This window comes from Methylobacillus arboreus, from assembly GCF_020532725.1.
GTDB classification, from domain to species: Bacteria; Pseudomonadota; Gammaproteobacteria; order Burkholderiales; family Methylophilaceae; genus Methylobacillus; species Methylobacillus arboreus.
In genome coordinates this window covers 747,240-803,694 of the sequence record NZ_JAJAVC010000006.1, presented here as the reverse complement: position 1 = coordinate 803,694, position 56,455 = coordinate 747,240, and the positions used below count along the sequence as shown (strand labels likewise).

58 protein-coding genes, 1 tRNA gene and 1 pseudogene (2 of these 60 only partly in view) are annotated in these 56,455 nt (G+C 53.2%); 41 read left to right on the top strand and 19 right to left on the bottom strand.

Annotated features, from left to right (window positions below; genetic code table 11):
- The 8 genes from dsbD to pqqA form a co-directional block, all read left to right on the top strand.
- On the top strand, window positions 1–218 hold the 3' portion of the coding sequence (gene dsbD, locus LG198_RS09740) for a protein-disulfide reductase DsbD (RefSeq protein ID WP_230342975.1). 1,648 nt of this gene lie to the left of the window's left edge; 218 of the gene's 1,866 nt are visible here — the last part of the coding sequence; its start codon lies off the left edge, out of view; the stop codon is at window positions 216–218.
- Window positions 193–765: a TlpA family protein disulfide reductase gene (locus LG198_RS09735; protein WP_230342974.1), complete on the top strand. Its 573-nt coding sequence runs from the start codon at window positions 193–195 to the stop codon at window positions 763–765. The genes dsbD and LG198_RS09735 overlap by 26 nt, the downstream gene beginning before the upstream one ends.
- A gap of 124 nt (window positions 766–889) precedes the next feature.
- The gene (gene aroQ / locus LG198_RS09730; RefSeq protein WP_230342973.1) at window positions 890–1,348 is read left to right on the top strand and encodes a type II 3-dehydroquinate dehydratase; all 459 of its coding nucleotides are present in this window, start codon (window positions 890–892) and stop codon (window positions 1,346–1,348) included.
- Between the two features lie 29 nt (window positions 1,349–1,377).
- Window positions 1,378–1,830, top strand: coding sequence for an acetyl-CoA carboxylase biotin carboxyl carrier protein (gene accB / locus LG198_RS09725; RefSeq protein ID WP_230342972.1), 453 nt, complete (start codon window positions 1,378–1,380; stop codon window positions 1,828–1,830).
- 10 nt (window positions 1,831–1,840) lie between these two features.
- Window positions 1,841–3,190 carry an acetyl-CoA carboxylase biotin carboxylase subunit gene (gene accC, locus LG198_RS09720; protein WP_230342971.1) on the top strand — a complete coding sequence of 450 codons (1,350 nt, stop codon included), beginning with the start codon at window positions 1,841–1,843 and terminating at the stop codon, window positions 3,188–3,190.
- The gene (gene prmA, locus LG198_RS09715) at window positions 3,190–4,077 is read left to right on the top strand and encodes a 50S ribosomal protein L11 methyltransferase (RefSeq protein ID WP_230342970.1); all 888 of its coding nucleotides are present in this window, start codon (window positions 3,190–3,192) and stop codon (window positions 4,075–4,077) included. The genes accC and prmA overlap by 1 nt, the downstream gene beginning before the upstream one ends.
- Before the next feature lie 9 nt (window positions 4,078–4,086).
- Entirely contained in the window at window positions 4,087–5,103 is a 1,017-nt protein-coding gene (locus tag LG198_RS09710; protein ID WP_230342969.1) for a DUF3426 domain-containing protein, read from the top strand.
- A gap of 191 nt (window positions 5,104–5,294) precedes the next feature.
- Window positions 5,295–5,366, top strand: a complete 72-nt coding sequence (gene pqqA / locus LG198_RS14340) for a pyrroloquinoline quinone precursor peptide PqqA (RefSeq protein ID WP_081774944.1) — start codon at window positions 5,295–5,297, stop codon at window positions 5,364–5,366.
- Window positions 5,367–5,431: 65 nt separating this feature from the next.
- Here pqqA and LG198_RS09705 read toward each other — a convergent pair whose 3' ends face one another.
- Window positions 5,432–6,334 (bottom strand): hydrogen peroxide-inducible genes activator, encoded by a 903-nt coding sequence (locus LG198_RS09705; RefSeq protein ID WP_230342968.1) that lies wholly within the window; start codon window positions 6,332–6,334, stop codon window positions 5,432–5,434.
- Between the two features lie 142 nt (window positions 6,335–6,476).
- On the opposite strand from LG198_RS09705, the gene LG198_RS09700 reads away from it, so the two are divergent.
- Complete coding sequence (locus LG198_RS09700; protein ID WP_328485305.1) at window positions 6,477–7,640, top strand: HPP family protein; 1,164 nt, start codon at window positions 6,477–6,479, stop codon at window positions 7,638–7,640.
- Between the two features lie 20 nt (window positions 7,641–7,660).
- Here the strand turns inward: LG198_RS09700 and LG198_RS09695 are convergent, their stop codons facing one another.
- From LG198_RS09695 to LG198_RS09675, 5 genes are all read right to left on the bottom strand, one after another.
- A complete protein-coding gene (locus tag LG198_RS09695; protein WP_230342966.1) occupies window positions 7,661–8,899 on the bottom strand; it encodes a mechanosensitive ion channel family protein in 1,239 nt (412 codons plus the stop codon).
- 319 nt (window positions 8,900–9,218) lie between these two features.
- The gene (locus LG198_RS09690; RefSeq protein WP_230342965.1) at window positions 9,219–10,175 is read right to left on the bottom strand and encodes an MBL fold metallo-hydrolase; all 957 of its coding nucleotides are present in this window, start codon (window positions 10,173–10,175) and stop codon (window positions 9,219–9,221) included.
- Window positions 10,176–10,519: 344 nt separating this feature from the next.
- Complete coding sequence (locus LG198_RS09685) at window positions 10,520–12,997, bottom strand: TonB-dependent siderophore receptor (RefSeq protein WP_230342964.1); 2,478 nt, start codon at window positions 12,995–12,997, stop codon at window positions 10,520–10,522.
- Window positions 12,998–13,109: 112 nt separating this feature from the next.
- On the bottom strand, window positions 13,110–14,063 hold the full coding sequence (locus LG198_RS09680; protein WP_230342963.1) for a FecR domain-containing protein: 954 nt from the start codon (window positions 14,061–14,063) through the stop codon (window positions 13,110–13,112).
- A gap of 2 nt (window positions 14,064–14,065) precedes the next feature.
- The gene (locus LG198_RS09675) at window positions 14,066–14,572 is read right to left on the bottom strand and encodes a sigma-70 family RNA polymerase sigma factor (RefSeq protein WP_230342962.1); all 507 of its coding nucleotides are present in this window, start codon (window positions 14,570–14,572) and stop codon (window positions 14,066–14,068) included.
- Here LG198_RS09675 and LG198_RS09670 point away from each other — a divergent pair.
- The 3 genes from LG198_RS09670 to LG198_RS09660 all read left to right on the top strand — a co-directional run bounded on the left by LG198_RS09670 (window position 14,565) and on the right by LG198_RS09660 (window position 15,592).
- Window positions 14,565–14,786: a hypothetical protein gene (locus LG198_RS09670; protein ID WP_230342961.1), complete on the top strand. Its 222-nt coding sequence runs from the start codon at window positions 14,565–14,567 to the stop codon at window positions 14,784–14,786. The genes LG198_RS09675 and LG198_RS09670 overlap by 8 nt on opposite strands.
- 178 nt (window positions 14,787–14,964) lie before the next feature.
- A complete protein-coding gene (locus LG198_RS09665) occupies window positions 14,965–15,111 on the top strand; it encodes a DUF3096 domain-containing protein (protein ID WP_230342960.1) in 147 nt (48 codons plus the stop codon).
- Window positions 15,112–15,319: 208 nt separating this feature from the next.
- Window positions 15,320–15,592, top strand: a complete 273-nt coding sequence (locus LG198_RS09660; RefSeq protein ID WP_230342959.1) for an HU family DNA-binding protein — start codon at window positions 15,320–15,322, stop codon at window positions 15,590–15,592.
- Between the two features lie 53 nt (window positions 15,593–15,645).
- On the opposite strand, the gene LG198_RS09655 is transcribed toward LG198_RS09660, so the two are convergent.
- The gene (locus tag LG198_RS09655) at window positions 15,646–16,116 is read right to left on the bottom strand and encodes a GNAT family N-acetyltransferase (RefSeq protein ID WP_230342958.1); all 471 of its coding nucleotides are present in this window, start codon (window positions 16,114–16,116) and stop codon (window positions 15,646–15,648) included.
- Entirely contained in the window at window positions 16,106–16,471 is a 366-nt protein-coding gene (locus LG198_RS09650) for a hypothetical protein (protein ID WP_230342957.1), read from the bottom strand. Before LG198_RS09650 ends, LG198_RS09655 begins: the two co-directional genes overlap by 11 nt.
- A gap of 83 nt (window positions 16,472–16,554) precedes the next feature.
- Here LG198_RS09650 and msrB point away from each other — a divergent pair, with 83 nt between their 5' ends.
- From msrB to LG198_RS09630, 4 genes are all read left to right on the top strand, one after another.
- A complete protein-coding gene (msrB, locus tag LG198_RS09645) occupies window positions 16,555–16,947 on the top strand; it encodes a peptide-methionine (R)-S-oxide reductase MsrB (protein ID WP_230342956.1) in 393 nt (130 codons plus the stop codon).
- A gap of 25 nt (window positions 16,948–16,972) precedes the next feature.
- Window positions 16,973–17,323, top strand: coding sequence for a DUF4186 domain-containing protein (locus LG198_RS09640; protein WP_230342955.1), 351 nt, complete (start codon window positions 16,973–16,975; stop codon window positions 17,321–17,323).
- A gap of 85 nt (window positions 17,324–17,408) precedes the next feature.
- Window positions 17,409–18,890, top strand: coding sequence for a malate dehydrogenase (quinone) (gene mqo, locus LG198_RS09635; protein WP_230342954.1), 1,482 nt, complete (start codon window positions 17,409–17,411; stop codon window positions 18,888–18,890).
- An 819-nt stretch (window positions 18,891–19,709) separates the two neighbouring features.
- Entirely contained in the window at window positions 19,710–20,018 is a 309-nt protein-coding gene (locus tag LG198_RS09630) for a BON domain-containing protein (RefSeq protein ID WP_230342953.1), read from the top strand.
- Window positions 20,019–20,098: 80 nt separating this feature from the next.
- Here the strand turns inward: LG198_RS09630 and LG198_RS09625 are convergent, their stop codons facing one another.
- Window positions 20,099–20,881 carry an NAD(P)H-dependent oxidoreductase gene (locus tag LG198_RS09625; protein ID WP_230342952.1) on the bottom strand — a complete coding sequence of 261 codons (783 nt, stop codon included), beginning with the start codon at window positions 20,879–20,881 and terminating at the stop codon, window positions 20,099–20,101.
- 86 nt (window positions 20,882–20,967) lie between these two features.
- Between LG198_RS09625 and LG198_RS09620 the strand changes: the two are divergent.
- A pseudogene (locus LG198_RS09620) lies at window positions 20,968–21,833 on the top strand (LysR family transcriptional regulator).
- A gap of 56 nt (window positions 21,834–21,889) precedes the next feature.
- Here LG198_RS09620 and LG198_RS09615 read toward each other — a convergent pair.
- Window positions 21,890–22,786 carry an alpha/beta hydrolase family protein gene (locus LG198_RS09615; RefSeq protein WP_230342951.1) on the bottom strand — a complete coding sequence of 299 codons (897 nt, stop codon included), beginning with the start codon at window positions 22,784–22,786 and terminating at the stop codon, window positions 21,890–21,892.
- Window positions 22,787–22,858: 72 nt separating this feature from the next.
- A tRNA-Glu gene (locus tag LG198_RS09610) sits at window positions 22,859–22,934 on the bottom strand.
- A gap of 416 nt (window positions 22,935–23,350) precedes the next feature.
- Between LG198_RS09610 and dinB the strand changes: the two genes are divergently transcribed.
- Window positions 23,351–24,508 (top strand): DNA polymerase IV, encoded by a 1,158-nt coding sequence (gene dinB, locus LG198_RS09605; RefSeq protein WP_230342950.1) that lies wholly within the window; start codon window positions 23,351–23,353, stop codon window positions 24,506–24,508.
- A gap of 3 nt (window positions 24,509–24,511) precedes the next feature.
- Here dinB and LG198_RS09600 read toward each other — a convergent pair whose 3' ends face one another.
- Window positions 24,512–25,441, bottom strand: a complete 930-nt coding sequence (locus LG198_RS09600; RefSeq protein ID WP_268866827.1) for a LysR family transcriptional regulator — start codon at window positions 25,439–25,441, stop codon at window positions 24,512–24,514.
- Between the two features lie 125 nt (window positions 25,442–25,566).
- Between LG198_RS09600 and LG198_RS09595 the strand changes: the two genes are divergently transcribed.
- Window positions 25,567–25,818: a DUF2798 domain-containing protein gene (locus LG198_RS09595; protein WP_230342949.1), complete on the top strand. Its 252-nt coding sequence runs from the start codon at window positions 25,567–25,569 to the stop codon at window positions 25,816–25,818.
- A gap of 94 nt (window positions 25,819–25,912) precedes the next feature.
- On the opposite strand, the gene LG198_RS09590 is transcribed toward LG198_RS09595, so the two are convergent.
- The 3 genes from LG198_RS09590 to LG198_RS09580 all read right to left on the bottom strand — a co-directional run bounded on the left by LG198_RS09590 (window position 25,913) and on the right by LG198_RS09580 (window position 29,884).
- Complete coding sequence (locus LG198_RS09590) at window positions 25,913–28,354, bottom strand: TonB-dependent siderophore receptor (protein WP_230342948.1); 2,442 nt, start codon at window positions 28,352–28,354, stop codon at window positions 25,913–25,915.
- Between the two features lie 179 nt (window positions 28,355–28,533).
- Window positions 28,534–29,382 (bottom strand): FecR family protein, encoded by an 849-nt coding sequence (locus tag LG198_RS09585; RefSeq protein WP_230342947.1) that lies wholly within the window; start codon window positions 29,380–29,382, stop codon window positions 28,534–28,536.
- Window positions 29,375–29,884 carry an RNA polymerase sigma factor gene (locus LG198_RS09580; RefSeq protein WP_230342946.1) on the bottom strand — a complete coding sequence of 170 codons (510 nt, stop codon included), beginning with the start codon at window positions 29,882–29,884 and terminating at the stop codon, window positions 29,375–29,377. The genes LG198_RS09585 and LG198_RS09580 overlap by 8 nt, the downstream gene beginning before the upstream one ends.
- Before the next feature lie 321 nt (window positions 29,885–30,205).
- Here LG198_RS09580 and LG198_RS09575 point away from each other — a divergent pair, with 321 nt between their 5' ends.
- The 3 genes from LG198_RS09575 to LG198_RS09565 all read left to right on the top strand — a co-directional run bounded on the left by LG198_RS09575 (window position 30,206) and on the right by LG198_RS09565 (window position 33,526).
- The gene (locus LG198_RS09575) at window positions 30,206–30,688 is read left to right on the top strand and encodes an SRPBCC family protein (RefSeq protein ID WP_230342945.1); all 483 of its coding nucleotides are present in this window, start codon (window positions 30,206–30,208) and stop codon (window positions 30,686–30,688) included.
- A 169-nt stretch (window positions 30,689–30,857) separates the two neighbouring features.
- A complete protein-coding gene (locus LG198_RS09570; protein WP_230342944.1) occupies window positions 30,858–33,065 on the top strand; it encodes a glycoside hydrolase family 2 protein in 2,208 nt (735 codons plus the stop codon).
- A 116-nt stretch (window positions 33,066–33,181) separates the two neighbouring features.
- Window positions 33,182–33,526: a hypothetical protein gene (locus LG198_RS09565; protein ID WP_230342943.1), complete on the top strand. Its 345-nt coding sequence runs from the start codon at window positions 33,182–33,184 to the stop codon at window positions 33,524–33,526.
- Window positions 33,527–33,616: 90 nt separating this feature from the next.
- Here LG198_RS09565 and gyrB read toward each other — a convergent pair whose 3' ends face one another.
- The 3 genes from gyrB to dnaA form a co-directional block, all read right to left on the bottom strand.
- Window positions 33,617–36,013 (bottom strand): DNA topoisomerase (ATP-hydrolyzing) subunit B, encoded by a 2,397-nt coding sequence (gyrB, locus tag LG198_RS09560; RefSeq protein WP_230342942.1) that lies wholly within the window; start codon window positions 36,011–36,013, stop codon window positions 33,617–33,619.
- Between the two features lie 50 nt (window positions 36,014–36,063).
- Complete coding sequence (gene dnaN / locus LG198_RS09555; protein ID WP_230342941.1) at window positions 36,064–37,167, bottom strand: DNA polymerase III subunit beta; 1,104 nt, start codon at window positions 37,165–37,167, stop codon at window positions 36,064–36,066.
- 241 nt (window positions 37,168–37,408) lie between these two features.
- On the bottom strand, window positions 37,409–38,830 hold the full coding sequence (gene dnaA / locus LG198_RS09550) for a chromosomal replication initiator protein DnaA (RefSeq protein WP_230342940.1): 1,422 nt from the start codon (window positions 38,828–38,830) through the stop codon (window positions 37,409–37,411).
- 281 nt (window positions 38,831–39,111) lie between these two features.
- Here dnaA and rpmH point away from each other — a divergent pair, with 281 nt between their 5' ends.
- Genes rpmH through mnmE form a run of 5 tightly spaced genes read left to right on the top strand, consistent with a single transcriptional unit; the run spans window position 39,112 to window position 42,887 of the window.
- A complete protein-coding gene (rpmH, locus tag LG198_RS09545; RefSeq protein WP_045751845.1) occupies window positions 39,112–39,246 on the top strand; it encodes a 50S ribosomal protein L34 in 135 nt (44 codons plus the stop codon).
- Window positions 39,247–39,281: 35 nt separating this feature from the next.
- Complete coding sequence (gene rnpA, locus LG198_RS09540) at window positions 39,282–39,659, top strand: ribonuclease P protein component (RefSeq protein ID WP_230342939.1); 378 nt, start codon at window positions 39,282–39,284, stop codon at window positions 39,657–39,659.
- Window positions 39,656–39,874: a membrane protein insertion efficiency factor YidD gene (gene yidD / locus LG198_RS09535; protein WP_230342938.1), complete on the top strand. Its 219-nt coding sequence runs from the start codon at window positions 39,656–39,658 to the stop codon at window positions 39,872–39,874. The genes rnpA and yidD overlap by 4 nt, the downstream gene beginning before the upstream one ends.
- Before the next feature lie 33 nt (window positions 39,875–39,907).
- Window positions 39,908–41,560 carry a membrane protein insertase YidC gene (gene yidC, locus LG198_RS09530; RefSeq protein WP_230342937.1) on the top strand — a complete coding sequence of 551 codons (1,653 nt, stop codon included), beginning with the start codon at window positions 39,908–39,910 and terminating at the stop codon, window positions 41,558–41,560.
- Window positions 41,547–42,887 (top strand): tRNA uridine-5-carboxymethylaminomethyl(34) synthesis GTPase MnmE, encoded by a 1,341-nt coding sequence (gene mnmE, locus LG198_RS09525; RefSeq protein WP_230342936.1) that lies wholly within the window; start codon window positions 41,547–41,549, stop codon window positions 42,885–42,887. Before yidC ends, mnmE begins: the two co-directional genes overlap by 14 nt.
- A gap of 69 nt (window positions 42,888–42,956) precedes the next feature.
- Here the strand turns inward: mnmE and LG198_RS09520 are convergent, their stop codons facing one another.
- A complete protein-coding gene (locus LG198_RS09520) occupies window positions 42,957–43,967 on the bottom strand; it encodes a choice-of-anchor A family protein (protein ID WP_230342935.1) in 1,011 nt (336 codons plus the stop codon).
- 310 nt (window positions 43,968–44,277) lie between these two features.
- On the opposite strand from LG198_RS09520, the gene mnmG reads away from it, so the two are divergent.
- From mnmG to glmU, 14 genes are all read left to right on the top strand, one after another.
- A complete protein-coding gene (gene mnmG / locus LG198_RS09515) occupies window positions 44,278–46,182 on the top strand; it encodes a tRNA uridine-5-carboxymethylaminomethyl(34) synthesis enzyme MnmG (protein WP_230342934.1) in 1,905 nt (634 codons plus the stop codon).
- A complete protein-coding gene (gene rsmG / locus LG198_RS09510) occupies window positions 46,179–46,802 on the top strand; it encodes a 16S rRNA (guanine(527)-N(7))-methyltransferase RsmG (protein WP_230342933.1) in 624 nt (207 codons plus the stop codon). Before mnmG ends, rsmG begins: the two co-directional genes overlap by 4 nt.
- A 31-nt stretch (window positions 46,803–46,833) precedes the next feature.
- Window positions 46,834–47,622, top strand: coding sequence for a ParA family protein (locus LG198_RS09505; protein ID WP_268866826.1), 789 nt, complete (start codon window positions 46,834–46,836; stop codon window positions 47,620–47,622).
- An 8-nt stretch (window positions 47,623–47,630) separates the two neighbouring features.
- On the top strand, window positions 47,631–48,479 hold the full coding sequence (locus tag LG198_RS09500) for a ParB/RepB/Spo0J family partition protein (protein WP_230342932.1): 849 nt from the start codon (window positions 47,631–47,633) through the stop codon (window positions 48,477–48,479).
- Between the two features lie 121 nt (window positions 48,480–48,600).
- The gene (locus tag LG198_RS09495) at window positions 48,601–48,987 is read left to right on the top strand and encodes an ATP synthase subunit I (RefSeq protein ID WP_230342931.1); all 387 of its coding nucleotides are present in this window, start codon (window positions 48,601–48,603) and stop codon (window positions 48,985–48,987) included.
- Between the two features lie 11 nt (window positions 48,988–48,998).
- Window positions 48,999–49,802 (top strand): F0F1 ATP synthase subunit A, encoded by an 804-nt coding sequence (gene atpB / locus LG198_RS09490; RefSeq protein WP_230342930.1) that lies wholly within the window; start codon window positions 48,999–49,001, stop codon window positions 49,800–49,802.
- 42 nt (window positions 49,803–49,844) lie between these two features.
- Window positions 49,845–50,117 (top strand): F0F1 ATP synthase subunit C, encoded by a 273-nt coding sequence (gene atpE, locus LG198_RS09485; RefSeq protein ID WP_011480965.1) that lies wholly within the window; start codon window positions 49,845–49,847, stop codon window positions 50,115–50,117.
- Between the two features lie 70 nt (window positions 50,118–50,187).
- Complete coding sequence (locus LG198_RS09480) at window positions 50,188–50,658, top strand: F0F1 ATP synthase subunit B (RefSeq protein ID WP_230342929.1); 471 nt, start codon at window positions 50,188–50,190, stop codon at window positions 50,656–50,658.
- Between the two features lie 20 nt (window positions 50,659–50,678).
- A complete protein-coding gene (locus LG198_RS09475; RefSeq protein WP_230342928.1) occupies window positions 50,679–51,215 on the top strand; it encodes a F0F1 ATP synthase subunit delta in 537 nt (178 codons plus the stop codon).
- A 9-nt stretch (window positions 51,216–51,224) separates the two neighbouring features.
- Entirely contained in the window at window positions 51,225–52,766 is a 1,542-nt protein-coding gene (atpA, locus tag LG198_RS09470) for a F0F1 ATP synthase subunit alpha (protein WP_230342927.1), read from the top strand.
- Window positions 52,767–52,795: 29 nt separating this feature from the next.
- A complete protein-coding gene (atpG, locus tag LG198_RS09465; RefSeq protein WP_230342926.1) occupies window positions 52,796–53,671 on the top strand; it encodes a F0F1 ATP synthase subunit gamma in 876 nt (291 codons plus the stop codon).
- A 62-nt stretch (window positions 53,672–53,733) separates the two neighbouring features.
- The gene (gene atpD / locus LG198_RS09460; RefSeq protein WP_230342925.1) at window positions 53,734–55,131 is read left to right on the top strand and encodes a F0F1 ATP synthase subunit beta; all 1,398 of its coding nucleotides are present in this window, start codon (window positions 53,734–53,736) and stop codon (window positions 55,129–55,131) included.
- A gap of 28 nt (window positions 55,132–55,159) precedes the next feature.
- Window positions 55,160–55,585 (top strand): F0F1 ATP synthase subunit epsilon, encoded by a 426-nt coding sequence (locus LG198_RS09455; protein ID WP_230342924.1) that lies wholly within the window; start codon window positions 55,160–55,162, stop codon window positions 55,583–55,585.
- Between the two features lie 90 nt (window positions 55,586–55,675).
- Window positions 55,676–56,455: the 5' portion of a bifunctional UDP-N-acetylglucosamine diphosphorylase/glucosamine-1-phosphate N-acetyltransferase GlmU gene (gene glmU / locus LG198_RS09450; RefSeq protein ID WP_268866825.1), read on the top strand. Its footprint extends 600 nt past the window's final position; the window shows 780 of its 1,380 coding nt (coding positions 1–780); its start codon is at window positions 55,676–55,678; its stop codon lies off the right edge, out of view.

Here is a 56,455-nt window from a genome sequence, read left to right as displayed (position 1 = left end):
TCACGCTATTGCAGGCCGATGTGACGCGCAATGATGCAGAAGACCAGGCGCTGCTCAAGCGTTTCGGCCTATTCGGCCCGCCCGGCATTATTTTCTTTGATGGTACAGGTAAGGAAATTCCCCATAGCCGGGTAATCGGCTACCAGAACAGCAATAAATTCCTCGTGACCCTGAATGCGGTAAAATCAACCTATGACACAGCCATCCAACCCGAATAAGCCCAACCTGAGCAAACGCGGCTTTGTGGTTCTCGCCCTGGGAATCGCCGTTGCTATCCTGTTGATCCAGCAATATTTCAGCAAACCCAACCTGGCACCGCCGGTTGAAGTGTATGCGTCCACCGTCCCCTTCTTTAACGCCAGCGTCATCGATCTCACGAATACCGAACAGCCGTTGAAGCAATGGCAAGGACAATTGCTGGTAGTGAACTTCTGGGCAACCTGGTGCGCGCCTTGCCGTGAGGAGATGCCGGAACTTGCAGAACTGGCAGAGGAATATGCAGGAAAACTGGCCGTACTCGGCATTTCCCTTGATAATGCCGCCAAAATGCAGGCATTCGCCCAGCAGAGCTCTATGCCTTATCCATTGCTGGCCGCCGACATGGAAGGCATGGCGCTCAGCAACTCGCTTGGCAATGTGCAGGGGGTAGTACCCCATACCGTGATTATCGGTTCCGATGGTAAAATTATCAGCGCTTACTTTGGCCGGGTCAGCAAGGCATTGTTGCTTGAGACCTTGCAGCCAATTTTGGCCACTTCATCGTAATTTTTTCTTACCGGGCATTGGCAGGCAATTTCGTTAAATTTCGCCAATTCTCTAGACAAAATACCCCAAACTACGGCAAACTTGCAGCCATCAAAGTTGCACTGGCGCTCAAACGCCCCCTTTCATGGCCCAACTATCCTCCAAATCCGTACTGGTATTGCACGGCCCCAACCTGAACCTGCTGGGATTGCGCGAACCTGACCATTACGGCTCGGATACCCTGGAAAGCATCAACAACCAGCTTAAACAGCATGCCGATGATGCGGGCATTGGCATTGACACTTTTCAGAGCAACCATGAAGGCGAGTTGGTGGAGAGAATCCATTCCCTGGCCCGCGCGCCCGTGGATTTCATCATCATCAATCCAGCAGCTTTTACCCATACCTCCGTGGCCTTGCGTGATGCCTTGTCCGCGGTGAAGATCCCGTTTATTGAAGTCCATCTTTCGAATATCTATGCCCGCGAATCCTTCCGCCATCATTCGTATTTCTCCGATCTCGCAGTCGGCGTCATCAGTGGCCTGGGTGCGCGCGGATATTCACTGGCGTTGAACTACGCCATCAACACCATTACCCGTGCCTAACCGGCACCCAATACATCTAGAGGTTAACCATGGATTTACGCAAACTGAAGAAACTGATCGACCTGGTCGAAGAGTCCGGCATCTCCGAGCTGGAACTCACCGAGGGTGAAGAAAAGGTACGCATTTCGCGCCACCTGCCCAACAGCCAGGCGCCAGTTCAATTTGCCCAGCCATATTTCGCAGCGCCAGCAGCGCCGCAAGCCGCAGTCGCTGCAGTAGCTATTCCGGAAGCAGCCCCTGCTATCGAAGGCCATGTCGTGAAATCCCCCATGGTCGGTACTTTCTACCGTGCCCCATCTCCTGATTCCAAGCCTTTTGTCGATGTGGGCAGCAACGTGAATGTTGGCGACACCATCTGTATTATCGAAGCCATGAAGCTCCTGAACGAGATCGAGGCTGACAAGGCTGGCGTAATCAAGGCCATCCTGGTCGAAAACGGCCAACCCGTGGAATACGGCGAACCGCTGTTCATCATTGGCTAGGAATCAACCCATGTTCGATAAAGTCCTTATTGCCAACCGCGGCGAGATTGCCCTGCGCATCCAGCGCGCATGCCGCGAGCTGGGCATCAAGACGGTTGCCGTGCATTCCGAGGCTGACCGCGAAACCAAATACGTCAAGCTCGCTGATGAATCCGTGTGCATAGGCCCGGCGCCCTCGGCACAAAGCTATCTCAATATCCCTGCCGTGATCAGCGCAGCAGAAGTCACCGATGCTGAGGCCATACACCCTGGCTATGGCTTTCTCTCTGAAAATGCCGATTTTGCCGAACGTGTCGAGCAAAGCGGTTTCACCTTTATTGGCCCGCGTGCTGAAACAATCCGCCTGATGGGTGACAAGGTCAGCGCCAAGGACACCATGAAGGCGGCCGGCGTGCCATGCGTGCCTGGTTCCGACGGCGCACTGTCCGATGATGCCGATGAGAACCTGCGTATCGCCAAGGAAGTTGGTTATCCGGTCATCATCAAGGCCGCTGGCGGCGGTGGCGGCCGTGGCATGCGCGTGGTCCATACCGAGGCAGCACTGCTCAACGCCATCAGCATGACCAAGACCGAAGCCCACGGGGCATTCGGCAATGCCATGGTGTACATGGAGAAATTCCTGGAGCAACCGCGCCATATCGAAATCCAGGTACTCGCCGACCAGCATGGCAACGCCATTTACCTGGGGGAACGTGACTGCTCCATGCAGCGCCGCCACCAAAAAGTGCTGGAAGAAGCGCCGGCATTCGGCATTAGCGACAAACTGCGCGAAAAAATCGGCACTGCATGTGCCGAAGCCTGCAAGCGCATCAACTATCGCGGTGCAGGCACCTTTGAGTTCCTCTACGAGAATGGCGAGTTCTACTTCATTGAAATGAACACCCGCGTGCAGGTGGAACATCCGGTCACCGAAATGATTACCGGCATCGACATCGTCAAGCAGCAAATCCTCATCGCTGCAGGCGAAAAGCTCCACATCAGCCAGAAGAACGTCAAGCTATCGGGCCACTCCATCGAGTGCCGCATCAATGCGGAAGACCCGTTCAACTTCGTGCCCTCCCCTGGCCGCCTCACTACCTTCCACATGCCCGGCGGCCCTGGCATCCGCGTCGATACCCATGCTTACCAAGGCTATCTGGTGCCGCCCAACTACGATTCCATGATCGGCAAGCTGATCGCCTACGGCGACACGCGCGAGCAGGCCATTGCCCGCATGCAGATCGCGCTGTCGGAAATGGTGATCGAGGGCATCAAGACCAATGTTGCGCTGCACAAGGAACTGATGGCCGATACTGCATTCCGCCAGGGCGGCACCAGCATTCACTATCTGGAACACAAGCTGGGCATCGCTACCAAGTAATGGGCTGGATTTCGTTAAAAATTGAGGCAAAGGACAACAATGCCGAGCTCCTGAGCGACACCCTGATGGAACTGGGTGCCCTCTCCGCGAGCATCGAGGATGCCAATGCGGAAACGCCGGACGAACAGCCGATCTTTGGCGAGCCCGGCGACCCGCCGCCAGGCATTTGGCAGCAAAATGTCGTCAGTGCGTTGTTCGATGAAGAATCAGCGCTGGAAACCGTATTGCAGGAACTCAGTGAAGCCACGGGCATTGCAGAGTTCCAGTACACCACCGAGACCATCGCCGAGCAGGACTGGGTACGCGCGACACAATCGCAGTTCGAGCCCATCCGTATCCGCGATGACCTCTGGATTGTGCCTTCCTGGCACGATGCACCCAATGCCGATGCACTCAATATCGTGCTGGATCCCGGCCTGGCCTTCGGCACCGGCAGCCACCCGACCACGCACTTGTGCCTGAGCTGGCTGGCCGATACTGTCAGCCCCGGCGCCAGCGTCCTGGATTACGGCTGCGGCTCCGGCATTCTGGCCATCGCCGCACGCAAGCTGGGCGCAGACAAGGTCATCGGCGTGGACATTGACGCCCAGGCCATCCAGTCAAGCGTCTATAACGCCGAGCAGAATCAGGCCGATGCCAGCTTCTTCATGGCCAACGACCTGCCTGGCGGACAGTTTGACATCGTCGTCGCCAATATCCTTTCCAGCGCGCTCTCGGTGCTTGCGCCTGCCCTCGCACGCGCTGCAAAAACTGGTGGCAAAATTGCGCTATCCGGCATCCTGCGCGAACAGGCAGAACAAGTCAGCGCCATTTATCAGGAATGGTTTGACATGAACCCGCCTGTTTTCATGGATAGCTGGGTAATGCTCACAGGAAGCAGAAGGTGACCGGCTGATATGCGGCTAGTGACCTCCTGCCCAGCGTGCGACACCCAATTCCACGTCAAGCCGGAACAACTGGCAGCACATGCAGGAGAGGTGCGCTGCGGCCACTGCCAGCATGCATTCAATGCCAGCTCCAGGCTCTATGAAATTCTCGAGCCACAAACCCTGGCGCCATTGCCTGCAAGCCCGACAGAGGAAATAAATCCTGATCAGTTTGTAATAGAAACCGAGACACAGGCGGGTGCAGTCCCAGATGAAGCTGTCGCAGCGGCAACCCAAACTGAAGCCGATGCCGAACCGGCGCTCTCCCCCGAGCTACAAATAATAGCCGCCGAGGAGGTGGAATCACCCGATGACCTCCTTACTACGGTTGAAATTGACCAGGGAGAATCGGTAGACACCGAAACGGAAACTCCCTCGCCGGCAGAGACAAAAGAAACGCCAGAAGCCGATGCCCACATCGCGCACCATGAAATCGAGCCACCGCAACCCAGCATAGAGCCTGCTGCCGCAACCAGCTTTCTTGCGCCAGAAAAACCAGTCCGTAACCGCCGCATTTCTGCATGGCTGGCTGTGCCTTTGTGCCTGTTGCTGTTACTGGTTTCGCTCGCCCAGTCAGTCTATTTTTTCCGTACAGAGCTGGCAGGGCACTGGCCAGCCAGCAGGCCTGTATTGGTTTCTGCCTGCGAATGGCTGGGATGCACAGTACCGCTGGCGCGCAATGCCGAATTGCTAGCCCTGGATGATTCTGACCTGCAAGAAGACTTCGAGCATCCCGAAGTGATCCAGCTCTCGACCAAACTGATCAACAATGCAAGCTACACCCAGGCCTACCCCCTGCTGGAACTCACCCTCACCGATGATGATGAGCAGCCTAAGTTGCGCCGTATTTTCACCCCCGAGGAATACCTGCCCTCAGATACGGATATCGAAGCAGGCTTACCAGCCAATGAAGAAATCCAGATCAACCTGGCTTTTTCCACTAGTGGCGAAGTGGTTTCCGGCTACCGCGTATTCGTCACTTACTGATACAGTTTTGTATCCAAACGTATAACCGCGTTGGGTCGTCTTGCCGTGCGTCAACACTAATGAAAATCATGAGGCCCAGATCATGATGCTGCGCATGGCATATGCAGACATAATGTATATGATGAGAGTCATGGATTACGCAGTTGATGGCAACTACGCAGTCCCTATCCCAAACTTAAAGGAGATATATCATGTGGACCAAGCCAGAAGTAACTGAAATGCGTTTTGGTTTTGAAGTAACCATGTACGTTTGCAACCGCTAAGCTGTTGTCTCATCTCCGTACAAAAGGGGCCGCCAGGCCCCTTTGCTTTTTTGTGGTTACCAACTTCACACAATAGATTGCAAACACGGTGACTTGAGTGCACGTATTGATTGCAACAAAGTCTCTATTGCCTGTTCACGCGTATAGCCCTTACGCCAGGCCAGCGCCATGCGGCGGGTCGGCACCGGCGCTGCAAATGGAATCGTCCTGATCAATGGGTTGCGGTAACGCTCTACTGCTGCACTGCACGGCAGTACTGTAATGCCCAGATTAGAGGCTACCATGTTGCGAATGGTCTCCAGGGAATTGCCCTGCAGCACTTCGCCATGACGCGATAGCTCGGGGCAGGCCAGCACTACTTGGTTGCTGAAGCAATGGCCGCTATTAAGCAGCAACACCTTCTCGTCCGCCAGCTCCTCGGCATGGATTTCCTTGCGGTCAGCCCAGGGATGGATATCAGGCACCGCGACGACGAAACTCTCATCGTACAAAGACTCATAACGCACGCCGGGTACATCAAAAGGCAGGGCAATAATCGCGGCATCCAGCACCCGGTTTCGCAATTGCGTTTCCAGGTTGGCCGTCAGGTTCTCCTCCACCTCCAATGGCATTTCCGGGGCAAGCTTGCGCAACGCGGGAATGATTTCAGGCAACAGGTAAGGGCCGGTAGAATAAATCACGCCAAGTTTGAACGGACCAGCCAACTGGTTGTTGCCCATGCGCGCAATTTCCTTGATGCGATTGGACTCTTCCAGAGTCCGGTTGGCCTGCGCAATAATCTGTTCACCAATCGGCGTCATGGCCACATCCTTGTGGCTGCGCTCGAAAATGATGACGCCCAGTTCCTCCTCCAGCTTTTTCACCGCCAGGCTCAACGCAGGCTGGCTCACAAAGCATTTTTCCGCCGCCCGGCGAAAATTGCGCTCGCGCGCCACTGCGACGATGAACTTGAGTTCACTTAAAGTCATGTTGATCCTGATAATTAATACATATCAAATTGTATCAATTAATAAGCCAGTAATATGTGCTATCAATAAAATCCATATTCCCAGGCATCGCTAACATCATGCATTGATGTTAGATTACATCGTTTTCTTACGGGATTCTGAAGTGTCTGCTGGATTAAACTGGCTTAAGGGCTTGAAGCCGCAACAAAGCCCGGTGAATCACCGCGAAAAACTCCGGGCCTGCCTGGGCGCCCTGCTCGGCATATTGGTAAGCGGCACCTTGAGCGCATGGCTATTGGGACCGGAAAGCCTGCCTTTCCTGATTGCGCCATTGGGTGCATCAGCCGTGTTGCTCTATGCCGTGCCTGCCAGCCCACTGGCCCAGCCGTGGTCCATCATGGGGGGCAATGTTATTTCGGCGCTGGTTGGTATTGCCAGCCTGCACTGGTTTGCCAGCATCCCTGTAGCCGCCGCCATAGCAGTAGCTGGTGCCATCGGCCTGATGTTTGCATTGCGCTGCCTGCATCCGCCTGGCGGTGCCGTGGCTTTGACTGCCGTACTTTCGGGGCCACTGGCAGTGGAACACAGCGCTTACTTCCTGTTGCTTGTTACCCTCAATTCAGGTTTCCTGCTGCTAGTTGCACTGATATACAACAACGCGACAAAACGCCACTACCCTCACCAGGCCAAGCCAGAACCCAACCTTCATAAAACACAGGATATCAGCCCATCTCACAGGATAGGGTTCACCACCGCTGATCTGGATGCCGTACTCAAGGAATACAACCAGGTGCTGGACATTGCACGGGACGACCTTGAAAACCTATTCCTGCAAACCGAGATGCAGGCCTATAAACGCCGCTTTGGTGAAATCAGCTGCGGTAACATCATGTCGCGCGACGTGATCAGCGTGGAATACGGTACGCTGTTGGAGGAAGCTTGGCCATTACTGCTCAACCACCATATCAAGGCATTGCCCGTCGTCGATCGTGCCCGCCGCGTCATTGGCATCGTGACGCGCTTTGATTTCATGAAGCATGCCAATCTCGATGCCTATCCCGGCTTTGAGGAAAAACTCCGGCATTTTGTCCGCCGAACCTTCCTGGTGGAAACCGACAAGCCTGAAGTCATCGGCCAGATCATGACCAGCAAGGCATTGACCGTCAATGTGGACACCCATATCGTGCAGCTTGTACCGCTGCTATCGAAACACGGTATCCATCATGTGCCAGTGCTGGATCACGAACGCCGGCTAGTCGGCATCGTGACCCAGACCGATTTGATTGCCGCCCTCTACCGCGGACGGCTGGAACAAAAAATCGCCTGAAGTTTCAGACGCTCTCTCGCTTATTGTGACAAAGGCTGACGCATGGCCTGTAAATCCGCACCACTTGGATTCTGGAATACACGCAAGCCGAACTCCGGCAGGATCGCCAGCAAGTGGTCGAAAATGTCGGACTGGATAGCCTCGTACTCCACCCATGCCGTAGTATTGGTAAAGCACCAGATTTCGAGCGGAATTCCCTCGGCAGAAAGATTCTGCTGGCGCACCACCATCATCATATCCTTGTGCAGACGCGGATGGTTTTTCAGGTATTGCTCGACATAGGCGCGAAACGTGCCGATATTGGTCACCCGGCGAGCATTGATCGGCTTGTGTCCATTCGCAATCAGGTTCTGGTTCCACGCCTCGATCTCTTCCTTCTTCTTCTTCAGGTAGCCATCCAGCAGGCTGAATTGCTGCAAATGCTCGCATTCGTCTATGGATAAGAAATGGATGCTGTTCTGGTCGATAAAGATACTGCGCCTGATACGGCGGCCGCCTGACTCGAACATCCCGCGCCAGTTCTTGAATGAGTCGGTGATGAAGCGTTTGGTCGGGACGTTCGTGATCGTCTTGTCCCAGTTCTGCACCTTCACCGTATGCAGTGCGATATCAATGACAAATCCATCCGCATTGAGCTGGGGCATCTCCACCCAGTCGCCCACGCGAATAATGTCGTTCGAGGTAATCTGCACGCTGGCCACCAGCGACAGCAAGGTGTCCTGGAAAATCAACATCAGCACTGCCGCCATTGCGCCGATACCGGACAGCAGAATCACGGGGGAACGGTCCATCAATGTCGCCACCACCAGGATGGTCGCAATGATGTAGACCACGATCTTCATGACCTGCACATAGCCCTTGATCGGCTTGCGGTGTGCGTCCGGCCGCTGTTGCCACATATCGTTGATGATGTCCAATATCGCGGCAATTGCCAGGCCTATGGTCAGCACGATAAAACCATGCGCCACGTTGCGTACCACGGTGACCAAGGCTTCCGGCAACTCGGGAATCCAGGCGATCCCTAGCGAAATGATCAATGCCGGCACAATATTCGCAAGCCGCGCAACCACCCGGCTCCGGGCAATCGCCTGGCCTACGGAAGCCGAGCGCAGCACCTTGTGCAAACCACGCACCAGGATGTGCTTGAACACCCAGTTGACAAGCCATGCTCCTAGAAACAGCAGCACAACGCACAACAAGCTGAATACTTCCTGATGGCCTTGCAGCCACCCCACTAAGCTATTCCAATCCTCAGTCATTCTTCTCTTCCTGTTACAACACGTGTAGCCAGTGCATTGCCGGCCACTTCGGACATTCCCGCCCCGCCAAAGCAAAAGCGCCGAAAACCTCGCAAAGCCAGGTATCGGCAACCATTGATGAGTTTGGGAACAGCCTGTTAGTACGCAGAAGATTGGATAGGTTCAGAAAAACACATTGATCGGCCAGAATAGGAAAAAACCACCAAGCCAATCCCCTGTGGATGCCTGGTGCTGGCCATAACAGTGCTTTCGCGGGCTCGGTGATAGATATTCATCCGCCAATTCGCGGGCCGTCGTTCCGACGGACCCGCGTGCCTACTTACTGGGCTTTCTTGAGTTCAGCGTATAGCCACTTGATGAAACGTTCGGAAGTCTCGGCACTTTGCTGCACACTTGCGTCAAAATCAGCCGTTGGCTTCGCTGCGATCACCTCTTCCAGCGATTTGTTCTGGGCAACCAGCACAGCTACCTTGTCGCGCACTGCCAGAATCAAATCACGTTGGGCCACAATGTTATTGCGGTCAGTCACCGGGCCATGACCGGGAATAATCCGGGTATTGGGGCCAGCACGGCCAATGGTCGCGCCAAGTCCGTCGATAATACCGTTCAAGGTACCACCGCTGTTGAGATCAACCACGGGATAGCCAACAGAACGGTGATAGTCGCCCGTCGCAAGAATGTCGTGCTTGACGAAATACACCAGGGTGTCACCGTCCGTATGCGCATTACGCACAGGGATCAGCCGGATATCCTCTCCATTTAGGTGGACTGTCACCGGGCCATCGTATGTCACCACCGGCAACGCCTGGGCTGGTGCTGGTTTCCCCGGCGTGCCGTCGGCAGCAGGGTTAGGATGGATAAGACGGTTGCGGAGTTGGTCGCGACTGAAAATGGTCGCGCCCAGCTTGGCAAAATTCTCGTTGCCGCCAGTATGGTCGCCATGCACATGCGTATTCACCAAAAAGCGTATTGGCTTGTCAGAAATCTTCTTGATCGCAGCCACCAGCTTTTCGGTCAAGGGCGCAAATTGCGTATCCACCAGAAAAACGCCTTCCGGCCCAGTGAGCACGCTGATTGTGCCACCCTGGCCTTCCAGAATATAAAAATCGTCAGCGAGCTTGGTGGTCTTGATCTCAACCTTGCTAAAATCACGGGCAGGCGCCTGTACAGGAGCAGGAGGCTTAACATCTTCCTTTTTATCCTCGGCTTGCGCATAACCTGTCAGCGCTAGTGAGACAGCAATGCTTAAAAGCACATGAGCGGATGTGTGTTTCATTTCATTTCCATGGATGATTGAAAATGTCAGAAACTCGCAAGTCTCATACCAATGCTAATCAACACACACTTCACCTGCATAGGCTCAGTCTAGCTCTGCAATAGCGGGGCTTGCCAAATTGCAGTAGTCAATCCAAACGGGAAATACCTGTAGAAATCACAGCAGAAACTCCGCACCGGTGTTGAAATAAGCACAGATAAATTTCAACGTTGCTAAGACACCTTAGATCGCTTGTTCAACAAAGAGAGTGTTTCGGAGATTAATTAGCCTTGCGTTGGATAAACCAACGCAAGGCTAACAAACAGATAAAAGAGCAGGTTTTCTCTGCTTCTTGAAGAATTAACTCAGAAAGTATACTTCAGTGAGGCCATGAAGTTACGTGGGGGGCCATAAGTACCATTAGCCCCAGCAACTGCCACGTAATATTCTTTATTCAGCACATTGTTGAGGTGTGCTGTAATAGAGAGTTGCTTATTCACTTCATAACGCGCCATCAAGTTGACCAAGGCATAATGTTCTTGCGTATAGACAGGCAAGGGATCACCCGTCTTGCTTTCCCAATTCACGCCTCCACCCAGCGTAAACCGGTTCCAATCACCAGGTAAACGATAAATAGTGAATACCTTGACAATATTGCGTGGGATGCGTGTCATGATGCGCTCGCCTTCACGATTGGTAGTCTCACTGTAGGTATAACCACTACTAAACTGCCAGCCAGGAGCCAACTCACCGTTGAGTTCAAGCTCAACTCCCTTGGTAGTGGCATTGTTGGCAGTTTCATAAGCCACCACAGCAGCGTTGTAAAGTGCCAGACGATCCTGCTCGGTACGGAATACTGAAAGGCTGGAAGTCAACGCCCCGCCCTTAAAACTAGCCTTGATACCAGCTTCGTAACTAGTACCCTCTTCTGGATCAAGCGGCCTATTATTCACATCGCGTACCCTGTCGCCTTGAGGATTAAATATCTTGGTATAACTGGCATAGAGGGCATAGGTATCGTTTAATGCATGAACGATACCAGCATAGGGAATCACCACGTTACGCTCTCTATCATGGGTTTCGCTCACGTCATTGCTGGCATAAGTCAAGCTCTTGCGATCACGCTTCCAATCAGTAATACGACCACCAAGTAGCAAACTGGTAGCTTCACTTAGCTGCAGCCGTGTACTCAGATATGCACTATATTGATATTCTTTCGATGTGGTATGTCCGGTTTTGCTGAAGGATGGCTCCGCTGTTTCATTCGCCCAATTGAAAATATCCGTAATATTCTGACGTGCAACAGGGTGATTAGGTCCTTCTCCATCTATTTGCGACAGCGTTACCCCGCCAATTAGCTCATGCTGTTGCCCAAATAGCGAGAACGGTCCTGTCACATAGGCATCCAGACTAGTCTGCTTGGTTTCGCTGGCCCACAGCGGCATTTGTGCACGAGCACCAGCGCCGGTGGCCTGGTTCACGTCACCGACCAGAGAGGCAATCACCGCTTCATATTTATAACGCGCATGTGTCACCTCGGCCTTAGCACTCCAGCCAGAACCAATCTTGTGTTCCAGCGAAGCAAAAATACTATTATGTCGATGGTCATAATAAGTCCATTTGGGAGAGCCTTGATCCGAAGGCTTCGCTCCTGTCGGCTGACCATTGGTATACAAGATTGGGAAAGACCGTATTGGCGCATCAGTATTACGGGTAATGTGGCTAAAACCCAATGTCAGTAGCGTACTGTCTGTGAGATCTATTTCCCCAATGCCGTATAGCACACCGTAGTCCTGGCGGTAATCGTCAGTCCATGCGCCTTGGCGCTTGTAATCAGCTACCAGACGTGCACGGACAGAGCCGTCTTCGTTTAAGGGCCGGGAAATATCAATGCCCGCACCATAACGCGACCAATTGCCTGCTTCGGCAGTAAGGCTCGTCTTCGGCTCCAAAGTCGGCCGCTTACGGATCATATTAATTGTCGCTGAAGGTGTACCAAGACCACTCATCATCCCGGTAGCACCTTTAACAATTTCGACGCGATCATAAATCACATTGCTTTGCAGGTAATTACTCATTGATGATGACATTGGAACACCATCAACCTGGAAGTTGGTAATACTGGACCCTCTTGCCCAGAGCTGAGGGCCATCTGCGCCAAAGCCAAATGGCTTGACTGTAATCCCCGCAGTTGCATCCAATATATCGTTAAGACTGATCAAACCTTGGTCATCCATACGTTGACGAGTCATTACAGTAATAGCTTGTGGCGTCTCTTGCAGTGATAGATTCAACCGTGTCGAACTACTGGTAGACCAAGTAGTGTAAGAGCCAGTACCCTCCGTGATTGAGCCGGGCGCCTTGCCAGAGACACTCACAGCAAGCTCAGGCAGCACGGAAACAGCAGCATCCCGAGGCGCAAGGCTTTGTACAGGAATCTTGCGCAACAGATAACTGGTATCGCTTTGCGCTACGATCTCAAAGCCAGTACCTTCTGTAATCCGGTCAAAACCTTGCTTTACGCTGACATTGCCTCGTAAGCCTGGCGATTGCAGCCCTGCTACCTGGGATGGATCGAATGAAAGCGTAACACCTGCAGCGGCGGCAAATTCGCTCAGTGCAGTACCCAATGGGCCTGCGGCAATCTGGTAATCGCGGGAGACTGCTGCTTCTGCCGCGATGGCTTGGGATGGCAATATAGCGCTGGCAACACTTGCGATAACGGCCATGCCTAATACGGCACTGGCAATGGCTTGTGCCAATGCTTTAATCCTGAATACCTGCTCTTTTTGCTGATTGTGAGAAAAGCGATAACTACGCAGAGGTGTGATGCGCTGCGACATGGTGACTCCCTTTCGTTCTTGATAGTTGGATTAGCGCTGAAAACAGCACTTCATCTGTTAAGCCGAATGAGAATCAGAAACAGCAACCCCTTTTTGAAATTTATTACTACGTTCAGGATAAAGGTGTCAGCGTTGCCCAGTAACGGGTACGGTAAACCAGTTGTATTGGCAATGTCGCCACGAGGTTTTTAAGGGCTTCATCGGTATCCGCCAAACGGAAAGCCCCGGAAACGCGCAAATGGGCAATGGCAGGGTCACAGCGCAGGATGCCAGGACGGTATCTTGCCAGTTCGGTGATGAATTCTCCCAATGGCTGGTCAACGGCCATGAGCATGCCGCGCATCCAGGCATCGTGATATGGCGAGAGCGTTTGGATGCTGCCCGTTTGCTCTGCATTGAAACTTGCCTGCTCGCCTGCTTGCAACCGGACGGTGGACTGGCCTTTGGTCGGGGTAATCTCGACTGCATGTTGCAGCACTGATACCTGGGTTTCATCACTTGCGACCCGCACACTGAACTTGGTCCCCAGTGCTTGTACTAGGCCATGTCGGGTTTGCACCAGGAAAGGCCGCTGGACGGCGTCAGGTGCGGTTTCAATGAGGACCTCGCCATCATGCAGGCGCAACAGGCGTTGCCGCTCGTTGTAATCGACATCCAGCGCAGTGGAGGTGTTGAGGAACAGGCTGCCGCCATCCGCCAATGTTACCTGCCTGCGTTCGCCGGTGGCGGTGGTGTATTCCGCCGCCATGGCTCGCCAGGGCAATTGCTCATAGGCCAGCCAACCAGCAGGGCTTGTGAGCGCAAGCAAGGCCATGACCTTGAGCACGGCACGGCGCTTGGCACGGGCATCACGCAGCGCAGGCAATGCGACATCGACAGGCAACAGGCCAAACTGCTGTTCCAGCTTCTGCACCCTGGCCCAGGCCCGGCGATGGCTGGCATCAGCATGCAGCCAATCCTCAAAGCCTTGTAATTGCTGCACTGTGGGGTTTTCTGCCTGCAATTGCACATACCATTCGGCAGCGGCTTGCAAAACGGCATGACCGGGCTTGGCAAACACTCTCATACTCAATCTTCCAGCACGACCAAACAATGGGTCATGGCGCGAATCATGTGTTTCTTGATGGTGGTGACGGAAACTTGCAAGCGTTCGGCAATGGCAACATAGCTCAAGCCTTCAAGCTGGGCCATGAGGAATATGTCGCGTGTGCGCGGACCGAGATCATCCAGCATGCGGTCGATGGCCACCAGGGTTTCCAGCACCAGCATGCGCTGCTCAGGAGAAATGGCTTGCGGTTCGGGGAGTGCTTGCAAGGCATCGAGATAAGCCTGCTCCAGAGAGCGGCGACGGAACATGTCTGCCACCAGCCCACGGGCAATGGTGCTCAGATAAGCACGCGGTTCGCGGATTTCAAGCTGCTGGCCGGTATTCAGCAGGCGGATGAAGGTATCCTGCGCCAGGTCAGCCGCCTGTTCTGCATCGCCCAGCTTGCGCCGCAGCAGTTGGTAGAGCCAGCTGTGATGATGGCTATACAGCTGGTGAAAACCTGCCTGGGATGGATCTGAGATGGTCATAAAAGCAAATATTGAGAATTATTCTCATAATATCAGGCTTTGTCTGGCCTTGTCCTACACAAAAGTCAGCAGCAGCCTGATGCGACATTCTGCTACCCGAGGCTATGATGACAGCTCAACCTTGAAGGAGAAACACATGAAATTCCTGATCAAAGCCGCAGTACTGACCTATGTTGTCAAACGCATTGCCAAGTCTTATTTGAGCAAGGCCTAATCCATGAGGGAGTGTTAGCTCCCTTTTTTCATGTCCTGTTCCTGTGTCTGGTCAACTCATACGATTTTACATTCAAGCGTAGAACAAGGCGGGCCGTCGCAGACAGTGCTGACGCACGGCAAGGCGGCTCAACGCGGTTATATGTTTGAAGGCAAAATCGTATTAATAAAGGATCATCATGAACCTGCATCTTAGCCTCGCCCCTCTCGTTTCCCTGATTGCCGGCATCCTGATTTTGGTAATACCGCGCCTGCTTAACTACATTGTCGCGCTCTACCTGATCATTATTGGCATACTCGGCCTGGTGGGCTCCAATACCCTGTAGACTTGGAAAATCACTCAAAAATGTCTCCAAACGGCGTCACAACGGGCTTTTAACAGAAAAAATTTCCGGTTTGATACGTGAAAGGGGTTTATTTGGGCGCAGGTTGTGATATTTTCTCCCCTGTTACTACTAAACCTGGTAACGAGGCGAAGTATCAGCCTTACCAAAATTAGCTTGATAACCCAATATACACAAGGACTGAACACATATGAACAAGACAGAACTGATCGAAGAAATCGCCAAGGAAGCAGGTATTTCCAAGGCTGCTGCAGGTAAAGCTGTTGATGCATTCACTGCATCCGTTACAGCAGCCTTGAAAGGCGGCGATACAGTAACACTGATCGGCTTCGGTACTTTTGGCGTTTCCGAGCGTGCTGCCCGCACCGGCCGCAACCCTCAAACCGGTAAGGAAATCAAGATTGCCGCACGCAAGGCTCCTAGCTTCAAGGCTGGCAAGGCTCTGAAGGATGCATTGAACTAAGCTTGTTCAATGAGCCAACAATAAAAACGCCAGCATCAAGCTGGCGTTTTTATTTATGCTGCGGCAAGCCACTTCTCGAAACAGCGGCTAACCGGATTGCCAATATATGGCCCGTAAGGCGCAATCGGCTGATAACCCATGCGTTGATACAGTGAGATTGCAGCAGGTTGCAAATCCCCTGTTTCCACCAGCATGCGCCTGATTCCCTGCTGCGCCGCCTGTTGCTCAAGCTCGGTCAATAACCGCCTGGCCAAGCCATGACCACGCACGGAAGACACAATAAACAAGCGCTTGATTTCTGCCACACCTTCAGAGAATGGCAGCAAGGCAACACAGCCCAATGGCTTGGCATCCAGGCGGGCGATCAATGCCAGCTGGGGTTGCAGGGTCGCTGGCTTGGGCATATCGGGATAAATCTGTAGAAGCTCCCACTCCAGCTGGGAAAGCAGTAATTGCATGGATTCATCTGCAAAATGGCATGCCTCAACCACGACCTCGTGGGAATTGAAGAGCTTATTCTTCATCCTGGTCTGGGGAATGGAACTCGACATCCTCGTAGACGGACTCTGCAATGGGTAGCAGTGCTTCATGCAGCGCCTGTTCGGTAATGACACTATATTGCTGCTGGGCGGTCAAACCAGGATCGGTTTCCAGCGCTTGCAGCAATGGTTCATAATCATGCCCTGATACGCTGAAATGATCGTCGCTGCCCACTGGCTTGCTATAAGTCAGCGAGTATTGCTGTTGATGCAGCTCAAGATCGAATCTGATATTAAAATAGGGGGTTGCAGCGTCATTTTCCTGCGATTCACCGTAGTCGATATCGAGAAGAATGGCGTTAACGCCTTGGATGCTGATGGCTTTGCCGTGCTGCGTCACTGCCGTTTCCTTAATGACAACACTAAACCTGGCATTGTACTGGGTTTATCCAGCATCCCACTATAACTTGCGAGGAGGAATTGATGTCCAAGATTTTCAAGTCCGACGCAGAGTGGCAACAGCAACTTAGCCCCCTGCAATACGAAGTGACACGCCATGCCGCCACCGAGCGCGCGGGCACGGGCGAGTATGCCTATCATTTCGAGCACGGTATTTATCATTGCGTCTGCTGCGACACGCCCCTGTTTGCCTCTGACACCAAGTTTGACGCAGGCTGCGGTTGGCCAAGCTATTTTGAGGCACTCGACCCGGACAATATACGTGAGGAAGAAGACATCTCTTACGGCATGATACGCACCGAAGTGATCTGCAATGTCTGCGATGCCCACCTCGGCCATGTTTTCCCCGATGGGCCGCCACCCACCGGCCTGCGCTACTGTATCAACTCCGCCTCGCTGCGTTTCGAGCCGCGCTAGGGTCTGGTTGAGACCTTAACCCGATATGCGTGACCTGGACGAACTGTTTGATGCGCTGGGGCGGTCACGCTTCCGCAGTTCGTTCAAGCTCAACGCGCATGACCAGGCCTACCTGCATGCCAAGGGCTTGCCAGTCATCGGCGACCATGCGCGCGACTTCATTGCCAAACGGCTGGCTCCTGCCGTGATTGCCAATGATGGCAAGCAGACCCCCTACCGCGGCCATCCGGTATTCGTTGCCCAACATGCCACGGCCTGCTGCTGCCGCGGCTGCCTGCAGAAATGGCATTTGATCGCTGCCGGGCGTGCCTTAAGCGCTGATGAGCAGGACTATGTCGTGCAGGTGCTGATGCATTGGCTGGAAAACGTTTATTGAAATGGGAACAGGGTTTTACAGAAACGCGGCTTATACCTATCATGGCGACCCAAGATGACAGCAACCCACACACCCTTGGCCTGATATGACCACTCACCTAGACACCGATATCCTGCTGGTCGGCGGCGGCATCATGAGCGCTACGCTGGGTACCCTGCTCAACAAGCTCAACCCAGATCTGCGCATCACCCTGGTGGAGCAACAGGCCGAGGTTGCGAGCGAAAGCAGCGATGGCTGGAACAATGCCGGCACAGGCCATGCTGGTTATTGCGAGCTCAACTACACGCCGCAGAATGCCGATGGCAGCGTTTCCATCATTCGTGCGCTCAAAATCAACGCTGCGTTTGAGGAATCGCTGCAGTTCTGGGCTTGGCTGGTCGAGCAAGGCATGCTGGCCGACCCCGCCAGCTTCATCAACCCCACCCCGCATGCCAGCTTCGTTTGGGGCGAAAAAGACGTCGCCTTCCTGAAAAAGCGCCACCAAGCACTGCGCGAACATCACCTGTTTGCCGACATGGAATTCAGCGAAGATCCGGCAGTGCTGCAACAATGGATGCCGCTGGTCATGGCATCGCGCAATGCAGGCACTCCTCTGGCTGCAACGCGTGTGGCCTATGGCAGTGATGTCGATTTCGGCTCTCTCACGCGCCAGCTGGTTCGCCACCTTGCAACTCAGCCAGGCTTCAGTCTGCTGACCAGGCACGCTGTCACCGGCCTGAAGCAGCGGAATGGCCGCTGGCAGGTCAAGGTAGCCAACCTGTCACCAGGCAAACCGTTGACCATCAATGCCGGTTTTGTGTTTCTTGGCGCAGGCGGCGCTGCTTTGCCCTTGCTGCAAAAATCAGGCATCAAGGAAGCCAAGGGCTACGGTGGTTTCCCGGTCAGCGGCCAGTGGCTGGTTTGCCACAATCCCGAAGTGATCAGCCGGCACTATGCCAAGGTCTATGGCAAAGCCCCGATAGGCGCGCCGCCCATGTCGGTGCCTCACCTTGACACCCGCATCATCAATGGCAAGCCTGCATTGCTGTTTGGCCCGTTTGCCGGTTTTACCACCCGCTTCCTCAAGCAAGGCTCCCTGCTTGACCTGGTCAGCTCGGTCAAACCGGGCAACCTCAAATCCATGCTGGGCGCAGGCCGCCATAACATGGATCTCACGCGTTACCTGGTAGGCGAAGTATTCCAGAGCCACAAGCAACGCGTGGCGGCATTGCGCAATTTCTATCCAGAAGCGAATGAAAGTGAGTGGTCACTTGTTTCCGCAGGCCAACGAGTGCAAATCATTAAGCAATGCGACCAGAAAGGCGGCAGACTGGAATTCGGTACCGAGATTGTGTCAGCAGAAGATGGCAGCCTGGCTGCCTTGCTGGGTGCCTCACCCGGCGCCTCCACCTCGGTTCCAGCCATGGTCGAAGTGCTGCAACGCTGTTTTGCCCAACAATTGCAATCCTCTGCCTGGCAGGGCCGCATGCAAGAGATGGTGCACTCCTATGGCCGTTCGCTGGTTGATGATGACGAATTGCTGCACACAGTGCGGCAACGCACCCTGGCACGCCTGAAGCTGGCATAAGCCCAGCTTGCTTTCATTATTAGCCATTCACTTCCTGGGCAGTAAGGGTCTCTCTCCTTGTCAAGGCAAATGAGCACCACCTACGGACTGCGCCTCGACAAGACGCATTTTAAGCCATGCGTACCTCATGAAAAAACTCTGAACCGGCTTAAGACAGCGCAATAACTTCCGTTTGTCCTACACACATATCAGAGTTTTCCAGATATTTCTGTCTGCTGCGCACCGCTATAGTTGACCCATGTCTTTACAAATTATAAGGAAACCATCATGCATGTCTTATTTAATCTGGTGCTGGTAACCGTCATGTTCGGCCCTGTCGCGTTGGGCTTCATTTTTGGCTAAGAGTGGCAAATAAAACTCCCTGGCGTTGTTGCAATGTCTTGTCGTACTACTGTGTACTGCCTGCGGCAAAGTGCCTAACCAGGATCGCTTCACTAACTTTTATTAGATTTGTTAACCGCTCTAATTCCCAGCCACGTTTTGCATGCCGCTGGCATTTGTCAGGATTGGTGACTGTCCGTCCCCCTACAAATACTGATCCGGGTTCATTCATCATAACAGCGTCTCGAGCGCCTTGAAGAACCCTGACAAATGCCAGCCAAGCTTGCTTCCCTTCCTTTCGGCACGTCTCTCATCAACCTCCAGCAATTACCCTTCATCCAGACTCCAACAAAATCGCCTTATCTCACGTCTCGCCTGACAGGCACGGTAAGCTCATTCCTACAACGCTTTCAGCGGTCCACCGATTAAGCCAATTTGCCGCCTCTCCTACAATGGATCCGTCTTTTCAAATACCAAATCCAAAAAAGGAGTCTCAACATGAAAACAAATGCTAAAAGCCTACTATTGATCGGCGCCCTGTTGCTGCCAGTTGCCAGCTTTGCTGCTGATGGCGACAACATTGAAACCAAGCTCAGCGATTCCGTGGTTACCACTAAGGTAAAAGCCGCTTTTGCCAAGGACAAGCTTGTGAGCGCTACCGATATCAAGGTGGAAACTGATAGCGATGGTCTGGTGCAGTTAAGCGGCACAGCCAAGAGCAAGAAAGAAGCTGACCATGCCGTTACCCTGGCCAAGAGCATCAAAGGCGTTACCGCCGTCAAGAATGACATCGTTGTAGCCGAATAAGTTTTCGGTTTTGGCAAGAACAAAGTCAATGGGGCCGATGGCCCCATTTTTTATTCATCACGCCTAGCGCAGCCTTAATATTATTTTTCAACAATATGTATGCTCAATCCCGATTGTCCTGGCGCGTGTTCTGGTTTTAGTGTTAGTTCCGGGATGAGATAATCGCCTGCGTTCTGCTGACGAAACGGGATGGGGGCTGTTGTCCAGAGGCTATCCAGTCGTTGTCCCAATGCCTCGCAAACTTTCGGGAACCCCGCCTCGTCTATCCGGCTGGTACGGTAGATCACGTGCGGCGGCAGTACATCAAAGCCGGAGTAGAACAATATGCCGTGCTGGATAGGAAACAGAATGTCATCAATGGGGCCGTTGATGCCGCGCGGCCCATAGTGCGATGCCCAGCCGCCCGTCGTCACCACCAGCATGGCGCGCTTGTCTGCCAGTGTGCCTTCCCCGTACCGGTCGCCCCAGTGTGTATCAGAATGCTCACCCACGCCATAGGCAAAACCGTAGGCATATACACGGTCTATCCAGCCCTTGAGGATGGCCGGCATTGAGAACCACCACAGCGGAAACTGCAGGATGACAGCATCAGCCCAGCGCAGCTTCTCCTGCTCGCGCACAATGTCAGCGCTTTGCGTGCCGTTTTCGAACGCCTGCCTGGAATCCAGGGAAGGATCGAAACGTGCGTCAGGCTGCCGTGCAGTGTTGTCTTCGGCATCCAGCACGGCCTTCCATTGCATGGCATAAAGATCGGATACCTGGACTGCATGGCCTGCATGTTCCAGGCGCTGGATCGCGAAATCCCTGAGCGAGCCGTTCAGGGACCGGGGTTCGGGGTGGGCATAGACGAGAAAGACATTCATTGTTGCGTGCTCTATCAGCAAATAGGCACACGATAGGTCTGCTTGAGATATATTGGAAATGAATTCCTTGAATATCAGGTATTGCCATGAACAATTCCTTGAGGCAACTCGACCTCAACCTGCTGGTCACCCTCGATACCCTGCTGGCCGAGCACAATGTGACGCGTGCAGCTGAGCGTCTGTATCTGTCCCAACCTTCGGTCAGCGTGCAGCTTGCCAGGCTGCGGGAAATCTTCAGCGACCCCCTGTTGCTGCCTGGCCCACGCGGCATGCAACCTACGGCACGGGCCGATGAACTGCGTGAACCGCTGCGGCTGGCGCTGGAAGCCCTGGAACAGGCGGTTGCTCCCTCCAAACCGTTTGATCCAGCCCTAGCCCGCCACACCTGGCGCATCGCAGCCTCGGATTACAGCGAATCGACCATCCTGCTGCCGGCGATTGCCGACTTGCGCAGCGCAGCCCCTTTAACCCGGCTTGCCGTCCTGCAAATCGTCCCCTCGCTTATCGCAAGACAAGCCGAACATGGCAACATCGACCTGGCTTTTCATATCAGTGCGGAAGCGCCACCGGGCCTGCGCCGCAAGTTGATGTTCAACGAGCATTACGTGCTGGCCGTCCGACGCTGGCGCAGTTCTGCGAGCTCGACCATGTGATCGTGTCGCCGGATGGTGGTGGTTTTCATGGCGTCACGGATATAGCACTGTCGGAATTAGGCATGGCGCGAAATGTCGCGCTGTCCGTGCCGCATTTCCTGTTTCTCGAATCTGTATTGGCGAACACTGACCTCGTTGCCATGGTGCCTTCCCGGCTGGTGCGCAACAACAATGCGTTGCAGCTAACCGAGCCGCCCCTGGAAGTACCCGGCTTTGAATTGCTCATGCTCTGGCATGAGCGTGTCCACCGCGATCCTGCACATCAGTGGCTGCGCGAGCGGATTGCAAAAACGGTCTAAACTATCAGGCATTGCAAATGCCCACCCACCCCACTACAGCCTGCTTGCAGGCATTTTCATATTGGTTCAGCCTTTAGCTTGCGATTGAGGTAGGCGAGGATTTCCTGCTTGAGCTGTTCGTGGAATTGTTCACGATCGAAACCTTCCGGGTCGGTGGTAGGCAAGGCGCCCCCGTTCTTGATTTTGGCCGGGAACGGACTCAGGAAGGAGAAATGGCCTGCGTTTTTCACAGTGCGCGCGCTGATAAGTGCCGGGTCTGCAACGCCTTGCAGCACAATATCGCCATGCCAGGCAGGCGTGTATGGGTCGTGCTCGGCACTCAGCATGAGGATAGGCACCCGCACCTGGTTCAAGGCGCCTTTCTGTGCAAACCAGGCAGTTGCCGGCGCCAGCAGCACCAAGGCCTTGATACGATCATCATGCTCAACCTCCACAAGGCTGGGAGCTGGACCTTGGTAATCCGGTTTGAATGCTTCGGGCGGATACCATGGCGTACCCCCTGCCAGTGCCAGGGCGGCATAGCCTCCCATCGAGTGCCCGACCACGGCCAGCCGGCCTGGCTGCAGATAGCGGGAAAAGACAGCATTCTGATAGAGATAATCGGCAGCCAGTTTGAGATGGCGCGGACGGTATTGCAGGTTTTCCACCTCGCCCATGAACTGATTGTCGACCCGGTTATTGCCCGGGTGCTCAATCATGGCGACGACATATCCATGCCGGGCCAGATGGCAAGTGATGGTACGGTATAACAGGTGCGAACCGCCGCTGCCATGCGACACCAGGACCAAGGGATATTGCCCGGGTGCCGTCGGCGCATCGGGACTTACCTCCATGACATAAGGGCCAAACGCATGGCTAGCAGGTGCTTGCTGGGTTGGATACATCACCAATGCGGGGAATGAGAGTCCATTCTCCGCATCTTCCAACCTAAGCTCCATCGCACCAACAAACATATTAAAATCAACCAGTTGATTAAAATAATAGGCAAAATAAAAGCAGACATTTGAGTCTGCTTTTATTGGAATTGGCGTCCCCACGGGGATTCGAACCCCGGTTACCGCCGTGAAAGGGCGATGTCCTAGGCCTCTAGACGATGGGGACATGAAACTTAAACGTTTCTAGAGGGTGCGAATTCTAACCAAAAACCCTCATGAATACCAGCTTATTTTGAAAAAATATTGTACGAAACAAAAATTCACGATTTGATGCAGAGAGGCGTAATCATTGCCAGGGTCTGTTCCTGTTTTGTTCACGACCGTGCTGGTGCTGGTTTTTGTGCGGAGCAAGGCATGAGGAGTGAGGTTTGGTTATTCCAAATGAACGACGAATAACGCAGCGCCGTGCGAAAACCAGTACCAGCCTCTCAGGTTGTTGTGGCAAATGGTACGATACTGCGTTGCGGAGATTTGAATAGATTCCTGGCAAGGAATTCACTATTGCCCACGTCCCGCCCGGCACCATTTGCCACAGCAACGCGGTCGTGAACAAAACAGGAACAGACCCTAGATAGCGCCCAAATGAAAGACCCTCGTTTTCCCGCCCGCCGCATTGCCCACCTGGACATGGATATGTTCTTTGCCGGGGTCGAGCTGCTTCGCTATCCGGAATTGCGGGGGCAAGCAGTCGTTGTGGGCGGCCGTTCGGCACACCAGCCTAGGAAATTGGCCGACGGCAGCACCCAATTCTTCCGCTTGCGTGAATACAACGGGCGCGGCGTGGTGACTACCTCGACCTATGAGGCCAGGACATTCGGCGTGTTTTCAGCAATGGGGCTCATGAAATCCGCACAATTGGCGCCTGATGCGATCCTGCTGCCCGCAGATTTCGAGTCTTATCGTCATTATTCACGGCTGTTCAAGGCTGCCGTCGCCGAGATTGCGCCGCTGATCGAGAATCGTGGCATTGATGAAATCTATGTCGATCTCACTGCGCACGAGGAAGATACGGAAACCCTGGCACAACGCCTGAAAACCGCAGTGCACAATGCCACGGGCCTTTCATGCTCCATCGGCATTGCCGCCAACAAGCTGCTGGCCAAGATTGCCTCCGACCTGGACAAACCCGATGGCCTCACGATTATCGACGATCAGGCATTCCGTGAACGCATCTGGCCGCTCGCCGCCAAGAAGATCAATGGCATAGGTCCCAAAGCCGCCATCAAGCTGGAGAATCTCGGCATCCGCACGATTGCCGACCTCGCCGCAACGGATTCAGGACTGTTACAGAAACATTTTGGCCAAAGCTATGCCCATTGGCTGATGCATGTAGCCCAGGGGCAGGACGACAGGCCCGTAGTGACAACGTCCACGCCCAAATCGATGAGCCGCGAGACGACATTCGAGCGTGACATGCATGCGCAGCAGGACAAGCGTTTCCTCAGTACGGCATTCACCTCGCTTTGCGAACGCGTCGCCGGTGACCTGCAGCAAAAAGGCTATCTGGGGCACACGGTAGGCATCAAGATCAAGTATCAGGATTTTCGCACCGCAACACGCGACCTCACCCTGCCTGTCCCGACCAATGATGCCGCCGCCATCCGGCGGGCTGCCGGCGCATGCCTGAAACGCATTTCCCTGGAACACCGCTTCAGGCTGTTGGGCGTCAGGGTCAGCAGCTTGGTGCGTGCTGACGAAATCGAGGCAGACCTGCCGGAGCAGGCCAACCTGTTTGTTTGAGCATCATGCCTGCCACTGTGCAGGAATGTGTTCGACCAGGAAATCGATCAATAGCCTGAGCTTGCCGGTGGCAGCCTGGCGGTCACGATAACAGGCATAAAAATCCAGCGGTTCGATCTCGACAGGCGCCGCATTTATTTCAGTGGTTTCGAACAGTGCTATCAGCCTGCCCTCTGCAATCAGGCGGTCTGCCGCAAAAGCCCCGATGCGGGCAATACCGGCTCCTGCTACCGCCATGCCAGCCAGGCTGTCGATATCGTTGCAAACCAGCGTGGGATTAAGCTTGGCTTCAAAGCGCAATCCTTGCCGCAGAAAAGCCCATCCCAGCAAGCGCCCGTCAAATGGCAGGCGCACCACCAGGCACTGGTGGTGAATCAGTTCATCCGGGTCACGTGGCGTGCCGTGCTGCGCGAGATAGGCAGGCGAAGCGCAGAATCGCAAAGGCACACGCGCAATCCGCCGCGCCACCAGCCCAGGTTCAAGTTGCTGGGAAAAGCGGACGCTGAGGTCGATATCTTCACGGATATGGTCGACATAATGATCGGCAAGCACCAACTCGACCCTGAGCCTGGGGTAAAGAATGGCAAACTGCGCCACCAAGGGCGCCAACACATTTCGGCCAAACGCGGACGAACTGGCAATGCGTAGTTTCCCCTGGGGTTCACCGGCAAGTTCGCTGAGTTCGAGCTGCGCATGCGCGAGCTCTTCGATCACCGATTGCACACGCTGGTAATAGAGTTGGCCACTCTCCGTCAATGCCAGGCTACGTGTGGTCCGCGTCAGCAGGCGCGTGCCCAGTTGCTGCTCCAGACGTGCAATGTTCTGGCTCGCAGCCGCAGCGGAGATGCCTAATCTCCTCGCCCCGGCAGCAATACTGCCCTCCTCCACGGCTCTCACAAAGCTGGTGATGCCTTTCAAGTTATCCACAGTCATGCGGCCTCTTGGGTCAATTATTCATTCATAAGTTTAACTTAAAAATATCATTAGCTTTTGCATGCTACTGCCTTATCAATCAACCAGATAAAGTAGCAACCATTCAATTCCATAAGAGTAAAACCATGAAGGCTTTATCCAACTTCAATCTCGGCCTGCCAAAACGTTATACCCCGATTGTGTTTGCCTTTTTCATGTCCGCCATCATGGCGATGCTGATGTGCCTGGTCATTGTCGGCGCCAATAGCGGCATTGGTGCAGGCTATTTAGACCGAGTAGTGAAATCCTATGAATTGGCGATGCCTGTGGCTTTTGTATGCGTATTGCTGGTACGCCCACTTGTGATGCGGCTGGTGGCAGTGACAATCCAGCCTTGATTTCCCAGGGCATCCTGATGGAATAAACATGCCGTCCACATATAGGCATAAAGCCTGCAATTGCAGGCTTTATGTGGTGTCAAATCAATAACTATCAGTAGTTCCAACGCAGTGTGAACAGGACTTTGCGCGGCTCCCCCACATAGGAGTAATAATAGTTATCGGATATAAACGAGTAATAATGCTTGTCGAACATGTTGTCGACATTCATGGCGGCAGACCAGTGCTCATTGATTTCATAGCCCACGCGCGCGCTCCAGATGGCATACCCTCCTTGAACAGGATTGACCATGGTCGTGCTACTCGTTTTTTGTTCGCTGCGATAGTTTACGCCCAGGCCGATGCGCCATTTGTCGTATTCCCCCGGAAGCTGGTAGTTTGACCATAGACGTAGCATATGCCTGGGCATCAGGTAATCGAAGCTTTTGCCGATGAGGGCCTGATCGTTATCTTGCAGATATTCGTTGCGATTAAAGGTATAGCCGCCACTCAACTGCAAGCCAGAGGCTAATTCACCATGCACTTCAATCTCATATCCCTCTGTTCTCACCTTTCCCGCTGCCCTAGAGCACACCCCTGCACCTGAACTGCCGCAAACCATCGGGCCTGTTAGATCAGACACAGCCCGGTTCTCTTGGTCAACCCGGAAAATTGCCAGGGAAGTATTCAGCGCGCCACCAAACAGCTCGCCTTTCACCCCTACTTCATAAGCTTTTCCTGTCATTGGCGGCAAAACGTTCAGTTGAGCATCCGTCTCATTCTGGGGATTGAAGATTTCCGAGTAGCTCGCATAGGTTGACCATTCAGGCGTCACTTTATAAACCAGCCCGGCATGAGGGGTCACCTCACCGGTTTCATGCATGGTAGTATTCCAGGCCGAATTCAGATTGGTATATATCCCCTTAGCTTCGTGGTTATACCAACTCACTCTCCCGCCAATCACTGATGTCAGGCGCTCTGTCAAATGGCTGCGCAGGGCGGTGTAAACCCCTTTGGTGGCAAGGTTGGCTCTCACGTCATCCGCAATCAGGGTGATCGGGTAGGTACCAAAGCCAGGAACATTCGAATTTCTATTCACAATATCGAATGTCCGCGCCCCAAAGCTCTGGTGGAAACCGTCGTCACGCGTGTTTTTGGAATAGTTGCCTCCAAACACAAGATCATGCTCAATACCCAAGGCCTTGAAACTGCCATCAATGTTGATGTCGATGCCTTGGCTCGTGGAAGAAAACGCATAGTCATAATCGATCCCTGGTACGGTAGTGGCGCCTATAGCCACCCGACCGTTAGCTGACGATAGCAACGCATCAAAACTGTCATCAACGTATACGGCCGCCGCCTTGAGTTTCCAGCGCTCGTTGAATTGGTGCTCAACATCGAGAAACACCTGAGTTTCCCGACGGGTCGACTCGTTCCAGGCAGCGCCTATGTTTGCTGACCTAGGCACATCAATGGAACGGCCATCAGTGTATCGAGGCAATCCTTGGTACAGCGCACTATTTCCATTGAGATGGGAATGAGATACCCCGAACCCGACCGTTGTATTGGGAGAAAGGTCAAAGTCGATAGCAGCATAGGCATTGAGATTGCGATCCCATATATAGTCAATGAATGAGTTTTTATCCTCGTAATCCAGTACGAAACGCCCTCGCAAACTGCCTTCCTCATTCAAGGGCCCACCCGCATCAAGGCGTGCGCCATAGTTATCCCAGGAGCCTGCGCGTCCTTCTATCATGAGGGCTTTTTCCACCAGCCCTCGCTTACGCACCAGGTTTACTGTACCCGCAGGGCTGCCCGGCCCTTGAAGCAAGCCCTGCGAACCCCGCAACACCTCGATGCGATCAAGAAATACGCTGCTGGCAGACAGGTCATTGCCCCAGCTGTTCCAACGTCGCAAGGGGACGCCATCATATTGGATCGTGTCCGTCATGAAACCACGCGAGTAGATGTCATTGCCGCCATTGGGACGCTTCCAGAAATAGATCCCGGGTGTATTGGCCAAAGCGCTGGTCAGCGTATCCAACCGTTGATCGTCCATTTGCTGCCGCGTCATGACAGTGACAGACTGGGGAATATCCTTCAGGGATTGAGCACCCTTCATCAGGCTCGCGCTACTAGCCGCATATGAACGCGTACGTTCTGTAGTGAGATCCTTAACAGCACTGGCCTTGACTGTGACTTCGGGCAGGCTGCCGTCATTGTGTAGCTTGGTCTTGATGACAGTGAAACTATGATTGCCAGTTTCCTGGAGCGTCAGGCCAGATCCCTCCAATAGTTTTTCCAGCGCCTGTCTCGCTTCATACCTACCTTTGAGTGCAGGCGCGGTGGTTTTTTCCGTCAGGTCGGTGGAGAAGACAATGCGCTCTCCCGATTGGCGTGCCAGGGCATTCAATGCCTTGTCCAACGGCTGGCTGGGAATATCCAGCTCCATTGGGGTGGCCTGGGCCTGCAGGCTTGCTGCCAGCAATATGCTTGTCAGCGTGGGCTTGAAGCCGGCAAGCAATGTTTGCCGGTACGGATGTTGCAGTTGAAACATGACACTCCCCTATAAATATGCGCCTTCAACAGCGAAGGCTTTCAAGGGGTTGGCACATGGGAGTGAAGAATGTTGATATGCTAATGAAAATATTTTTCGTTTAGAGCGGCTAACAAAACTCAGCGAAGCGTTCCCGGCTAGACGTTTTGTTAGCTGCTCTTAGTCTTGATCCGGCATGCTTACCGTTTCTTGATCAGCACAGCACCATCGTCGGCTCGCTCCACTTGCACCGGGATGATTTGCGGCAGGTCATCGATAAACGCTTCCACGCCTTGGATATCGTAAATACCTGAAACCCTAATGCTTGAAGCCTGCTCGCTTACCTGCACCGATTGACCGCGATACCGCTGGATTTCTTCGGCAACGTTGATCAGCGGGGTGCCATCAAACATCCATTTGCCTTGCTGCCAGGCCGTCTCCTGATCCACATCAATGTCTTGCAATACACCCAACCGACCTTGGCTGGAAGTAATGGCCTGCCCTGCCGCCAGTGTTTGCTGCTGCTGACCAACCGCCACATTGACGGCGCCTTGCGACACAGCCACACGCACATCTTGTGCCTTCAGGCGTACGCTGAAGGCAGTGCCAATGTCCATGACCGTGGTATCGTCTGCCGTCACAATGAAAGGCCTCCAACCATGGCTGACCGTGAACGCCGCCTCCCCTTGCTTCAGGACCAGCTGACGGGAGCGTAGGCGCTGCTCAACCTTGAGCACGGTATTGGTGTTAAGAGCGACGGTGCTGCCATCAATCAGCCTGTGCTGGCGCTGCTCGCCAACGACAGTCGTCAATGTGTCCACCTTCCAGGCAGGGTCGATCGCCAATATAGATGTCACAACCAACAGCAAACCAAGTTTGATGGCACGTCGCCTTGCTTTTTTACGGGCCAGGGTTTGCTCCTTGGCTTCGCGCAGAATTTCCTCTCGTGATGGAAAGCCCAGGCGCAGTTCTTCCTCAAACAAGGAAAAAGCATCTCCTTTATCGCGAGAATAGCCTGGATCCAAGGGATTGCGGGGAGGTTTATTCATGACGGCCTTGCTGACGCGCTTGATAATACAGCCGCAAAGGCGGCCACTTTTCCGCGATTTCGGTGATGGCCCGGCGGTAGTGCTGGGTGACCATATTGCGTGAAATGTCGAGTTCCGTCGCAATGTCCTGCTGGCTCATACCATATAGCCTGTGCAACAGGAATATCTGCCGCGCCCGGGGCGGCAAGCCTTGAATCACCTGTTGCAGATAAATCACGTTCTGCTTGAAATCCAAGACATATTCACCACTCTCAAGATGCGCGTGTTCAGGCAATTCGCTGACAACATCTACCCATTCAGTTCGGTAGTTTTCATTGCGGAGACGATTCAGCGCACCATTGGTAGAAGCCTTGCGTAGGTAGGCCAGCGGCTGCTCGATATCCGCCAGGGAAGGATGCTCAATCAATTGCACACATAGATCGTGCACCACATCACGGGCAAACTCCCGTCCGCCAAACTTGCGCCTGATGTAGTCGACCAGGTCATCATAATGGCGAGTCAAGGCAAGTACTAATAAAGAAGTCTTGGTCTGTTGAGGCAAGGAGTAATAGGACAAACGTTAAGCGATTAGATTTAAATGATAACCATTATTGATTTTTATGAATAGCCTCTTACATTCAGGACTGAAGTCTGTGGCTATTAAAAGTACACCTCTGGTGGTGATTCTGTGTGCATTCACTTTCTCCGACAACTGTATCGGAAGCCAACCTATGCAGTGAAAACCCAACACTCGCTAGACTGGTTGACAGGATTTCCGCTGATTGAAAGCAGATTCAGCGGAACTGTTCAGCATAAATACCATCCATACTGTAAGGAGGACGTCATGTCAGTGATCGAACAATCCATAGAAGTGAACGTACCCGACCAAGTAGCTTATGACCAATGGACCCAGTTTGAGGATTTCCCATTGTTCATGGAAGGCATCGCCGAAGTCACCCAGCTTGATGACACCCATTTGCATTGGATCGCGGAGGTTGCCGGCAAGCGCAAGGAATGGGACGCTGAGATTACGGAGCAGATTCCGGGTAAACGCATTGCCTGGCATAGTATTTCCGGCGCCCGCAATGCCGGGGTGGTCACTTTCCACCATATTGACCCGTCCACTTCGCGCATCATGCTGCAACTGGATTACGAACCGGAAGGCCTGGTTGAGAATGCGGGGGACGCCATCGGTGTGCTGAGCCACCGGGTGAAAGGCGATCTCGAGCGCTTCAAGGAGTTTATCGAATCACGTGGCGGTGCTACCGGTGCCTGGCGCGGCCAGGTCGATCAGGGCAGCCATCGCGTCACAACGCCTAGGCATTAAATTCATCCACTGTTAGGAGGTTTGATATGAGATTGTTAATCAAGACCCTGATTGCAGGTTATGTTGCCAAGAAACTCACGCATTATTTCCTGAATCATAAAAAGCCAAAAACCGTAGAAGTCTAATCCCAAGCCGGGCATTGCCCGGCTTGTTTTTGTGAAATTCCGCCATGCAATTTATTCCCCGCCTGATTACCTTGCTGTTGCTGAGCCTGACACTGGGCGCATTGCCTCTGCATGCCAAGAGCATAGACCATCAAAGCCTCAACGGCCGTTGGCAGTTCCAGCCAATTAAGGGCTCGGTCAGCATCACACCGCAACTCCAGGCACCGGCACAAGGCTGGAAAACGATTGCCGTTCCTGACAACTGGTATCGCCAGGGCCATGACATTAACGGCCTTGCCTGGTACAAAACCCAGTTCAAGGTGGACGCCAAGGCAGCGCCAAGAGTCGCGCACCTGGTGTTCAATGGCGTGGATTACGAAGCCGATATCTGGCTCAACGATCATTATCTGGGGCATCACACCGGCTATTTCCAGACCTTTGAGTTCGATGTCACCGGCCTGTTGAAGCAAGGCGAAAACCAGTTACGCGTATTGGTGAACAGCCCCTTGGAGAAACCCGAGGACTGGTCTTTGCACAAACGCCTGATCAAGGGCATTTTCAGCCATCATGACACCCGCCCTGGCGGTGCCTGGTCTGAGCGCGGTCAGGAGAAAAACACCGGCGGTATCTGGGCGCCTGTCGAATTGCAGTTTGCCGACCAGGCAGCGCTGCGCCACTTGCAGGTCACCCCCCGCAAGCAGGCAACAAAAGCCAGCCCGCAACATTGGCAGATCAATACTGCCGCGGATATCCAGCACCATGTTTCACATGAAACACCGGTAACTGTGGAAGCCCGCATCAGCCCGGAAAACTTCCAGGGGCCATCGTTCAATTTCAAGCAGCAGCAAACCCTGAAGCCAGGCAGCAATCGACTCGCTCTCAATTTCCCGCTCGACAAACCCGCCCTGTGGTGGCCTGCTGAACACGGCAAACCCAATCTCTACAAGCTGGAACTCAGCCTGCGTGATGCCCAAGGCAAGCTGCTCGACCAGCAGCACCAAGTGTTTGGCGTGCGCGAGGTCAAGGTCGATGATGGCCTGCGCTGGTATATCAATGGCCGGCGTATGTTCGTGCGCGGCACCAATTACATCGGCAGCCAATGGCTGGCAGAAATGACGCCTGCACGCTACCAGCAGGACCTCAAGATGATGCAAGCCGCCAATATCAATGCAGTGCGCGTGCATGCCCACATCACCGGACGCGCCTTCTACGAACTATGCGACCGCATGGGGATATTGGTGACCCAGGACTTCCCGCTGCTCTGGGGCTACAGCGACGATCCTGCCTTTATCGCAGAGGCGCGCAGCCAGGCCAAGAACATGGTGCAGTCGTTGCAGCAGCATCCCTCTATCATTTCCTGGACCATGCATAACGAGCCGCCCTGGGATTCCCCTTGGATGGCAGAGAAATATCCCGATTACCAGCCCGGCATTAACCGCAAGCTGGATGAATTGCTCTATGAAGATGTCAGCAAACTGGATCCATTGCGCGTCGTGCGCAAGGAGTCAGCCAGCAAGGAACACGAATGGATGGGCTGGTATTTTGACCACTGGCTCGCATTCTCGCGCCCTACTCCCACACCTTGGAGCACTGAATTCGGCGCCCAGGCCCTGCCCAACCTCAAGAGCTTGAAACGCATGTTCAGCGACGACTTGCTGTGGCCGGACACCGAAGCCAAATGGCGGGAATGGGAATACCACAACTTCCAGCGCAAGGAGACCTTTGAATTTGCCAAAGTCCCACAGGGGCGCAACATCGAGGAGTTCATCGCCAATAGCCAGCATTACCAGGCAAGGTTGATCCAGTTTGCCGTGGAAAACTACCGCCGCCAGCGCTATGCCCCGGTTTCCGCCGTCTTCCAGTTCATGTTTGTGGAAAACTGGCCCTCTATCAACTGGGGCATCGTCGATTACTGGCGCGAGCCCAAGGCCGGCTATGACGCCCTGCGCACCGCTTACCAACCCATCCTGCCCAGCCTGGAATGGAAACAGGACGAATACCACGCTGGCGACACGCCAAACATCGGCCTGTGGGCCATCAACGACACCTGGCGCGGCTTTGAACACGCCAGCTACACCGTCACTCTGCACCGGGATGGCAAACTGTTGGATACGCTCAAGCTGCCGCTGGAAATGCTGCCCGACTCCGGCCACAAGCTACGCGACTATCCCCTGCCCGCACTTGAACCCGGCCAATACGAACTCAAGGCCGAAATCGCAGGCCAGGACGGCAAACTCATGGGCCGTAACAGCTATCGCTTCCAGGTCAAATAATTTGGTTGATTAACAGCACGGCTGCGGCTCATGGAACCATGAACCGGATAAGGCTGGATGTATAAACACGCAAAAATCCAGTAAAGTGAATGCAGGATCAATGCAGGAGCAAAGATATGGCAAGCAACTGGATCGTCTACAAGATTCCACCCATCGATCATGGGTGGCACTACCTTAAAACCGTAGGCGAAACCGCCCGCATCATAGGCGGCAACTGGGCGGAAGCGGAAATCAACGGGCTAGTCGCCGACCAGCCCAACGTAGAAGAATTTCTGGAGTCATTCCATATCGCCCTTGAAGCCGCTGTCGCCGCCGGGTACGACGGCATCAAACGTAATGACCCGGTGGTGTTCTGGTTGCCAGACACATTGGTGTTCAGCTATGGCTTTGTATTCAAGTCAGATCATGGCGGGGTGACTTACGTGGTGTCTCCTAAGCCATTGCCATGGTTGAATAATTAGATACAAAAAAAGCTTTTCACTCTGATGTTCAAAAAACAAGGCCTCCACGGAGGCCTTGTTAAGGTATAGAGCATTCATCGATTATAAAAGCTATACGTCCAAGTTATTAACGCCCAACGCATTTCCTTCAATGAATGCCCTTCTCGGCTCTACCTGGTCACCCATCAAGGTAGTAAAGATTTCATCTGCCGCAATCGCATCGTCGATCTGCACTCTTAGTAAACGGCGCACATTGGGGTCCATGGTGGTTTCCCATAGTTGCTCGGGGTTCATCTCGCCAAGGCCTTTATAGCGCTGGATATTGAGGCCATGTTTGGCTTCACCCATGAGCCAGTCCAAGGCAGCCTTGAAGTTATTGACAGGTTGTTCCTTCTCACCGCGCTTGATTGCTGCACCTTCGCCTACCAGGCCTTCAAGCAGTTGCGATGTATTAAGGATTTGCTGGTAGTCGCCGCTGGCCAGGAAATCGGTGTCGATAACACATGATTGCAGGTTGCCATGGACGTATTTGTTGACTTCTAGGCGGTAACTTGCTGTTTCCTGGTTTTGCGTGACAATAACTTCGCTGCCGGTATGGCCCAGCAATGGACGTAGTTTGGCGGCGGCGGCTTCTGCCTGGGCTTCGGTATCGAGCTCCAGTTTTCCTTGCACCAACAGGGCACGCAGAACGCTTTCGTCATAGAGTGGGCTCAGGCGGCGAATGATGGCTTCGGTCAGTACCATTTGCTTGGCAATGGCAGCGAGCGCATCACCACTGATGGTTTCGCCGCCAGTTTCCTTCAGCAACTCCGCACCCTTGAGCGCGGATTGCAGCAGGTATTGGTCCATTTCTTGCTCATCTTTCAGGTAACGCTCATCACGCCCTTGCTTGACCTTGTAAAGCGGTGGCTGGGCAATGTAGATATGGCCGCGTTCAACCAGTTCGCCCATTTGGCGATAGAAGAAGGTCAGCAACAAGGTACGGATATGCGCGCCGTCAACGTCCGCATCGGTCATGATGATGATGCGGTGATAACGCAGTTTCTCGGCACTGAAATCGTCCTTGCCGATGCCGGTGCCGAGCGCGGTGATCAAGGTTGCTATTTCCTGCGAGGATAATAGTTTGTCGAAACGTGCTTTTTCCACGTTAAGGATCTTGCCCTTCAAGGGAAGAATCGCTTGGAACTTGCGGTCGCGCCCCTGCTTGGCTGATCCACCCGCTGAATCACCCTCGACCAGGTAGAGTTCGCACAGCGAAGGGTCTTTTTCCTGACAGTCTGCAAGTTTTCCTGGCAAGCCCATGGTGTCCATGACACCCTTGCGGCGTGTCATTTCACGCGCTTTGCGCGCTGCATCTCGCGCGCGCGCTGCATCGATGATCTTGTTGCAGATGACTTTGGCCTCAGTGGGGTTTTCTAGCAAAAACTCCGCCAGCTTGGCGGATACCACTTCCTGCACGACTGGTTGCACTTCGCCGGAAACCAGTTTGTCCTTGGTCTGCGAAGAGAACTTGGGCTCGGGCACCTTGACCGATAGCACGCAAGTCAGGCCTTCGCGCATGTCATCGCCGCTGGTATCAATCTTGGCTTTTTTCGCCAGTTCGTTCTGGTCTATGTAACTGTTCAGCGTACGAGTCATGGCTGTGCGCAAGCCGGTCAAGTGGGTACCACCATCACGTTGCGGAATGTTGTTGGTGAAACATTGCACGGTTTCGCTATAGGAATCGTTCCATTGCATGGCAACTTCAACCGTGATGCCGTCTTTTTCGCCAGATGAATAGAACGGTTTGGGATGCAGCACGTTTTTGCTGCGGTTCATATATTCGACAAAGCCCCTGACGCCGCCGGAATGGGCAAAATTTTCTGATTTTCCGTGGCGCTGGTCGATCAGTTCGATCTTGACGCCGTTGTTGAGGAAAGACAGTTCACGGATACGTTTTGCGAGAATTTCAAAGTGGAACTCGACATTGGTGAAAGTCTCAGCGGAAGCCAGAAAATGGACTTCAGTACCACGGCGTTCGGTAGTCCCGGTAATTGTCAACGGCGCTACCGGCACACCTCGGCGGAATTCCATCTGGTGTGCCTGGCCGTTGCGGTAAATGCGTAGCTTGAGCCAGTCGGAAAGCGCATTGACAACGGAAACCCCTACTCCGTGCAATCCGCCGGAAACCTTGTAGGAGTTCTGGTCGAATTTGCCGCCGGCATGGAGCTCGGTCATGACGATTTCGGCTGCAGATCGCTTGGGTTCGTGCTTGTCGTCTTCCTTGATGCCGGTAGGAATACCGCGGCCATTGTCAGAAACGCTAATGGAGTTATCCGGATGGATAATAATCTTGATGTCGTCACAGTGACCTGCCAGCGCTTCGTCGATGGCATTGTCCAGCACCTCGAATACCATGTGGTGCAAACCACTGCCATCAGAGGTATCGCCTATGTACATACCTGGGCGCTTGCGCACCGCATCGAGGCCTTCGAGGATTTTAATACTGTCGGAATTGTAATCAGTCATAGTCCTGGAGTTTCACGTGAAACAATAAAGTTTTATTTAATATTCAATTATTAAATACGCATCGGCATTACTACGTATTTGTAGTTGTTGTCGTTTTCCACTGTTACCAGACAACTGCTGTTGGCATCCGCAAACGAGAATGTCACGTTTTCACTGTCTGAGTTGTTCAATATGTCAATCATGTAAGTGACGTTAAAGCCAATATCAAGGCTATTGCCTGCGTAACTGATTTCGAGTTCTTCTTCTGCTTCTTCCTGCTCGCTGTTGGTGCTGATCAGCTTCAAGCTGTTGGCTGAAAGCACCATGCGTATGCCGCGGTATTTTTCGTTGGAAAGAATCGAGGCACGCTGCATGGAAAGCAGGATCATCATGCGATCCACGGTAAAACTGTTTTGGTGCCCGGTAGGGATAACGCGGGTGTAATCCGGAAATTTTCCGTCAATTACCTTTGAAATCAGTCGGATATCACCAAATGCAAAATTAGCTTGACCATTGGCAACCTCTATTGTGACTTCATCTTCACTTTCGTCCAACAGTTTTATTAATTCAATGACGGTCTTGCGTGGCAGGATGATTTCCTGTTTTTCATAGTTACTGTTGAGTTCTGTGGAAGTAAAGCTCAGGCGGTGGCCATCGGTACCGACAACATTGAGCTGGTTGCCATTGACCTCGAACAGCAGGCCATTGAGGTAATAGCGGATGTCTTGTTGCGCCATCGCAAATTCTACTTGCTTGAACAGTCGCTTGAGCGATTTTTGCCCAATCTTGATCACCGTGTTGCTGGCATCCGCGGTCTTGGTCATCAATGGATAGTCATTGGCAGGCAGGGTTTGCAGGTTGAAGCGGCTTTTGCCGGTTTTCACCTGGATGCGGTTTTCCTGCGTTGCCATGGTGATTTCAGCGTTCTCGGGCAATGAACGGCAAATATCCAGCAGTTTTTTCGCTGAAATGGTGGTGGAAAGTTCTCCACCGACTGCGGTTTCCACAGAGAGGGAAATCTGCATTTCCAGATCTGTTGCCGTTAGTTCGATTCTGTCTTGCTTGGCTTGCAGCAACAGGTTGGAAAGAATAGGCAAGGTATGACGTCTTTCAACAATACTGCTTACGGATGAAAGAGGTTTTAGCAGAGTATCGCGATTGATTTTGATGTTCATATCTTTAAAACCTAATATATAAAAAATAAATTGATAATAATAGTAATGGCAGTAACTTCTGTTGATAACTCAGATTTACAATTTAAATTCAATTAGTTGAGTAAAATAAAACTATGCTGTAATTTTTGTAAACTACTGTGGATAGAATGTTGGCTATTTTACTGATTTCTTAAAATCGCGTTTAACCCGCATTTTTATACACAGCCTTTCCATAGGCATCACTTGTTCTTGTACCCGTATATTAATCACGGATTACCTGGATTAATACTGCGATATCCCGCGCCAGATTAGGATCGTTTTGCCGTAATTGCTCGATTTCATCGCATGCGTGCATGACCGTAGTGTGATGACGGCCGCCAAACGCCTCGCCGATTTCAGGAAAGCTGTGGTTGGTCAGCTCACGTGCCAGGGTCATGGCAATCTGGCGTGGGCGCGCAAAGTTGCGGGAGCGCTTTTTGCTGTACATCTCGGCGACTTTTATCTTGTAGTAGTCCGCCACTGTTTTTTGGATGTTCTCGATAGTGATCTGTCGGCCGCGCACGGCGATTAGGTCTTTTAATGCTTCCTTGGCCAGGCTGACATCAATGTCATGACCGGTGAAGTTGGCCATGGCGATGATGCGGTTCAATGCACCTTCCAGCTCTCGTACGCTGGAGCGTACTTGTTTGGCAATGAAAAATGCTACATCTTCATCAAGCGTGACGCGGGCTGCTTCGGCTTTTTTCAGCAGGATAGCAACGCGCATTTCCAATTCAGGCGGTTCAACTGCGACGGTGAGTCCCCAGCTGAAGCGGGTGCGCAGGCGCTCGTCCACATCCACGATTTCCTTGGGATAGGTATCACAGGTGATGATGATCTGTTTCTTGGCTTCAATCAGGGAGTTGAATGCGTAGAAGAATTCTTCCTGGGTGCGGCTCTTCTTGGCAAAGAACTGGATGTCGTCGATCAGCAATAAGTCCAGTGAATGGTACTGCCGCTTGAATTCATCAAAAGCCTTGTGCTCGTAAGCTTTTACCACATCGGAGACATAACGCTCGGCATGCAGGTAACGGATCTTGGCATCGGGCCGTTGTGATTTCAGGTGGTTGCCGATTGCCTGAAGTACATGGGTCTTGCCCAGTCCTACCCCGCCATAGATGAACAAGGGGTTGTAGGCCGTGCCCGGATTTTCTGCCACCTGGATGGCCGCCGCACGGGCAAGCTGGTTGGCCTTGCCGGTAACAAAGTTATCAAACCGGAATGCCGGGTTAAGCCCGCTGCTTTCTACCGGCTTGGATTTCTTTACAGCAACCGAGGCTGATTTAGCGGTTGTTGTTTTGGTTACCTTGCTTACTTCTGCTTCTATTTTGGCAACCGGATCTGCTGCAGGCTTGGCGGGCTTGGCAACAGCCTTATGTACTGAATTCTTATCAGGGTTTTTATCGCTGGCATCATAGAGGGCAAGCTCAATTTGCATGGGTACCGCAAAAATTTCTTCTGCCAACGTTTCTATTTTCTGCAGGAAACGGTCCTTGATCCATTGCTGCACGAAACGGTTGGGCGCGAGCAGGCGTAATACGCCCTCCTGCGCTTCAAATCGCAAGGGTTTGATCCAGGTATTGAATTGTTGCGCTGATAACTCTTGTTCAAAGCGACCGAGACAAAGTGACCAAAAATTTTCCATCGGTTGCCCGAAACTCCGCAGTGAAATAGATAATGAATTAATGATTAAAAGACGAACTGCCCAGTGTTTTTGCTATTATTGGCTAGATGCCGGTTTCATCGGGTTTTAGCCCATGACTGGATGGATGATTCTAGCCTGTTTGCCACAACTTATCCACAGGCATGCCGCAATCATTTTCGCAAGGGTCAGGTTTTCCCAAATAAACATTGACATAGAGGCGTGTTTTCAGGTTAAATTATGCGTTTTTGATTTAACGCAATAGAAGTCAACCGGAGATTCACATGAAACGCACTTACCAGCCTTCGAAAGTTCGTCGCGCTCGCACCCACGGATTCCTGGTGCGTATGAAGACCCGCGGTGGTCGCGCTGTTATCGCTGCGCGCCGTGCCAAGGGCCGTGCTCGCCTGGCTGTTTAATCAGCCGCTCGCCACCGAGGCGAATCTAGCTATACATGGTTTTGCCATCTTATGCGTTTAAACGCCAGGCAAAATTGTTAAAAACGGATGAATTTTCATCCGTTTTTAATTTCCGTAAACGGGTTTCAGGTCGTTATCTCGTGCTGCATTATCGCTACAACGATCTCGATTACGCCAGGTTGGGGTTGGTGGTCGGCAAGAAAGTGGCACGTCGTGCGGTTGATCGCAATTACATGAAGCGCGTATTGCGGGAACTGTTCAGGTTCAGCCAGCATCAATTGCCAGGGTTGGACCTGGTTGCGAGGCCCCAGTTGTTGTTCAGCCAGGCTCAGTTTGCCGAGCTTGAGCAAGAGTTTGCCGAGCTCAATGCCAAACTGCAGCGCAAGATTGCCAGCCAGCAGGAAGCAGTATGAAGCTGGTTGCCAACGTCATGGTAGGTTTGATCAAGCTTTATCAGTGGACCCTGAGCCCGATGCTGGGCCAGCGTTGTCGTTTTGCCCCGACCTGCTCGCAATATGCGGTTGAAGCCATACAAAAGCATGGCGCATGGCGTGGAGCCTTTTATACAATATGCCGTTTAGCCAAGTGCCATCCATGGCATGACGGTGGTCATGATCCCGTGCCATGAGATCATGGCTTAAATGATTAGATTAAGAGATTTATGGATACAAAGCGCCTGATTCTGTTTGTTATTTTTTCATTTTCCATCCTGATGCTCTGGGATTCGTGGCAGCGTGACAATAAGCCTGCTCCCACGCCAGCAGCCGTAGCACAACAGGCAGAAGATGGCAGCGTACCGCAAGCAGCCAAATCCTCTTCGCCAGCTGCAAACCAGGCCAGTCTTCCTGTTGAAACCGGTTTCCGCCTGCAGTCGGCTGAGCGCATCAATGTCGATACCGACCTTTACAAGGCGAGTATCGACACGATAGGCGGTGACCTGCGTCGCCTGGAGTTGCGCGAGCATAAGGACGACAATGACCTCAGCAAGAACTTTTTGCTGATGGATGATCAATCGACGCCCATGCTGTATGTGGCCCAAACTGGCCTGATCGGTAACGATTTGCCTACGCACAAGGCGACTTTCACCAGCGAGTCTACGAACTATCAACTTGCGCCAGGTGCAGATAGCCTGGATGTGCGCTTGACCTGGAAGGGCGATAATGGTGTCGAAGTAGACAAGATTTATACCTTCCATCGCGACAGCTATGCCATTGAGGTCAGCTACCAGATTCGTAATAACGGCGAGGCCGCAATTGATCCTTCCGTCTATTACCAGATCGTGCACGACAACCAGTCCCATCAAGGCTCGTACATGATGCCTACCTTCACTGGCGGTGCCTACTTTACCGAGGCCGACAAGTACAAGAAGCTGAGCTTCTCCGACATGTCCAAGACCAACTTGTCCAAGAACGCCAGTGACGGCTGGGTTGGTCTGGTGCAGCATTATTTTGTCAGCGCCTGGATTCCCCAGGATGGCTTGGCGCGCGAGTTCTACTCCAAGAAATTGTCGGACAATATTTATTCCATAGGCAGCGTCAGCCATATTGGCCCGATTGAACCCGGCCAAACCTCCGAACTAAAGTCCCGTCTTTATGCCGGTCCGCAAACCCAGGCCGACTTGCAGAGCGTTGCTCCTGGCCTGGAATATACCGTGGATTACGGCTGGCTGACTGTGATCGCATCACCGTTGTTCTGGGTGCTTTCTTCCATCCAGAAGCTGGTGCACAACTGGGGCGTGGCAATTATTCTGCTGACCATCCTCATCAAGTTGGCTTTCTACCCGCTTTCTGCAGCAAGCTATCGTTCCATGGCCAATATGCGCGAGCTGGCGCCACGACTGCAACGCCTCAAGGAACAATATGGCGACGATAGGCAGAAGCTGCATCAGGCCATGATGGAGATGTACAAGACCGAGAAGATCAACCCGATGGGCGGTTGCTTGCCCATCCTGGTACAGATTCCGGTATTCATTGCCCTGTACTGGGTATTGCTCGGCAGCGTGGAAATGCGCCATGCGCCCTTCGTGCTCTGGATCCAGGATTTGTCGGCGATTGATCCTTACTACGTGCTGCCCATCCTCATGGGTGCCACCATGATCATCCAGACCAAGCTGAACCCCAAGCCTGCCGATCCGATCCAGGCCAAGGTCATGACGATCATGCCTATCGTGTTCAGCGTGTTCTTCTTCTTCTTCCCGGCCGGCCTGGTGCTGTACTGGCTGGTGAACAATATCCTTTCAATTGCGCAGCAATGGCACATCAATCGCAACACCGAGCGTGCTGCTGCCAAGAAGAAGGGAAATGCACGCCGTTGATACCATTGCTGCCATCGCCACTGCTCCAGGCTCTGGGGGCATTGGCGTGGTACGGGTTTCCGGCCCTTTAAGCCGCAAGGTTGCCGAGGGCGTGCTTGGTCACTGCCCTCCTCCGCGCCACGCGGCTTACTTGCCTTTTCGCGATGCTGAACAGGCCCTGATCGACCAGGGTATTGCCATCTATTACGCTGCGCCGTTCTCCTATACCGGCGAAGACGTGCTGGAGCTGCAGGCACACGGCGGCCCTGCCCTCATGCAAATCCTCCTGAAGCGTTGTCTCGGTCTAGGCGCCCGCCAGGCTGAACCAGGCGAATTCACGCGCCGGGCTTATCTCAATGACAAACTGGATCTTGCCCAGGCCGAGGCAGTGGCGGACGTCATCAATGCCGCTACCGAAGCTGCGGCCCGCAGCGCGGTCAAATCCCTTTCCGGGGAATTTTCTTCGCGTATCCATGCCCTGCTTCAGCAACTCATCGACTTGCGGCTTTATGTCGAGGCATGCCTGGACTTCCCGGAAGAAGATATAGATTTCATCAGCCAGGGGCGGGTTGCAGAAAAACTGGCAACGGTATCAATCGGCCTTGAGGCGGTATTTCGGGAAGCGCAACAAGGCAACCTGCTACGCGAAGGCATGCAGGTTGTCCTTGTAGGCCAACCCAACGTGGGCAAGTCCAGCCTGATGAACCAACTGGCGGGCGAAGAAGTCGCGATCGTGACCTCGATCGCAGGCACTACCAGGGATACCATAAAAAACTCCATACAAATCAATGGAGTACCACTGCACATTATTGATACTGCAGGCTTGCGTGAAACGACGGACGAAGTGGAACAGCAAGGCATCGCCAGAACTTGGCGAGCTCTGGAAAACGCTGGTGTTGCATTATTATTGCTTGATGCAGCTCATGGTATTAGAAATATGGAAAAATCGATTCTAGAGCGATTGCCGCAGTTTTTACCGAAAATATGGGTGCATAACAAGATAGACCTTGAATCGGCACGCCCAAAAATCGAGCAGATCGACGGCCAATCTCATATCCATCTTTCTGCCAAGACTGGAGCCGGTGTGGAATTGCTGCGACAACGCTTGCTGGAAATTGCTGGCTGGCAACCCAATGGCGAAGGTATTTTCATGGCGAGGAGCCGTCACTTGGCCGCACTTAATCAAGTGCGAGGTCATCTTGAAATTGCTGCCGGGCTATTGCTGCAGCCAGAATTGTTTGCCGAGGAACTGCGTCTGGCACAGGAGGCGCTGAATGCGATTACGGGAGAATTCACCCCTGACGATCTGCTTGGAGAAATTTTCAGCAGATTCTGTATTGGCAAGTGAGATGCTTGTTGTTTTATCCAAATAAAAAAGCCCGGCTAACCGGGCTTTTTTATTGTTGCCAATATAGCTTTACACGCGGCGGCGTGCGCCAAAAGCTAATAATCCCAGGCCAGCCAGGAACATCGCGTAGGTTGAAGGCTCTGGTACAGCGACTACCGGAATATCGCCAGTAAATCCGAACTGGTGAATCTGACCGCGCTGGGTGAGGTTTTGCACGTAAACATTACCTTCAATATCGGCCCAGTTGGTCAAATGCGCATCAACAGCCAGGATGGAGCCGCCAAATTGGCGTCCCAGGTCAACGGTTTCTGCGTTATAGAAATTCCAGATCACTTGGCTGGCAATTCGTTGCGCCGAACCACCGAGGAAATTGGCCGAAATATCAATATCCGTCAGGCTGGAATTGATGATGACGGTTGAAGCGCCGTTAAGGATAAAGTCAAATTCACCCGCGCCGAAGATGCTTAGTGCATCTATATCGCTAAGATTGAATACTGCCAAGCCGGTGCTGTCTGCGACTGCCGTGAAAGTCGCCTTGTTGCCGTTCAGGCTCACGCTGCTGGTGTTATCCAATTGGCTTAGATTGTAGGAAGTGCTGCTGAGCACATCATAAAAGTTAGTAGAGCTTGCAGCATCCAGGTTGGTTTGCAACTGTGCATTGGGTGCATCCAGCTTGCCGCCGTTGAAATTGATACCTGTAGTAACGCCTGCAACATAGCCAGGGCCATTCAGGTGGCCATTGTTGGCATTGCCCAGAACTGCAGTGCTGCCACCATTAACGCTGGAGTTATTGAGATTGCCGCCAATCACGGCGCCTTGTGCAAGCACCCTTGCATTATTGATGTTGCCTTGCACGGTGAGTCCCGCATAGTCGGAGGATGGCAAGGGACGGTGGACATATTCGCCGCCGTTGACATTGCCACCGACCCAGGCGCGGCCGTGCAAGTGCGAGGTTGAATCAATGTTGCCGAATACGACGGCATTGAATTGCTGAAAGGTCTGGTTGGCGTCAAGCGCAGCATGTGCGCTTGCGCTGAAGAAAGCCGTAGCTGCAATAGCCGGCAATACAAAAGCACGCATTAACATAGGTAATCCCCGATAAATTTAATTGACCGTAATGGCGACACTCAGATTCGGTGTCTATTTGTTTTCTATCAACATTGGCAATGCTGATTTGTATAGTGAAAATACCATATCGTGACTGCGCATTATATAGTCCAAATGGGTAGAATTCCCTCACAAAAACTCACAATACCGACGTGTTCCACGTGAAACACATATGAGGGCGGGATATTAAAAAAGCATGTTTCACGTGAAACATGCTGCATTCAAACTGACAGATGATGGGTTAATACAGTATCATTCGTATAATTCTATCTGAGTATTCTTCATGCAATATCCCGAGAAGTTTGACGTAATCGTTGTCGGCGGCGGCCATGCTGGAACGGAAGCGGCGCTAGCAAGTGCTCGCATGGGGCAGAAAACCCTATTGTTGACCCACAATATTGAAACGCTGGGGCAAATGTCCTGTAATCCGTCGATAGGCGGCATAGGTAAAGGGCATTTGGTCAAGGAAGTAGATGCGCTTGGCGGCGCCATGGCTGCGGCTACTGACGAAGGTGGCATTCAGTTCCGCATTCTCAATTCCAGCAAGGGCCCTGCCGTGCGCGCTACGCGGGCGCAGGCAGACCGGGTATTGTACAAGGCTGCAATTCGTCGTCGTCTTGAAAACCAGCCTAACCTGTGGCTGTTCCAGCAGGCAGTGGATGACATCATGCTCGATGGTGAGCGTGTTACCGGTGTAATAACACAACTGGGGCTAAAGTTTGAGGCCAAGGCGGTCGTGCTCACCGCCGGTACTTTTCTGGCTGGCTTGATCCACGTTGGCCTGGCCAATTACCAGGCCGGGCGTGCAGGCGATCCCCCTGCTGTGTCGCTTGCAGCGCGGTTGCGCGAGATCGGTTTGCCAGCCGGGCGGCTCAAGACGGGTACCCCGCCGCGCATCGACGGCCGCACTATCGACTACAGCGTCATGACTGAGCAACCTGGTGACACGCCAGTGCCGGTATTCTCCTATCTGGGCAGTGCCGATCAGCATCCTGCGCAACTGCCCTGCTGGATTACTTTCACCAATGAAAGAACACACGAGACCATCCGTAGCGGTCTTGATCGTTCGCCCATGTATACGGGTGTTATCGAAGGTGTCGGGCCGCGCTACTGCCCTTCGGTGGAAGACAAGATTCATCGTTTCGCGGACAAGGAATCGCACCAGATTTTCCTGGAGCCCGAGGGCCTGACTACCAACGAGGTTTACCCGAACGGTATTTCCACCAGCCTGCCATTCGATATCCAATACCAGTTGGTGCGCTCGATCAAAGGATTGGAGAACGCCCATATCCTGCGTCCAGGTTATGCCATTGAGTATGACTATTACGATCCGCGCGGCCTCAAGAGTTCTCTGGAAACCAAGACGGTACAGGGCTTGTTCTTTGCCGGCCAGATCAATGGCACGACAGGCTATGAAGAAGCGGCAGCGCAGGGTTTGCTCGCAGGGGCAAATGCCGGCTTGTACGCCCAGGAAAAAGACGCATGGTGGCCGAGCCGCGACCAGGCTTATCTCGGTGTGTTGGTGGACGACCTGATTACCCGCGGCGTCAGCGAGCCCTATCGTATGTTTACCAGCCGTGCCGAATACCGCTTGATGTTGCGCGAGGACAACGCAGATATGCGGCTGACCGAAGCTGGACGCAAGATCGGCCTGGTGGATGATGTGCGCTGGGAGGCTTTCGAGCGCAAACAGGAAGCGATTGAGCGCGAGCAGCAACGCTTGCGCCGGACCTTCATCCATCCGCAGCATGTGCCGGAAGAAACATTGCAGCGGGTATTTGGTAAGGTGCTGGAGCGCGAATACTCGATGTTCGAATTGTTGCGCCGTCCTGAAGTGAGTTATGAGGCATTGCTTACCCTGCCCCAGGCCGGCGATGGCGAGACGGATCCGCAAGTGCGCCAGCAACTGGAGATTGTTGCCAAGTACCAGGGATATATAGACCGCCAGGCAGAAGAAATCGAGCGCTCGAAAGGCAGCGAGCATTACAAATTGCCTTTGGACCTCGATTACAGCGAAGTACATGGCCTCTCGATAGAGGTGCAGCAAAAGCTCAACAAGCAAAAGCCGGAAACCATAGGCCAGGCAGGGCGTATTTCCGGCGTAACGCCTGCGGCGATTTCACTGTTGTTGGTGCATCTCAAGCGCAAGAACCGTAAAAACAATAGTGCGGCGGACCAAGTGGCATGAGTCTGCAGGCAAAGCTGGAAGCTGGCTTGCAGCAGTTGGGCATTGTTCTTCCGCAAGGCGCGATCGAAAAATTGCTGGCCTACCTTGCCCTGCTGGTGAAGTGGAACAAGGTGCATAACCTCACCGCCGTGCGCGATCCTGAGGAGATGGTGACGCTGCATCTGCTGGATAGTTTGTCCGTGCTGCCGCATGTGCCTGCTGGCAGGTTGCTGGATGTTGGCAGCGGTGCTGGATTGCCAGGCATTGTCCTGGCGATCTGTCGGCCTGACTTGCAAGTGACGACGATTGATGCGGTGCAGAAAAAGGCCAGCTTTATGCGCCAGGCCAAGGCCGAATTGCAGATAGACAATTTGCAGGTAGTGGCAGGACGCGTCGAGCAGCTCAAGCCGGAGCAGCCTTTTGACAGTGTAATCTCGCGGGCGTTTTCCGAGATTGCGCTGTTTATCAAGCTGACGCGGCACCTGATTGCCGAAGATGGCATATGGCTGGCGATGAAAGGGCAGATGCCAAATGAAGAACTGGAAGCGGTCGCGCTCAAGCCTTCAAGGATTGAAGTTTTGACGGTTCCCGGGCTTGATGCGCAGCGGCACCTGGTTTTCTTGCCGGTGCGGCAGCTTTGATGAATTCAACACTAGTGGGATGACTTAAATCATGAGGATTCTGGCAATTACCAATCAAAAAGGCGGAGTGGGCAAGACCACCACTTGCGTCAACCTGGCGGCCAGCCTGGCGGCGACCAAACGCAAGGTGCTGGTGATCGACCTTGATCCGCAGGGCAATGCTACGACCGGCTGCGGCATAGACAAATCCAGCATGAAGCACACTATCTACCACGTGTTGATCGGTGAAAAAAGCCTGCGAGAGGTGATGCAGCGTTCTGAGCAGGGACGTTTCGACGTGGTGCCGGCCAACCGTGAGCTGGCAGGCGCAGAAGTTGAGCTGGTCAACGAGTTTGCGCGAGAAACCCGTTTGAAGACGGCGTTGGCGGAGTTGGATAATGCCTATGATTATATCTTGATAGATTGCCCCCCTGCCCTCAACCTGACTACGGTCAATGCATTGACTGCTGCCCATGCCGTCATGATTCCCATGCAGTGTGAATATTATGCGCTTGAAGGGTTGTCTGACCTGGTGAACACCATAAAGAAAGTGCGCGCTCACTTAAACCCAAGCCTTGAAATCGAGGGCTTGCTACGCACGCTTTTTGATAATCGCAATACTCTGGCGCAACAGGTTTCCAATGAGTTGGCGCAACATTTTGGCGACAAGGTGTACCGCACGGTGATTCCTCGTAACATCCGGCTGGCCGAGGCCCCCAGTTATGGTGTGCCGGTGTTGTTGCACGACAAGGCCTCCAAGGGGGCGCAAGCTTACCTCGCGCTTGCAGGGGAAATCATCAATCGGCATATCGTCAGTAATCGGCAAGTTGCAGCAAATTAGGAGTCAGGATGGTTAAGTTGAAAGGTTTGGGGCGAGGCTTGGATGCCCTGCTGGCAGGTGATGTAGAAAGCGTTTCGGCAGACGATACGCCCAATACGCTTAAGATTGGCCAGTTGCAGCCAGGCAAATATCAGCCGCGTACCCATATGGATCAGGCGTCTTTGGCAAGCCTGGCGGACTCCATCCGCGCCCAGGGCATCATGCAGCCTATTCTGGTGCGCAAGGTGTCCGGTGATCAATATGAAATCATTGCTGGCGAGCGCCGCTGGCGTGCTTCCCAGTTGGCAGGGCTTGCAGAAGTGCCGGTATTGGTGCGTGAGATTCCGGATGAATCCGCGCTCGCGATGGCGTTGATCGAGAATATCCAGCGTGAGAACCTCAATCCCCTGGAAGAGGCGCAGGGCATCCAACGCCTGATCAATGAATTCAATATGACGCATCAAGCCGCTGCCGAAGCAGTGGGCCGTTCGCGCAGCGTGGTTACCAATCTGCTTAGATTGCAGAATTTGAATAAAAACGTGCAGGATATGCTCATGCAGGGACAGCTGGATATGGGGCATGCGCGTGCCCTTTTATCTTTGCCTGATGCCAAACAGATCATGGCTGCCGAACAGATCGCACAAAAACAGCTTTCTGTGCGTGAGGCAGAAAAATTAGTAAAACAGTTAAGTGCTGAGCCTCAGCAAAAAACTGCCAAGGCTGTAGATAGGGATGTATTGCGCTTGCAAGAGGACTTATCTGAACTGTTGGGCGCTGAAGTGGAAATCCGTGCGGGTAGCAAGGGTGCGGGGCAGGTCAAGATTCATTATGCGAGCCTTGATCAGCTGGATGAGTTAATTCAGCGGTTTAAAAGGTGAAAATAGCAATTTCAGCTTGACTTGAGCCTGATTTAACAACAAAATCTCGGGTTTTCACGGGTAGGGCAAATGTGCTCGGCTGGCTTTTGCCCGGAATTTGTGAAAAACAGGGAAATCAAGCATGGATGAACTACTAGCGAAAATGATCAAGCGGCAAGTATTTGCCACGCTGGTAGTGTCAATACTTGCCTTTGTCGTGCTTAACCAGTATGGCGTTGGTCTGCATGGCGCCTTGTCTGCGCTGGCAGGTGGCGGTTCTGCCATCCTGGGCGGACTGGCTGCCAGGATGAAGCTGCAAAATAAGACAGCAACAGCAGGCGCGGGTTCCGTATTGGTCAATATTTTGATCGCCGAGGCGATCAAGATTGCAGTGATCGCAATTACCCTGCTTTTGGTATTCAATTTTTACAGCAAGCTGATCCCGATTGCACTGATTGCGGGGTTGGCCGCGGCAGCCATCATGTCTGGGGCTGCAATTTTTGCAATTAATGAGAAAAACAACGCTTAAGGTTTGATGTTATGGCGACAGGTCAATTAACTCCTTCGGAATATATCCAGCACCACCTCTCCTTCAATCAGAAGAGTGTTGGTGATGGCAGTTTTTGGGTGTTACACGTTGATACCCTGGTGATGTCGGCCTTGCTCGGTATTGTCGTATTCGGCCTCTTGTGGTGGGTGGTGCGTGGCGCTACTGCCGGGGTGCCTACCAAGCGTCAGGCTTTTGTTGAGCTGCTGATCGAGTTTATTGATAACCAGGTCAAAAGCATTTTTCATGGCAACCGCCATGCCTTTATAGCACCGTTGGCCCTGACCGTGTTTGTCTGGGTCCTGGTGATGAACGCGATGGACTTCCTGCCAATCGACATCATGGCGATCGTTTATGGCTGGCTAGGCCTGCACGAATGGCGCAGCGTGCCCACTTCTGATATCAACGCCACCTTTGCGCTGGCGCTGGCGGTCTGGTTGCTGATGATTTTCTTCAGCATCAAGGTCAAGGGTCTGGGTGGCTGGATACATGAGCTCTTCTGTTCGCCCTTTGGCAGCAACCCGCTGGTGTGGCCTGCCAACTTTGCCTTCAACCTGATTGAGTACATCTCCAAGCCTCTTTCACACTCCTTGCGTCTGTTTGGCAATATGTACGCAGGTGAAATCATTTTCCTGCTGCTCGGTATGTGGGCGGCAACCGGTCTGGCCGGCACCTTCTTCGGTGCATTGCTGGGCGCTGGCTGGGCGATCTTCCATATCCTGATCGTCTGTCTGCAGGCATTCATTTTCATGATGCTCACGGTTGTCTACATTTCCATGGCGCACGAAAGCCACTAATCAATTTTTATCGTTAACTCTCTAAAGCCGAAAGGAAATTAAATGGAGAATTTGCAATTGTTGGCCATGATTCAAGCTTACACCGGTGTTGGTATCGGTTTGATCATCGGTCTGGGTGCAGCTGGTGCCTGTATCGGTATTGGTATCATGTGTGCAAGCTTCCTGGATGGCGCAGCCCGTCAACCAGAACTGATCCCTGCCCTGCAAGGTAAGGTATTCCTGCTGTTGGGTCTGATCGATGCTTCCTTCATTATCGGTGTTGGTCTGGCTATGATGTTCGCCTTTGCAAACCCATTGCTGAGCGTAGTTGCTTAACTGAAATCTAGCGTTGAATTTAAGTGATCGAACTTAAAAACAAACTGGATTTAACGGCTCGGGAGCAAATATGAATATCAACCTGACACTGATTGCGCAGGCTATCTCATTTGCCATTCTGATCTGGTTTACCACAAAGTTTGTGTGGCCATATCTCCTGAATGCGATTGAGACTCGCCAGAAAACCATTGCGGATGGTCTGGCTGCGGCTGAACGCGGTAAGCAGGAGCTTGACGTGGCAACCCAGCGTTCTGCTGAAGTTGTTAACGATGCCAAGCAAAAAGCAACTTCCATCATTGCGCAGGCTGAAAAGCGTGCCAGCGAGATCGTGGAAGAAGCCAAGGCAAATGCCAAGACAGAAGGCGATCGAATCATTGCCGGTGCCAAGGCAGAAATTGATCAGGAAGTAAATCGCGCCAAGGAAGGCCTGCGTCAGCAAGTATCTACGCTGGCAATTGCCGGTGCGGAAAAGATCCTGCGCAAGGAAATCGATGCCAAGGCGCATGCTGACCTGTTGACCAGCATCGCAAACGAGCTCTAAGGAAGGAACAGGAGCACGATATGGCTGAAGCGATCACCATTGCAAGACCTTACGCGGTAGCGGTTTACTGTTTGGCTAAGGAAAAAAATGCGCTGGCGGACTGGTCGCAATTGCTCGAATTTGCCGCAGCTGTTGCGGCGGATGAGCAAATGCGGGCGTTTATTGACAACCCCAAGGTTGACGCGGCTGATTTGGAGCGGGTTTTCCTCTCCGTTGCTGGAGACAAGCTCAACGAGGCAGGTGTAAACCTGGTCAAGTTGCTGGTGGAATACGGTCGCCTGTCCATCCTGCCAGAAATTGCCGCTGCATTTGAAGACTTGAAAGCACAGGAAGAAGGCGTGCTGGAAGCTGAGATTACAGCCGCTACCAAGCCCAGCGATGCTGAGTTTGCTGCTATCGTGAAGCGCCTGGAAACCAAGTTCGGTAAAAAGGTTGAAGCAAGCGTTAAAGTGGATCCGGAAATTATTGGCGGAATCAAAATTGTAGTCGGCGATACGGTCATTGACGCTTCAGTCCGTGGCCAATTGCAAGAGTTGGCCTACACGCTGAAAGGTTAGGAAAAAGTAATGCAATTATCCACATCAGAAATCAGTGAACTGATTAAGAGCAGATTAGAGAATTTCTCCACCAGTGCTGAAGCGCGTACCCAGGGTACCGTGATTTCAGTGACTGATGGTATCGTTCGTATCCATGGCCTGTCCAACGTGATGGCTGGCGAAATGATCGAGTTCCCGGGCAATATCTACGGCTTGGCGCTGAACCTGGAGCGTGACTCCGTGGGTGCCGTGATCCTGGGCGACTATGAAAACATCACTGAAGGCGACATTGTCAAGTGCACCGGCAAGATCCTGGAAGTGCCGGTCGGTCCCGAACTGGTTGGCCGCGTGGTGAACGCACTGGGCCAGCCTATTGACGGCAAGGGTCCAATCAACGCCAAGCTGACAGACAAGATTGAAAAGGTGGCGCCTGGCGTTATCGCGCGTAAGTCGGTTTCCCAGCCAGTGCAAACCGGTATCAAGGCGATTGACTCCATGGTGCCGGTTGGCCGTGGTCAACGTGAGTTGATCATTGGTGACCGTCAGACTGGCAAGACTGCGGTAGCCGTTGATGCGATCATCAACCAGAAGGGTCAGAACATGACCTGTATCTACGTTGCGATCGGCCAAAAGGCTTCTACTATCGCCAACGTGGTACGCAAGCTGGAAGAGCATGGCGCGTTGGAATACACCATTGTGGTTGCCGCTTCTGCTTCCGATCCTGCCGCTCTGCAGTTCCTGGCGCCTTACGCCGGTTGTACCATGGGTGAATACTTCCGTGACCGTGGTCAGGATGCATTGATCGTTTACGATGACTTGACCAAGCAGGCTTGGGCATATCGTCAGATTTCCCTGTTGCTGCGTCGTCCACCAGGCCGCGAAGCTTATCCAGGCGACGTGTTCTACATCCACTCCCGTCTGCTCGAGCGTGCAGCGCGTGTAAGCGAAGACTATGTCGAGAAGTTCACCAATGGTGAAGTGAAGGGCAAAACCGGTTCCCTGACTGCATTGCCGATTATTGAGACGGCTGCAGGCGACGTGTCCGCATTCGTTCCAACCAACGTGATTTCGATTACCGATGGCCAGATCTTCCTGGAAACAGACTTGTTCAACGCCGGTATCCGCCCTGCGATCAACGCCGGTATTTCGGTATCCCGCGTAGGTGGTGCTGCTCAGACCAAGGTGATCAAGAAGCTGGGTGGCGGTGTCCGTCTGGCATTGGCCCAGTATCGTGAACTGGCTGCATTTGCCCAGTTTGCATCCGATCTGGACGAAGTGACCCGCAAGCAGCTGGATCGTGGCCGTCTGGTGACCGAGCTCATGAAGCAAGCGCAATATGCGCCATTGTCTACATCCGACATGGCAGTGACATTGCTTGCCGCCAACAAGGGTTTCTTTGACGATGTGCCAGTTGCACGTGCATTGGCATTCGAATCTGCCCTGCACTCCTTCCTCAAGTCCAAGTACAAGAGCATCCTGGACAAGATCGACAGCACCAACGACCTTGGTGGTGACGACGAGAAGGCCCTGGAAGCGGCAATTCAGGACTTCAAGGCAACCAACGCGTACTAAGCTTAAAGTACAGACAGGCAGACTAGACAATGGCTGGTAGCAAAGAGATACGTAGCAAGATCAAGAGCGTTGAAAACACGCGCAAGATCACCAAGGCGATGGAAATGGTGGCGGCTTCCAAGATGCGCAAGGCGCAAGAGCGCATGCGTATGGCCCGTCCTTATGCGGAGAAGATTCGCAATGTGACGGCCCACCTGTCGCAGGCCAATGCCGAATACAAGCACCCTTTTATCGTCAAGCGCGAGAAGGTGGCTAACGTCGGCTTGATCGTCGTGAGTTCGGACAAAGGCTTGTGCGGTGGCTTGAACACTAATGTCCTTCGCTTGTCGCTCAATCAGATGAATGCATGGGAAAAAGAAGGCAAGAAGATTGCCGTCAGCGCGATCGGCAACAAGGGGTTCACTTATCTGAACCGCGTCAATGCCGATGTGAAATCCCATGTCACTGGTCTTGGCGATACGCCAAACCTGGAAAAGCTGATCGGCAGCATCAAGGTCATGCTGGATGCCTACATCGCTGGTGAGATTGATCAGCTGCATATCTCTTATACCCGTTTCATCAATACCATGAAGCAGGAAGCCGTTATCGAGCAGCTGCTGCCGTTGTCTGATGACAAGCTGGATACTACCAACAAGACAGCCACAGGCCCTTGGGATTATATCTACGAGCCCGATGCCAAGGTCGTTATTGATGAACTGATGACGCGGTATATTGAGTCGATTGTTTATCACGCTGTTGCCGAGAACATGGCGTCTGAGCAAAGCGCCCGCATGGTCGCGATGAAGGCTGCTTCGGACAATGCGAAGACGGTGATTGGCGAGTTGAAGCTGGTGTACAACAAGGCGCGCCAGGCTGCAATTACCAAGGAAATTTCAGAGATTGTCGGTGGCGCGGCGGCTGTCTAGTCGTGCTGAAATGTAGCTTAGATAAAGCTCGAAGAATTTAAGTATAGATTGAGGATACCAAGATGAGTCAAGGTAAGGTTGTTCAATGTATTGGTGCCGTGGTTGACGTTGAGTTCCCACGTGACCAGCTGCCCAAGGTATATGACGCACTGATCCTGGATGAAGAAACATCCACGGCAGAAGCAGGTTTGACCCTGGAAGTGCAACAGCAACTGGGCGATGGCGTAGTGCGCGCGATTGCCATGGGTTCCAGCGATGGTCTTTCCCGCGGCATGAAGGTAAAGAACACTGGTAACCAGATCCAGGTGCCAGTGGGTCACGGCACCCTAGGCCGCATCATGGACGTGCTGGGCCGCCCGATTGACGACGCTGGCCCGATTGAGGCTGACGAACATCGTTCCATTCACCAGAAGGCACCAAGCTTTGAAGAGCTTTCCCCTTCCGTTGATCTGCTCGAAACCGGCATCAAGGTGATTGACCTGGTCTGTCCGTTTGCCAAGGGCGGTAAGGTCGGCCTATTCGGTGGCGCCGGTGTAGGCAAGACCGTGAACATGATGGAACTGATCAACAACATCGCCAAGCAGCACGCCGGTTTGTCCGTGTTCGCCGGTGTGGGTGAGCGTACCCGTGAAGGTAACGACTTCTACCACGAAATGAAGGACTCCAACGTTCTCGACAAGGTAGGCATGGTGTTCGGTCAGATGAATGAGCCGCCAGGCAACCGTCTGCGCGTGGCATTATCCGGCCTGACCATGGCCGAGAAATTCCGTGACGAAGGCCGTGACATCCTGTTCTTCGTGGATAACATCTACCGTTACACGCTGGCTGGTACCGAAGTATCCGCGCTGTTGGGCCGTATGCCTTCTGCTGTGGGTTACCAGCCTACCCTGGCTGAAGAAATGGGCCGCTTGCAAGAGCGTATTACCTCCACCAAGACCGGTTCGATTACTTCGATCCAGGCCGTTTACGTGCCTGCGGATGACTTGACCGACCCATCTCCAGCGACTACCTTCTTGCACCTGGATTCTACCGTTGTGCTGTCTCGTGACATTGCATCGCTGGGTATCTACCCCGCGGTTGATCCACTGGATTCTACTTCCCGTCAACTGGATCCACTGGTGGTTGGTGAAGAGCACTACAGCGTGGCACGCTCCGTGCAGTCGACACTGCAGCGCTACAAGGAACTGCGCGACATCATCGCGATTCTGGGCATGGACGAGCTGTCCCCAGAAGACAAGCTGGCTGTGGCCCGTGCGCGTAAGATCCAGCGCTTCCTGTCCCAACCGTTCCACGTTGCTGAAGTGTTTACCGGCGCGCCTGGCAAGTACGTGACCCTGAAGGACACCATCAAGGGCTTCAAGGCTATCGTCGCTGGCGAATACGATCACCTGCCAGAACAAGCGTTCTACATGGTTGGCGCGATCGAAGAAGCGGTTGAAAAGGCAAAGACCCTTAACTAAACCCTGTCAAAGGTAAGGATAGGACGATATGGCATCAACAATACACCTGGACGTGGTTAGCGCGGAAGAGTCCATTTTCTCGGGCGAGGCAGAGTTTGTTGCTGCGCCTGCGAAATTGGGTGAAGTGGGTATTTATCCCAACCATGCGCCACTGATCACGACAATTAAGCCAGGCGTGCTGCGCGTCAAGGTTGCCGATAGCGGTGAAGAACAGGCGATCTACATTTCCGGCGGCTTGCTGGAAGTGCAGCCTGGCGTGATTACCGTGCTGGCCGATACTGCGATCCGTGGCCATGACCTGGATGAAGCCAAGGCGATCGAAGCCAAGCGTGTTGCTGAGGAGACATTGAGGAACAATGCTTCAGGCGTGGATTACGCGCGTGCGCAGGCTGAATTGTCGGAGGCGCTGGCACAATTGCAGACTATCGAGCAATTGCGCAAGACAACGCACTAAACCTGCAAAACCATACAAGAAGGCAGCCAAAAGGCTGCCTTTTTTATTTATACTTCCAGTTAATTTCAATTGCTTGAACCGGATCAGAACTTGTCTTTTTCATCGCCTTCTTCCAAGCTCAATATCGTTATTCTCGCAGCGGGTAAAGGCACCCGCATGCATTCTAGCAAGCCCAAGGTCCTGCATGCATTGGCAGGGCGGCCTATCCTGCAGCATGTGCTGGAAACCGCCCGCAAACTCAACCCGAGCAAGATCATCGTGATCTATGGTTTTGGCGGCGAAGCGGTGCCACAGGCATTGCCCGAGAGCGACATCACCTGGGTGAAACAGGCTGAGCAACTGGGCACAGGGCATGCCATGCAGCAGGCCCTGCCCTATCTGGAAACTGATGCCAGGACATTGATCCTGCTCGGCGATGTGCCATTGCTGGAACTGGAGAGTTGTGAGCGCTTGCTTGCGGAAAAAGCATCGCTGGCACTGCTGACAGTAGTGAAGCAGAATCCTACCGGATATGGCCGGATCGTGCGGCAGCAGCAGTCAGTCGTAGCGATTGTCGAGCATAAGGATGCGACGGAAACACAGCGTGCAATCCAGGAGGTGAACACAGGCATCATGGCTGCGGAAAACGCTTGGCTCGCGCAGTGGCTTGGCCGCCTGGACAACCGTAATGCGCAGCAGGAATATTATCTCACTGATATTGTGGCGCTGGCAGTGGCAGACGGCCAGGCAGTGGCTGCCACGCAAAGCACAGACGAATGGCAAGTGGCTGGCGTTAATTCCAAGCAAGACCTGGCGGCATTGGAGCGTGTGTACCAGCATCGGTATGCAGCGCGGTTGCTCGCCCAGGGGGTGACTCTGGCTGATCCGGCC

Coding starts and splice junctions, on each gene's coding strand:
- LG198_RS09735 (WP_230342974.1), top strand. CDS start 193: ATGACACAGCCATCCAACCCGAATAAGCCCAACCTGAGCAAACGCGGC.
- aroQ (WP_230342973.1), top strand. CDS start 890: ATGGCCCAACTATCCTCCAAATCCGTACTGGTATTGCACGGCCCCAAC.
- accB (WP_230342972.1), top strand. CDS start 1,378: ATGGATTTACGCAAACTGAAGAAACTGATCGACCTGGTCGAAGAGTCC.
- accC (WP_230342971.1), top strand. CDS start 1,841: ATGTTCGATAAAGTCCTTATTGCCAACCGCGGCGAGATTGCCCTGCGC.
- prmA (WP_230342970.1), top strand. CDS start 3,190: ATGGGCTGGATTTCGTTAAAAATTGAGGCAAAGGACAACAATGCCGAG.
- LG198_RS09710 (WP_230342969.1), top strand. CDS start 4,087: ATGCGGCTAGTGACCTCCTGCCCAGCGTGCGACACCCAATTCCACGTC.
- LG198_RS09705 (WP_230342968.1), bottom strand. CDS start 6,334: ATGACTTTAAGTGAACTCAAGTTCATCGTCGCAGTGGCGCGCGAGCGC.
- LG198_RS09695 (WP_230342966.1), bottom strand. CDS start 8,899: ATGACTGAGGATTGGAATAGCTTAGTGGGGTGGCTGCAAGGCCATCAG.
- LG198_RS09690 (WP_230342965.1), bottom strand. CDS start 10,175: ATGAAACACACATCCGCTCATGTGCTTTTAAGCATTGCTGTCTCACTA.
- LG198_RS09685 (WP_230342964.1), bottom strand. CDS start 12,997: ATGTCGCAGCGCATCACACCTCTGCGTAGTTATCGCTTTTCTCACAAT.
- LG198_RS09680 (WP_230342963.1), bottom strand. CDS start 14,063: ATGAGAGTGTTTGCCAAGCCCGGTCATGCCGTTTTGCAAGCCGCTGCC.
- LG198_RS09670 (WP_230342961.1), top strand. CDS start 14,565: ATGGTCATAAAAGCAAATATTGAGAATTATTCTCATAATATCAGGCTT.
- LG198_RS09675 (WP_230342962.1), bottom strand. CDS start 14,572: ATGACCATCTCAGATCCATCCCAGGCAGGTTTTCACCAGCTGTATAGC.
- LG198_RS09665 (WP_230342960.1), top strand. CDS start 14,965: ATGAACCTGCATCTTAGCCTCGCCCCTCTCGTTTCCCTGATTGCCGGC.
- LG198_RS09660 (WP_230342959.1), top strand. CDS start 15,320: ATGAACAAGACAGAACTGATCGAAGAAATCGCCAAGGAAGCAGGTATT.
- LG198_RS09655 (WP_230342958.1), bottom strand. CDS start 16,116: ATGAAGAATAAGCTCTTCAATTCCCACGAGGTCGTGGTTGAGGCATGC.
- msrB (WP_230342956.1), top strand. CDS start 16,555: ATGTCCAAGATTTTCAAGTCCGACGCAGAGTGGCAACAGCAACTTAGC.
- LG198_RS09640 (WP_230342955.1), top strand. CDS start 16,973: ATGCGTGACCTGGACGAACTGTTTGATGCGCTGGGGCGGTCACGCTTC.
- mqo (WP_230342954.1), top strand. CDS start 17,409: ATGACCACTCACCTAGACACCGATATCCTGCTGGTCGGCGGCGGCATC.
- LG198_RS09630 (WP_230342953.1), top strand. CDS start 19,710: ATGAAAACAAATGCTAAAAGCCTACTATTGATCGGCGCCCTGTTGCTG.
- LG198_RS09625 (WP_230342952.1), bottom strand. CDS start 20,881: ATGAATGTCTTTCTCGTCTATGCCCACCCCGAACCCCGGTCCCTGAAC.
- LG198_RS09615 (WP_230342951.1), bottom strand. CDS start 22,786: ATGTTTGTTGGTGCGATGGAGCTTAGGTTGGAAGATGCGGAGAATGGA.
- dinB (WP_230342950.1), top strand. CDS start 23,351: ATGAAAGACCCTCGTTTTCCCGCCCGCCGCATTGCCCACCTGGACATG.
- LG198_RS09600 (WP_268866827.1), bottom strand. CDS start 25,441: ATGACTGTGGATAACTTGAAAGGCATCACCAGCTTTGTGAGAGCCGTG.
- LG198_RS09595 (WP_230342949.1), top strand. CDS start 25,567: ATGAAGGCTTTATCCAACTTCAATCTCGGCCTGCCAAAACGTTATACC.
- LG198_RS09590 (WP_230342948.1), bottom strand. CDS start 28,354: ATGTTTCAACTGCAACATCCGTACCGGCAAACATTGCTTGCCGGCTTC.
- LG198_RS09585 (WP_230342947.1), bottom strand. CDS start 29,382: ATGAATAAACCTCCCCGCAATCCCTTGGATCCAGGCTATTCTCGCGAT.
- LG198_RS09575 (WP_230342945.1), top strand. CDS start 30,206: ATGTCAGTGATCGAACAATCCATAGAAGTGAACGTACCCGACCAAGTA.
- LG198_RS09570 (WP_230342944.1), top strand. CDS start 30,858: ATGCAATTTATTCCCCGCCTGATTACCTTGCTGTTGCTGAGCCTGACA.
- LG198_RS09565 (WP_230342943.1), top strand. CDS start 33,182: ATGGCAAGCAACTGGATCGTCTACAAGATTCCACCCATCGATCATGGG.
- gyrB (WP_230342942.1), bottom strand. CDS start 36,013: ATGACTGATTACAATTCCGACAGTATTAAAATCCTCGAAGGCCTCGAT.
- dnaN (WP_230342941.1), bottom strand. CDS start 37,167: ATGAACATCAAAATCAATCGCGATACTCTGCTAAAACCTCTTTCATCC.
- dnaA (WP_230342940.1), bottom strand. CDS start 38,830: ATGGAAAATTTTTGGTCACTTTGTCTCGGTCGCTTTGAACAAGAGTTA.
- rpmH (WP_045751845.1), top strand. CDS start 39,112: ATGAAACGCACTTACCAGCCTTCGAAAGTTCGTCGCGCTCGCACCCAC.
- rnpA (WP_230342939.1), top strand. CDS start 39,282: ATGGTTTTGCCATCTTATGCGTTTAAACGCCAGGCAAAATTGTTAAAA.
- yidD (WP_230342938.1), top strand. CDS start 39,656: ATGAAGCTGGTTGCCAACGTCATGGTAGGTTTGATCAAGCTTTATCAG.
- yidC (WP_230342937.1), top strand. CDS start 39,908: ATGGATACAAAGCGCCTGATTCTGTTTGTTATTTTTTCATTTTCCATC.
- mnmE (WP_230342936.1), top strand. CDS start 41,547: ATGCACGCCGTTGATACCATTGCTGCCATCGCCACTGCTCCAGGCTCT.
- LG198_RS09520 (WP_230342935.1), bottom strand. CDS start 43,967: ATGCGTGCTTTTGTATTGCCGGCTATTGCAGCTACGGCTTTCTTCAGC.
- mnmG (WP_230342934.1), top strand. CDS start 44,278: ATGCAATATCCCGAGAAGTTTGACGTAATCGTTGTCGGCGGCGGCCAT.
- rsmG (WP_230342933.1), top strand. CDS start 46,179: ATGAGTCTGCAGGCAAAGCTGGAAGCTGGCTTGCAGCAGTTGGGCATT.
- LG198_RS09505 (WP_268866826.1), top strand. CDS start 46,834: ATGAGGATTCTGGCAATTACCAATCAAAAAGGCGGAGTGGGCAAGACC.
- LG198_RS09500 (WP_230342932.1), top strand. CDS start 47,631: ATGGTTAAGTTGAAAGGTTTGGGGCGAGGCTTGGATGCCCTGCTGGCA.
- LG198_RS09495 (WP_230342931.1), top strand. CDS start 48,601: ATGGATGAACTACTAGCGAAAATGATCAAGCGGCAAGTATTTGCCACG.
- atpB (WP_230342930.1), top strand. CDS start 48,999: ATGGCGACAGGTCAATTAACTCCTTCGGAATATATCCAGCACCACCTC.
- atpE (WP_011480965.1), top strand. CDS start 49,845: ATGGAGAATTTGCAATTGTTGGCCATGATTCAAGCTTACACCGGTGTT.
- LG198_RS09480 (WP_230342929.1), top strand. CDS start 50,188: ATGAATATCAACCTGACACTGATTGCGCAGGCTATCTCATTTGCCATT.
- LG198_RS09475 (WP_230342928.1), top strand. CDS start 50,679: ATGGCTGAAGCGATCACCATTGCAAGACCTTACGCGGTAGCGGTTTAC.
- atpA (WP_230342927.1), top strand. CDS start 51,225: ATGCAATTATCCACATCAGAAATCAGTGAACTGATTAAGAGCAGATTA.
- atpG (WP_230342926.1), top strand. CDS start 52,796: ATGGCTGGTAGCAAAGAGATACGTAGCAAGATCAAGAGCGTTGAAAAC.
- atpD (WP_230342925.1), top strand. CDS start 53,734: ATGAGTCAAGGTAAGGTTGTTCAATGTATTGGTGCCGTGGTTGACGTT.
- LG198_RS09455 (WP_230342924.1), top strand. CDS start 55,160: ATGGCATCAACAATACACCTGGACGTGGTTAGCGCGGAAGAGTCCATT.